Source organism: Halochromatium glycolicum (assembly GCF_016584085.1).
In the GTDB taxonomy this organism is placed as follows: domain Bacteria; phylum Pseudomonadota; class Gammaproteobacteria; order Chromatiales; family Chromatiaceae; genus Lamprobacter; species Lamprobacter glycolicus.
The window spans coordinates 1-53,007 of record NZ_NRSJ01000037.1 but is presented as its reverse complement, the minus strand read 5'-3'; the positions used below and the strand labels follow the sequence as shown (position 1 = coordinate 53,007).

General features: G+C 64.4%; 52 protein-coding genes, 1 other RNA gene and 2 pseudogenes. 24 read left to right on the top strand and 31 right to left on the bottom strand.

Annotated features, from left to right (window positions below):
- Nucleotides 1-383: 383 nt before the first annotated feature.
- The 3 genes and pseudogenes from CKO40_RS17425 to CKO40_RS17415 all read left to right on the top strand — a co-directional run.
- A pseudogene (locus tag CKO40_RS17425) lies at nucleotides 384-767 on the top strand (Uma2 family endonuclease); the annotation flags it as partial.
- Between the two features lie 24 nt (nucleotides 768-791).
- Entirely contained in the window at nucleotides 792-1,253 is a 462-nt protein-coding gene (locus CKO40_RS17420) for a tetratricopeptide repeat protein (RefSeq protein ID WP_200347723.1), read from the top strand.
- Nucleotides 1,254-1,518: 265 nt separating this feature from the next.
- Nucleotides 1,519-1,983 carry a pilin gene (locus CKO40_RS17415; protein ID WP_200347722.1) on the top strand — a complete coding sequence of 155 codons (465 nt, stop codon included), beginning with the start codon at nucleotides 1,519-1,521 and terminating at the stop codon, nucleotides 1,981-1,983.
- A gap of 377 nt (nucleotides 1,984-2,360) precedes the next feature.
- On the opposite strand, the gene CKO40_RS17410 is transcribed toward CKO40_RS17415, so the two are convergent.
- The 4 genes from CKO40_RS17410 to ilvD all read right to left on the bottom strand — a co-directional run bounded on the left by CKO40_RS17410 (nucleotide 2,361) and on the right by ilvD (nucleotide 8,004).
- Nucleotides 2,361-2,705, bottom strand: a complete 345-nt coding sequence (locus CKO40_RS17410) for a hypothetical protein (protein WP_200347721.1) — start codon at nucleotides 2,703-2,705, stop codon at nucleotides 2,361-2,363.
- Between the two features lie 135 nt (nucleotides 2,706-2,840).
- Nucleotides 2,841-4,421 (bottom strand): ATP-binding protein, encoded by a 1,581-nt coding sequence (locus CKO40_RS17405; protein WP_200347720.1) that lies wholly within the window; start codon nucleotides 4,419-4,421, stop codon nucleotides 2,841-2,843.
- 204 nt (nucleotides 4,422-4,625) lie between these two features.
- Nucleotides 4,626-6,128 carry an ATP-binding protein gene (locus tag CKO40_RS17400; protein ID WP_200347726.1) on the bottom strand — a complete coding sequence of 501 codons (1,503 nt, stop codon included), beginning with the start codon at nucleotides 6,126-6,128 and terminating at the stop codon, nucleotides 4,626-4,628.
- 193 nt (nucleotides 6,129-6,321) lie between these two features.
- Nucleotides 6,322-8,004, bottom strand: a complete 1,683-nt coding sequence (gene ilvD / locus CKO40_RS17395) for a dihydroxy-acid dehydratase (protein WP_200347719.1) — start codon at nucleotides 8,002-8,004, stop codon at nucleotides 6,322-6,324.
- Between the two features lie 536 nt (nucleotides 8,005-8,540).
- On the opposite strand from ilvD, the gene CKO40_RS17390 reads away from it, so the two are divergent.
- Entirely contained in the window at nucleotides 8,541-9,419 is an 879-nt protein-coding gene (locus tag CKO40_RS17390; protein WP_200347718.1) for a LysR substrate-binding domain-containing protein, read from the top strand.
- Between the two features lie 398 nt (nucleotides 9,420-9,817).
- Here CKO40_RS17390 and CKO40_RS17385 read toward each other — a convergent pair whose 3' ends face one another.
- The 7 genes from CKO40_RS17385 to CKO40_RS17355 form a co-directional block, all read right to left on the bottom strand.
- Nucleotides 9,818-10,144, bottom strand: a complete 327-nt coding sequence (locus CKO40_RS17385; protein WP_338074212.1) for a Uma2 family endonuclease — start codon at nucleotides 10,142-10,144, stop codon at nucleotides 9,818-9,820.
- Nucleotides 10,145-10,532: 388 nt separating this feature from the next.
- Entirely contained in the window at nucleotides 10,533-11,642 is a 1,110-nt protein-coding gene (gene ltrA, locus CKO40_RS17380; protein WP_242477145.1) for a group II intron reverse transcriptase/maturase, read from the bottom strand.
- An 830-nt stretch (nucleotides 11,643-12,472) separates the two neighbouring features.
- Nucleotides 12,473-12,748, bottom strand: coding sequence for a Uma2 family endonuclease (locus tag CKO40_RS17375; RefSeq protein WP_200347716.1), 276 nt, complete (start codon nucleotides 12,746-12,748; stop codon nucleotides 12,473-12,475).
- 238 nt (nucleotides 12,749-12,986) lie between these two features.
- Nucleotides 12,987-14,219, bottom strand: coding sequence for a UbiH/UbiF/VisC/COQ6 family ubiquinone biosynthesis hydroxylase (locus CKO40_RS17370; RefSeq protein WP_200347715.1), 1,233 nt, complete (start codon nucleotides 14,217-14,219; stop codon nucleotides 12,987-12,989).
- An 11-nt stretch (nucleotides 14,220-14,230) separates the two neighbouring features.
- Nucleotides 14,231-15,586 (bottom strand): 2-octaprenyl-6-methoxyphenyl hydroxylase, encoded by a 1,356-nt coding sequence (ubiH, locus tag CKO40_RS17365; protein ID WP_200347714.1) that lies wholly within the window; start codon nucleotides 15,584-15,586, stop codon nucleotides 14,231-14,233.
- Nucleotides 15,587-15,794: 208 nt separating this feature from the next.
- The gene (pepP, locus tag CKO40_RS17360) at nucleotides 15,795-17,108 is read right to left on the bottom strand and encodes a Xaa-Pro aminopeptidase (protein ID WP_200347724.1); all 1,314 of its coding nucleotides are present in this window, start codon (nucleotides 17,106-17,108) and stop codon (nucleotides 15,795-15,797) included.
- Between the two features lie 77 nt (nucleotides 17,109-17,185).
- The gene (locus tag CKO40_RS17355; protein WP_200347713.1) at nucleotides 17,186-18,097 is read right to left on the bottom strand and encodes a UPF0149 family protein; all 912 of its coding nucleotides are present in this window, start codon (nucleotides 18,095-18,097) and stop codon (nucleotides 17,186-17,188) included.
- A 194-nt stretch (nucleotides 18,098-18,291) separates the two neighbouring features.
- Between CKO40_RS17355 and CKO40_RS17350 the strand changes: the two genes are divergently transcribed.
- The 4 genes from CKO40_RS17350 to CKO40_RS17335 all read left to right on the top strand — a co-directional run bounded on the left by CKO40_RS17350 (nucleotide 18,292) and on the right by CKO40_RS17335 (nucleotide 19,712).
- Nucleotides 18,292-18,501, top strand: coding sequence for a TIGR02449 family protein (locus CKO40_RS17350; RefSeq protein ID WP_200347712.1), 210 nt, complete (start codon nucleotides 18,292-18,294; stop codon nucleotides 18,499-18,501).
- On the top strand, nucleotides 18,502-18,864 hold the full coding sequence (locus tag CKO40_RS17345; protein ID WP_200347711.1) for a cell division protein ZapA: 363 nt from the start codon (nucleotides 18,502-18,504) through the stop codon (nucleotides 18,862-18,864). It begins immediately after the preceding gene.
- 13 nt (nucleotides 18,865-18,877) lie between these two features.
- A non-coding RNA gene (gene ssrS / locus CKO40_RS17340) (6S RNA) lies at nucleotides 18,878-19,063 on the top strand.
- 64 nt (nucleotides 19,064-19,127) lie between these two features.
- A complete protein-coding gene (locus tag CKO40_RS17335) occupies nucleotides 19,128-19,712 on the top strand; it encodes a 5-formyltetrahydrofolate cyclo-ligase (protein WP_200347710.1) in 585 nt (194 codons plus the stop codon).
- Between the two features lie 322 nt (nucleotides 19,713-20,034).
- On the opposite strand, the gene ilvA is transcribed toward CKO40_RS17335, so the two are convergent.
- Nucleotides 20,035-21,609, bottom strand: coding sequence for a threonine ammonia-lyase, biosynthetic (gene ilvA / locus CKO40_RS17330; RefSeq protein ID WP_276570830.1), 1,575 nt, complete (start codon nucleotides 21,607-21,609; stop codon nucleotides 20,035-20,037).
- A 125-nt stretch (nucleotides 21,610-21,734) separates the two neighbouring features.
- Between ilvA and rpiA the strand changes: the two genes are divergently transcribed.
- Nucleotides 21,735-22,403, top strand: coding sequence for a ribose-5-phosphate isomerase RpiA (rpiA, locus tag CKO40_RS17325; RefSeq protein WP_200347708.1), 669 nt, complete (start codon nucleotides 21,735-21,737; stop codon nucleotides 22,401-22,403).
- Nucleotides 22,404-22,532: 129 nt separating this feature from the next.
- Here rpiA and CKO40_RS17320 read toward each other — a convergent pair whose 3' ends face one another.
- The 15 genes from CKO40_RS17320 to dsrA all read right to left on the bottom strand — a co-directional run bounded on the left by CKO40_RS17320 (nucleotide 22,533) and on the right by dsrA (nucleotide 36,846).
- Nucleotides 22,533-23,663, bottom strand: coding sequence for a sulfur reduction protein DsrS (locus tag CKO40_RS17320; RefSeq protein ID WP_200347707.1), 1,131 nt, complete (start codon nucleotides 23,661-23,663; stop codon nucleotides 22,533-22,535).
- Nucleotides 23,664-23,712: 49 nt separating this feature from the next.
- Nucleotides 23,713-24,027 (bottom strand): HesB/IscA family protein, encoded by a 315-nt coding sequence (locus CKO40_RS17315; RefSeq protein ID WP_200347706.1) that lies wholly within the window; start codon nucleotides 24,025-24,027, stop codon nucleotides 23,713-23,715.
- Between the two features lie 24 nt (nucleotides 24,028-24,051).
- Complete coding sequence (locus tag CKO40_RS17310; RefSeq protein ID WP_200347705.1) at nucleotides 24,052-25,434, bottom strand: cobyrinic acid a,c-diamide synthase CobB; 1,383 nt, start codon at nucleotides 25,432-25,434, stop codon at nucleotides 24,052-24,054.
- Nucleotides 25,435-25,594: 160 nt separating this feature from the next.
- Entirely contained in the window at nucleotides 25,595-26,824 is a 1,230-nt protein-coding gene (gene nrfD, locus CKO40_RS17305) for an NrfD/PsrC family molybdoenzyme membrane anchor subunit (RefSeq protein WP_200347704.1), read from the bottom strand.
- Nucleotides 26,825-26,897: 73 nt separating this feature from the next.
- Entirely contained in the window at nucleotides 26,898-27,677 is a 780-nt protein-coding gene (gene dsrO, locus CKO40_RS17300; protein WP_200347703.1) for a sulfate reduction electron transfer complex DsrMKJOP subunit DsrO, read from the bottom strand.
- A 25-nt stretch (nucleotides 27,678-27,702) separates the two neighbouring features.
- Nucleotides 27,703-28,170, bottom strand: coding sequence for a sulfur reduction protein DsrJ (locus tag CKO40_RS17295; RefSeq protein ID WP_200347702.1), 468 nt, complete (start codon nucleotides 28,168-28,170; stop codon nucleotides 27,703-27,705).
- Between the two features lie 28 nt (nucleotides 28,171-28,198).
- Nucleotides 28,199-30,160 carry an NAD(P)-binding protein gene (locus tag CKO40_RS17290; protein ID WP_200347701.1) on the bottom strand — a complete coding sequence of 654 codons (1,962 nt, stop codon included), beginning with the start codon at nucleotides 30,158-30,160 and terminating at the stop codon, nucleotides 28,199-28,201.
- A 149-nt stretch (nucleotides 30,161-30,309) separates the two neighbouring features.
- On the bottom strand, nucleotides 30,310-31,842 hold the full coding sequence (gene dsrK, locus CKO40_RS17285) for a sulfate reduction electron transfer complex DsrMKJOP subunit DsrK (protein ID WP_200347700.1): 1,533 nt from the start codon (nucleotides 31,840-31,842) through the stop codon (nucleotides 30,310-30,312).
- Between the two features lie 54 nt (nucleotides 31,843-31,896).
- Nucleotides 31,897-32,628 carry a respiratory nitrate reductase subunit gamma gene (locus CKO40_RS17280; RefSeq protein ID WP_200347699.1) on the bottom strand — a complete coding sequence of 244 codons (732 nt, stop codon included), beginning with the start codon at nucleotides 32,626-32,628 and terminating at the stop codon, nucleotides 31,897-31,899.
- Between the two features lie 184 nt (nucleotides 32,629-32,812).
- Nucleotides 32,813-33,145, bottom strand: coding sequence for a TusE/DsrC/DsvC family sulfur relay protein (locus CKO40_RS17275; RefSeq protein ID WP_200347698.1), 333 nt, complete (start codon nucleotides 33,143-33,145; stop codon nucleotides 32,813-32,815).
- Between the two features lie 36 nt (nucleotides 33,146-33,181).
- Complete coding sequence (tusB, locus tag CKO40_RS17270; RefSeq protein WP_200347697.1) at nucleotides 33,182-33,490, bottom strand: sulfurtransferase complex subunit TusB; 309 nt, start codon at nucleotides 33,488-33,490, stop codon at nucleotides 33,182-33,184.
- Nucleotides 33,491-33,515: 25 nt separating this feature from the next.
- Complete coding sequence (gene tusC, locus CKO40_RS17265; protein ID WP_200347696.1) at nucleotides 33,516-33,926, bottom strand: sulfurtransferase complex subunit TusC; 411 nt, start codon at nucleotides 33,924-33,926, stop codon at nucleotides 33,516-33,518.
- Nucleotides 33,927-33,962: 36 nt separating this feature from the next.
- A complete protein-coding gene (tusD, locus tag CKO40_RS17260) occupies nucleotides 33,963-34,355 on the bottom strand; it encodes a sulfurtransferase complex subunit TusD (RefSeq protein WP_200347695.1) in 393 nt (130 codons plus the stop codon).
- Nucleotides 34,356-34,391: 36 nt separating this feature from the next.
- Nucleotides 34,392-35,465, bottom strand: coding sequence for a dissimilatory-type sulfite reductase subunit beta (gene dsrB, locus CKO40_RS17255; RefSeq protein WP_200347694.1), 1,074 nt, complete (start codon nucleotides 35,463-35,465; stop codon nucleotides 34,392-34,394).
- A gap of 124 nt (nucleotides 35,466-35,589) precedes the next feature.
- A complete protein-coding gene (gene dsrA, locus CKO40_RS17250) occupies nucleotides 35,590-36,846 on the bottom strand; it encodes a dissimilatory-type sulfite reductase subunit alpha (RefSeq protein WP_200347693.1) in 1,257 nt (418 codons plus the stop codon).
- 578 nt (nucleotides 36,847-37,424) lie between these two features.
- Between dsrA and CKO40_RS17245 the strand changes: the two genes are divergently transcribed.
- The 4 genes from CKO40_RS17245 (at nucleotide 37,425) to CKO40_RS17230 (ending at nucleotide 39,959) form a co-directional block, all read left to right on the top strand.
- Entirely contained in the window at nucleotides 37,425-37,616 is a 192-nt protein-coding gene (locus CKO40_RS17245; protein WP_200347692.1) for a sulfur relay protein DsrC, read from the top strand.
- 328 nt (nucleotides 37,617-37,944) lie between these two features.
- Nucleotides 37,945-38,664, top strand: coding sequence for a hypothetical protein (locus CKO40_RS17240; protein WP_200347691.1), 720 nt, complete (start codon nucleotides 37,945-37,947; stop codon nucleotides 38,662-38,664).
- 11 nt (nucleotides 38,665-38,675) lie between these two features.
- On the top strand, nucleotides 38,676-39,365 hold the full coding sequence (gene cas6 / locus CKO40_RS17235) for a type I-MYXAN CRISPR-associated protein Cas6/Cmx6 (protein ID WP_200347690.1): 690 nt from the start codon (nucleotides 38,676-38,678) through the stop codon (nucleotides 39,363-39,365).
- A gap of 255 nt (nucleotides 39,366-39,620) precedes the next feature.
- Nucleotides 39,621-39,959, top strand: coding sequence for a TusE/DsrC/DsvC family sulfur relay protein (locus CKO40_RS17230; RefSeq protein WP_200347689.1), 339 nt, complete (start codon nucleotides 39,621-39,623; stop codon nucleotides 39,957-39,959).
- A 146-nt stretch (nucleotides 39,960-40,105) separates the two neighbouring features.
- Here CKO40_RS17230 and CKO40_RS17225 read toward each other — a convergent pair whose 3' ends face one another.
- The 3 genes from CKO40_RS17225 to CKO40_RS17215 form a co-directional block, all read right to left on the bottom strand.
- The gene (locus CKO40_RS17225; protein ID WP_200347688.1) at nucleotides 40,106-40,360 is read right to left on the bottom strand and encodes a hypothetical protein; all 255 of its coding nucleotides are present in this window, start codon (nucleotides 40,358-40,360) and stop codon (nucleotides 40,106-40,108) included.
- Nucleotides 40,361-40,540: 180 nt separating this feature from the next.
- Entirely contained in the window at nucleotides 40,541-40,807 is a 267-nt protein-coding gene (locus CKO40_RS17220; RefSeq protein ID WP_200347687.1) for a DUF6489 family protein, read from the bottom strand.
- A 114-nt stretch (nucleotides 40,808-40,921) separates the two neighbouring features.
- Nucleotides 40,922-41,398: a hypothetical protein gene (locus tag CKO40_RS17215; protein ID WP_200347686.1), complete on the bottom strand. Its 477-nt coding sequence runs from the start codon at nucleotides 41,396-41,398 to the stop codon at nucleotides 40,922-40,924.
- A gap of 59 nt (nucleotides 41,399-41,457) precedes the next feature.
- On the opposite strand from CKO40_RS17215, the gene CKO40_RS17210 reads away from it, so the two are divergent.
- From CKO40_RS17210 to serB, 11 genes and pseudogenes are all read left to right on the top strand, one after another.
- On the top strand, nucleotides 41,458-41,766 hold the full coding sequence (locus CKO40_RS17210; RefSeq protein WP_200347685.1) for an MTH1187 family thiamine-binding protein: 309 nt from the start codon (nucleotides 41,458-41,460) through the stop codon (nucleotides 41,764-41,766).
- Nucleotides 41,767-41,918: 152 nt separating this feature from the next.
- A complete protein-coding gene (hslO, locus tag CKO40_RS17205) occupies nucleotides 41,919-42,791 on the top strand; it encodes an Hsp33 family molecular chaperone HslO (RefSeq protein ID WP_200347684.1) in 873 nt (290 codons plus the stop codon).
- A gap of 131 nt (nucleotides 42,792-42,922) precedes the next feature.
- Nucleotides 42,923-43,513 (top strand): NAD(P)H:quinone oxidoreductase, encoded by a 591-nt coding sequence (wrbA, locus tag CKO40_RS17200; protein WP_200347683.1) that lies wholly within the window; start codon nucleotides 42,923-42,925, stop codon nucleotides 43,511-43,513.
- Between the two features lie 8 nt (nucleotides 43,514-43,521).
- Nucleotides 43,522-44,268, top strand: a complete 747-nt coding sequence (gene hda / locus CKO40_RS17195; protein ID WP_200347682.1) for a DnaA regulatory inactivator Hda — start codon at nucleotides 43,522-43,524, stop codon at nucleotides 44,266-44,268.
- Nucleotides 44,269-44,437: 169 nt separating this feature from the next.
- Nucleotides 44,438-44,509, top strand: a pseudogene (locus CKO40_RS25460) (zinc ribbon domain-containing protein); the annotation flags it as partial.
- A 108-nt stretch (nucleotides 44,510-44,617) separates the two neighbouring features.
- Nucleotides 44,618-44,884, top strand: a complete 267-nt coding sequence (locus CKO40_RS24515; protein WP_242477141.1) for a hypothetical protein — start codon at nucleotides 44,618-44,620, stop codon at nucleotides 44,882-44,884.
- Between the two features lie 692 nt (nucleotides 44,885-45,576).
- Complete coding sequence (gene hoxU, locus CKO40_RS17185; protein ID WP_200347680.1) at nucleotides 45,577-46,308, top strand: bidirectional hydrogenase complex protein HoxU; 732 nt, start codon at nucleotides 45,577-45,579, stop codon at nucleotides 46,306-46,308.
- Nucleotides 46,305-46,892 carry an NADH-quinone oxidoreductase subunit B family protein gene (locus tag CKO40_RS17180; protein WP_200347679.1) on the top strand — a complete coding sequence of 196 codons (588 nt, stop codon included), beginning with the start codon at nucleotides 46,305-46,307 and terminating at the stop codon, nucleotides 46,890-46,892. The genes hoxU and CKO40_RS17180 overlap by 4 nt, the downstream gene beginning before the upstream one ends.
- A gap of 98 nt (nucleotides 46,893-46,990) precedes the next feature.
- Nucleotides 46,991-48,424 (top strand): Ni/Fe hydrogenase subunit alpha, encoded by a 1,434-nt coding sequence (locus CKO40_RS17175; protein WP_200347678.1) that lies wholly within the window; start codon nucleotides 46,991-46,993, stop codon nucleotides 48,422-48,424.
- A gap of 137 nt (nucleotides 48,425-48,561) precedes the next feature.
- Entirely contained in the window at nucleotides 48,562-49,143 is a 582-nt protein-coding gene (locus CKO40_RS24510; RefSeq protein ID WP_338074211.1) for a hydrogenase maturation protease, read from the top strand.
- A gap of 45 nt (nucleotides 49,144-49,188) precedes the next feature.
- Nucleotides 49,189-50,433: a phosphoserine phosphatase SerB gene (gene serB, locus CKO40_RS17165; RefSeq protein WP_200347676.1), complete on the top strand. Its 1,245-nt coding sequence runs from the start codon at nucleotides 49,189-49,191 to the stop codon at nucleotides 50,431-50,433.
- Nucleotides 50,434-50,618: 185 nt separating this feature from the next.
- On the opposite strand, the gene CKO40_RS17160 is transcribed toward serB, so the two are convergent.
- Nucleotides 50,619-52,817 carry a helix-turn-helix domain-containing protein gene (locus tag CKO40_RS17160; protein WP_200347675.1) on the bottom strand — a complete coding sequence of 733 codons (2,199 nt, stop codon included), beginning with the start codon at nucleotides 52,815-52,817 and terminating at the stop codon, nucleotides 50,619-50,621.
- Nucleotides 52,818-53,007 lie beyond the last annotated feature (190 nt).

Below are 53,007 nucleotides of genomic sequence, written 5' to 3'. Positions count from 1 at the left end.
GCAACGCCGTGCCAGCGCCGGACCGTGGACAACGCGTGCAGGCCGCCTGATTCCCATCAGGCGGGCGTGGGGACAAGCCGTGGACAACCCGCTCACGCGGGTTGCCCACACCTTGCCCCCACTCCTGCACCCGTTGCCCACCGCCCGGCGCACCACCCCAGGCATTCGCTGAGCACGCCTGCGGCGCGACGGCTGCTGGTTTTAAAATAGCAATCAAGATAAACCCGAGGAGGAACCAACCACCAGAGACATCACGCCGCCCGTTGACGGATCGTGACCGATAGGTCGACGATTCCAGGCCCAGTGCGTGCGCGAGTCCACGGCCGGTCACGTTCCGTCGGAATCCGCGGTCACGTTCGTCGGAATAGGCACGCCAGCTCGCCGCGGCGCTCGAGGGCTGCCCCGACTGTGAGGTCCTGTTCAAGATCGACGTCGAGCTCGCGCAGGACACCATCGTGCGTCCCGATGTCATCGTCATCTGCCATCGCCCAGAAGATGACCGCATTACGCGCCCACCGGAACTCATCGCCGAAGTCATCTCACCCCCGACGAGGCGGCGAGATGAACAGACCAAGTTCGAGCTGTACCGCCAGGAGGGCGTCACCTGGTACCTGCTGCTCGATCCTTCCCGCGCTCAAGCAGGCCTGTATCGACTCGTCGACGGTAACTACCGAAAGGTCAGCGGCTTTCATGACGGCGGGCACGATATTGCGTTCTCTACCTGCACGCTCCGACTCGATTTTGCGCGGCTGTGGGAGCGGCGCTGATCCTTCCATCATTGGAGAGCGTTGATGGATTACATCAGCTTCGAGACCGCGATGTCGCTCACTGGCATGGGCAAGAGCACACTCTGGCGCGCGATTCGCGAAGGCCGGGTCCGGCACATCGTTGCCAAGCCCGCCTCCGGTCATGCCAAAGCGCGCATCGATCTGGATAGCCTACTCCCATTCGTGACATTTCCAGTTGAGGAAGAAGAACGCGCGCACATCTTAGCGGCCGACACGGGCAATGCGCCGAGTCAGCTCGAGGTCGCGTTGATGCTGCTGGAAGCAGACCAAACCGAGCGCGCGCGACCTTGGTTGATCGGGGCGGCTCGCGGTGGTTTGCCCGATGCGATGTGTCATCTTGGGCAATGCCTGGTCTCAGGCACCGGCGTGGCACTCGACCTGGATGCGGCCAAGACCTGGCTGCGCGGTGCAGCCGAGCGCGGGCATGCCCTCGCCGCCGCATTGGTTGCGGGGCTTGAAGAGTGATCTTCTTGAAGCGGAACGCTCATACATCACCTGGCATTTCCGAGCATTTTTATCAAAAACGCAAATCAAACTCGACATTTTCAGTCGAGTATTGAAATTGGTCCCTTTTGTGAACGCGCTCACGGAATTGGACGCGATTCGGACTCTCCGCAAGGGACATTCAGTCTGGCCCGGGATCTGCTAAAGCCAATGTGGCCGAATGAGGCACAAAAGCCGTTTAGGTCACGACCCAGAGTTTGCAAACAGCCATAGAGAGAACAGTCTCATGCGTAAGCATCAGCAGGGTTTTACCTTAATCGAACTAATGATCGTCGTTGCGATCATCGGCATTCTTGCCGCAATCGCAATTCCTTCTTACATGGATTTTACTAAACGCGCAAAAATGTCAGAAGCAATTGTTGCTGCCTCTGCAGCAAAGGCAACAGTTAGTGAAAACATTTCTAGTATGGGCGAAATCACGGACGGTGCTTGTGCTGGATATACTGATATAGAGGCCGGTAGTGATTATGTTGCATCATCATCATGCGCAGATGGCACTGGGGCAATTACGGTAGCTGGGACCACCGCAGTTGACGAATGTGAGATCACATTGACGCCTGAGTTGACAGAAGAAGGTATCGTAACCTGGGTCTGTTCAACTTCTGACGATTGTTACACTCTTGTTCCACCTGAGTGCCGAAACGCAGCCGGCGAAGGCGAAGGCGAAGGCGAAGGCGAAGGCGAAGGCTAATATAACCCCGCAATCGGCCGCCCTAGGCTCGTAATGTAGAGGGCTAACGTGCAGGACTCGATCTGACAATCAGATCGAGTCCTTTTTGATATACGCCATCGCTCTTTATGGGTTCCAGTCAGCTCTGATCGACCAGCGCCGGCACCGCGCCGTATCTTCATCTCTATTATGACGTAGATAAAGCCAGCCAGCTTGACGGTCAGACCCCGCCGAAGCTGAGCCGCAGCACCGGATACGGGCACGACCAGTCCCAGCGCTCTTGCGCCGCCAACCCCGCGAACAACGCCTGATTCGCGCTGAATAGCTCCGCCAGCGTAAGAGGCAGACCTTGGAGGCATACGCAGCAACAGGCTGCGCGGCACGGTGACCGATGGCACTCAAGGTCCGATCAACAGATCGGCGATTTTGAAGACGGCGCCAAGCACTGCGAGGCCGCCGAGCAGCCAGCAGGTCTGGGCAGCCATGGCCTGGTGCAGGTTGACTTCGAACTGCTTGATCTGCAGCTCGATGTCTTTGAGCTGCTCCTGCAGGCGCGCCCCGACTTCCTTGATCTCCTTCTGCAGGCGTAGTTCATTCTCGCGCACATGCCCTTGCGTGGCCTGCTCGTTGATCTGGATGAAGCGGGCCTCCAGCGCGTCGAAGGCACTCGCGATCAGATGCGCGCGCTCCTTCTCATCCGTGGCCTCGGTGAGCTTGGCGTAGAGGTCCAGGGCGGCGCTCATGGATGCATGCTCCAGGTTGTCGGCTCGTTCAGGAGTCTACTGCTGTCATCGGCGATCATGTACGCTTTGGTGCACGCGGCGAGGCCGACAACCGACCGCACACCTTCGCGACTACCCAGCCTGCGCCCAATCCGCCTATACCAGATTGCGCGCGGCGCTGTCGAAGACCAACCCGAGCTCGAACAGCCCTTGCTTGGGCAGCCCCCGGTACTTGTCGCTGTAGCCGCGGGCGCGGATCTGGGCCAGGGCAGCATTGTCGGGCTGATCCGCAACCGGTGCCGTCTTCCCGTCGGGGCGAGCCGCGTCGCCGGCGCCGCGCCGGACCTTGATCTCCATGACGTAGATGAAGCCAGCCAGCTTGACGGTGAGATCGACCTGGCCTTGGTTCGTGATGTCCTCGGGGATCACCTCGGCATTCAGGCTGGCAAAGAAGGCGTAGAGCACGCTGGCGTAGTAGCCCTCGGTATCGGCCAGGTCATTACCGGTGAAGTTGCGCCACGGGACCCCGGCGAACAGGCGCTGGATGGCGGCGATCAGGCCATCCACATCGCCGCTCGACAGCGGGCCGTAGAGCGATTGCTGCCAACCCAGGCGCTCGCTCGGGTAGTGGCCGGTATAGCCATCGGCAAGGTGGTTGGCGAGCGCCTGACGGACCTCCTGGTTCGGAATCCGCAGCGCAAACGACCATTGCCCGAATTGCTCGGTGATGTGGTCGATGGTGAGGTAACCGGCCTGGAACAGCAGGGTGACCGGATCGATGCGCTCGATATCGAAGGAGTCGAGGATCTCTTCGCTCGCCTCGATCCCCTCGAGCTTCGGCAAGAACATCCTCCGGCATCGCAGCAATTCGATCAGGAAGCTCGGGCTGCCGGTCTCGAACCAGTAGTTGCGGAAGGCTTGCCCTTTGCGAATGAAGAGCAGGATGTCGAACGGGTTGTAGACCGGCTCGCCGAGGAAGCCATAGCCGTTGTACCACTGCCGCAGCCGGTCCCAGTCGACCCCGCTCAGATGCTCGCCGAAGCTGGTCTCGAGGTCGGCTTGAGTGTAGCCGCAGACGGTGGCGAAGCGCGCGTCGAGGGTGAGATCTTCAAGTTGATTGATCCCCGAGAACAGGCTGACCTTGCTGAACTTGGTCACCCCGGTCATGAACACCAGCCGGATGTGCGCGTCCTGCGCCTTCAGGGTCGAGTACAGGTTCTTCAGCCCTTCGCGCAGTTCGGCGGCGCGTTCCGGCTCGGCGATGTTGTCCAGGATCGGCTTGTCGTATTCGTCGACCAGGATCACGACGCGCTGGCCGGTAGCCGCCTCGGCCGCGCGGATCAAGTCGCCGAAGCAGCCCGGGATGTCGTTGTGGCTCCAGTCGCAGGTCACGCCGAGCCGCGCGGCGTTCTCGCTCAGCAGACGCTCGATGCGCCGGTCGAGCCCCGCGCGACTGGTCAGCACCCCGCCGGCGAAGTCCAGCCGGATCACCGGATGCCGCTGGGACCAGTCCCAGCGTTCATGGATGAAGAGCCCACGGAACAGCGCCTCGCTGGCGTTGAACAGCTCGTTGAGCGTGTCCAGGAACAGGCTCTTGCCGAAGCGGCGCGGGCGCGAGAGGAAATAGTACTTGCCGGTGCTCGCCATCGCCCAGGCGTGCGCGGTCTTGTCGATGTAGACGTAGCCTTCCTCGATGATCTCGCGGAAGGTCTGGAGGCCGATCGGGAGCTTTTTCATGGGCCACGTCGATGATCAGGCAAAGCGCTACTCAGTGCTCAGTGTAGAGTATGCTCACGCCGAGCCGTTGGGCTCGCAGGGAGTGGCGTCAGGTCTGTTCGTGTCCTTGCAAGCCAACATCATGCTGACGGCGTTCATGCGTTGGCCTCGAGCGCGGTCATGCGGCGATTCAGAAGTCGGCGCCATCGGCTTCGCGACTGCGGATCAGGCTAGGGTCTCGGTCTCGAACGCCACCAGCGCGCGCCGTTCACGACTGAATTCGATGCCGACCAGATGGATCGGCAGCCCCTCGGCGCGGTACTTGTCGGCATAGCCGCGGGCCTTGATCTGCGCCAGCGCGGCCCCTTCGGGGGCGAACTCGACCACTTTGAGTTCGAACAGCCACAGGCGGCCATTGAAACGCAAGCGCAGATCGAGCCGGCCGTGGTGGCTGGCGTCCTCCGGGACCAGGTCGAGCCCGAGCGCGGCGAAGTGGCTATAGAAGACGCTAGCGTAGTAGCCCTCATAACGCGCAATCGGGTTGTTATCGTGCCAGGCATGCGGGATCGCGGCGAACAGGCTCTCGACATGCCGGCGCAGCGCCGGGAGGTCATCGGCCAGCAGGATGTCGTACAAGCGGCTCGCCAGTTCGCTCGCTTGGCCGGGGTTGCCGATCAACGCCTTGGACAGGCTGTCGTTGAGCGCGGCACTGACCTCCAGATTCGGATAGCTCAGACTGTATTCCCAACGCGCGCCGATCTGCCGGGCGCCGGTGAAGGTCAGATAGCCGGTCTGCCAGAGCAGCGCCTCGGTCGCCAATCGGTCGACATCGAACGCCGATAGCAGCGCCTCGTCAGCCCGGAGCTTGGCTAGGTTGGGCGTGAAGAAGCCGCGCTCGGTCAGCACATCGACCAGAAAGGTCGGCGTGCCGGTCTCGAACCACCAGGGGTGGAAGACGCGCCGCTTGAACAGCAGCAATACGTCGAAGGGATTGTAGACCGCCTCGCCGAGCCAGTTGTAGCCGTTGTACCAGGCCCGGATCTGCGCGCGGTCCAGACCCTCGAGTTCGGGCGCGAAGACCGCGTCGAGATCGGCCTCGGTGTAACCGCAGAGGGCCGAATAGTCGGCGTCGACGGTGAGATCGTAGAGATTGTTCAGCCCTGAGAACAGGCTGACCTTGCTGAACTTGCTCACCCCGGTGAGGAACGCGAAGCGGATGTGCGCATCCGAATCCTTGATCACCGAGTACAGATTGCGCAGGCCATCGCGCAGCCCGCGCGCGGTCTCGGCCTCGAGCAGATTATCCAGGATCGGCTTGTCGTACTCATCGACCAGCACCACCACCCGCTCGCCGGTCTTGGCATGGGTTCGGCGGATCAGCTCGGCGAAGGCGCCGGCGATGGTCGGCTGCTCGCAGCGAATACCGAGCTCCGACTGGTTGAGCGCCAACTGCTCGCGGATCTTGGCCTCCAACTCGGCCGGCGTGCGCACCACCCCGCCGCCGAAGCTGAGCCGCAGCACCGGATACGGGCGCGACCAATCCCACCGCTCATCCGCCGTCAGCCCCACGAACAACGCCTGATTCGCGCTGAACAGCTCCGCCAGCGTATCGAGGAACAGGCTCTTGCCGAAGCGCCGCGGACGGGACAGGAAGTAGTACTTACCCTCGTCGATCAGCCGCAGCGCATAACCGGTCTTATCGACGTAGTAATAGCCCCCCTCGCGCATCTCGCGCAAGGTTTGGATGCCGATCGGGAGCTTCTTCAACGGTGATACCGAGGATGGCAGGTAAGACTTCGCTCAGGCGTTCAGTGTAGACCGTGCTCACGCCGAGCCGTTGGGCTCGACGCGCAACTCACCCGGAATCCAGCTTGGCAGCGAGGTTGATCTTCCGGCTCAATCTCGAGCCGGCCGCACGGCGCTACTCGTCGGTCACACAGCCCTCTGAGGCCGGTTTGACCGTCTTGATGTACTTGTAGAGCGTGCCGCGCTCGGCCTTGTAGGGCGGCATGCTCCAGTTGGCGCGGCGGCGCTCTAGCTCAGCGTCGTCGACGTCCATCGCCAGCAGCCGCTCGCCGGCATCGATGGTGACAGTATCGCCGTCGGCGAGCAGCGCGATCGGGCCGCCCGCCTGCGCCTCCGGGCAGACGTGGCCGATGATGAAGCCGTGCGAGCCGCCGGAGAAGCGCCCGTCGGTGAGCAGCGCGACGTCCTTGCCGAGGCCGGCGCCCATGATGGCGCTGGTCGGAGTGAGCATCTCGGGCATGCCGGGGCCGCCCTTGGGGCCCTCGTAGCGGATCACGACCACGTCGCCCTTCTTGATCTGGCCGTCCTCGAGCGCCCGCAGCATGTCCTCCTCAGCGTCAAAGACCCGTGCGGTGCCCTCGAAGCGCAGCCCTTCCTTGCCGGTGATCTTGGCTACGGCGCCTTCCGGGGCCAGGTTGCCGCGCAGGATCTGGATGTGGGCGGTCTCCTTGTAGGCATTCTCGACTGGCATCACGATCTGCTGACCATCACTGAGCCCCGGCAGCTCGGCGACGTTCTCGGCGAGGGTGCGGCCGGTGACGGTGAGGCAGTCGCCGGTCATCAGGCCCTGCTCGAGCAGGTACTTCATCACCGCCGGCGTGCCGCCGACCTGATGCAGGTCCTCCATCACATACTTGCCGCTCGGCTTGAGATCGGCCAGGTACGGGGTGCGATCGCTCGCGGCCTGGACATCCTCGAGCGTCAGATTGACGCCGATTGCGCGCGACATCGCGATCAGATGCAGCACCGCGTTGGTCGAGCCGCCGAGCGCCATCACCATCGCCAGCGCGTTGTCGAACGCGGCGCGGGTCATGATGTCACTGGGCTTGATGTCCTGCTCGAGCAGGGTGCGCATCGCGGCGCCGGCGCGGCGGCACTCGTCGAGCTTGGCTGGATCGGTGGCCGGGACCGACGCGCTGTACGGCAAGGCCATGCCGAGCGCCTCGATCGCCGAGGCCATGGTGTTGGCGGTGTACATGCCACCGCAGGCGCCGGGGCCGGGGCAGGCGTGGCGGACGATGTCCTCGCGCTCGGCCTCGTCGATGTTGCCGGCGAGGTACTGGCCGTAGCTCTGGAACGCCGAGACGATGTCGAGCGGCTGACCGGACTTGCCGTGGCCGGCGCGGATGGTGCCGCCGTAGACCATGATGCCCGGGCGGTCGAGCCGCGCCATCGCCATGATCGAGCCGGGCATGTTCTTGTCGCAGCCGGGCAATGCAATCAGTCCGTCGTACCACTGGGCGCCGACCACGGTCTCCATCGAATCGGCGATCAGGTCGCGCGATTGCAGCGAATAGCTCATGCCGCGCGTGCCCATGCTGATGCCGTCGCTGACACCGATGGTGTTGAAGCGCATGCCGACCAGGCCCGCCCCATCGGTGCCGGCCTTGACCTCGGCGGCAAGGTCGTTGATGTGCATGTTGCAGGGGTTGCCCTCCAGGTAGACGCCGGCGATGCCGATCATCGGCTTACCGAGGTCCTCTTCGGAGAGGCCGGTGGCATGCAGCATGGCCTGGGAGGCGCCCTGGGATTTGGGCTCGGTGACACGGGAGCTGTAGCGGTTGAGCTTGGTGGTCATCGGTGATCTCTCTCGGGGATAGGACTCTGGGGGTATGACGCTGGAGGTATGCCGCTGGGCGGACTGATGACGCTCAGGCCGCGAACAAAAGCAAGCAGACAAGGATGATCAAAGGACGAGTCGACGCGAAGACGCCTCGCATGAACCAACCTTATTCCGTCCCAATTGATCGTTCTAATGATATTTTTTGAACTGATCGATCGCCAATCGCGAACACCCGGGTCGACGCTGGCATCACCCTAGTGCAAGACAGCGGAACTCCCGAGACCGATCGTCGCTGCCCCCCAATGGTCGTGGGGTAGGAGCCCGCTTGCGGGCGATTTTCGCCGTCGCGCCCGCGGCCTGGTCGCCCCCAAGCGGGTTCCTACAGTGCTGAGAGCCAGATGACAGGAAAAGGGTCTCGGCATTTCTGACGCGATGCACTAGAAACGGCACCTAAGCGGCCTCCAAAGGAACGTCTGCCTGCCTGATCGGAAACAGGCCAACAGACACAACAAAGCGGAATCGTATGCAATTTCAACGGGGCAAGCACGCTGATGTCGCTTCAACCGAACCTGAGCACCGAGTTGCTACGGACCTTCGTCGCCGTGGTCGAGCTGGACGGCTTCAATCGCGCCGCGGCGCGGCTGCACAAGACGCAGTCGACCATCAGCCAGCAGGTCCATCGGCTCGAGCAGGAGCTCGGCGTGGCCCTGTTCGCGCCCGATGGCCGCAAGCGCCGGCTCACCGCGGCCGGCGAGCGCTTCGTCGGCCATGCCCGGCAGCTGCTGCGCATGCAGGAGGCGGCGGTCGCCGCGGTGGCCGAGAGCGAGATCGAGGGCGAGCTACGGCTCGGCGTGGCGCAAGGGCTCTCGGAGGGTCCGTTCCCGGAGCTGCTCGCCCGCTTCGCGCAAGCCTACCCACGGGTGCGCCTGCATGTGCACACGGGCTTCACGCAGGACCTATCCACAGCCTTCGAGCGCGGCGACTACGATCTCATTCTGACAGTCTGCCGCGCCGGCACGGGGCCGATCGCCGGCCGCCGCTTAGGGCAGGCCCAGCTGCACTGGATCGGTCCGGAGCAGGGCGACGAACACCGGCGGCGGGAGCCCGGCAGCCCGCTGCCGCTGGCGACCTTCTCGCCGCCCTGCACCTTGCGCGCGGTCGCGGTCGACGCGCTCAACGGCGCCGGCATCCCCTGGCGCGTCGCCTATACCACAACCAGCCTGCCCGGCCTGATGGCGGCGGTGAAGAACGGCCTCGGCATCACCGCCCGCACCGAGCGCGCGCTGATCCCCGGCACTACCGTCATCGCGCCGAGCGAGCACCTGCCACGGCTGCCGCCGGTCGACGTGGTGCTGCGCCAGGCCGGCCAGAGCCGCATCGGCGATCGGCTCGAGGCGCTGTTCGTCGAGACGCCGCCGCAAGCGGCCTGAACCTCGTGCAAGACAGCGGCACCCCCGAGACCGATCGTCGTTGCCCGCAATGGTCGCAAGCTAAACCGCGTCCAGAGACAGAAGCGTCATTTTTCCGCAGCCGGCGCGGTCAAAATGGCACATCCCAAACTGGACGCAGTGTAGTGCAAGACGTCGGCAATCCCGAGACCGACTGGCGCTGCCCCAATGGCCGTGCGGTAGGAGCCCGCTTGCGAACGATCTTCGCCGCCGCGAGCGCGATCGGGTCGCCCGCGACCGGGCTCGTACAGCGCTGGGCGTGATTGCAAGAGAAGGGTCTCGGCATTTCTGACGCGCTGCAATCGGTGAGATCGTGCGGACCGCCTCGGGCGCGCAGGTCCACCTCACTGGATCAGACTCTCGTGGCATCACGACCCCCCTCAATCGACGCCGAAGACATACCCGAGGTCGATCTCGCCGACCTCGAAGGGCGGGATGCGCACGCGCTCCGGCATCTCATCCTGTCGGTACGCGGCCGAGGCGATGACGCGATAGCCCTCGCCCTCGAGCGCATAGGCGATCAGCGAGCGGTCCTCGGGTGAGAGGACCCAGTAGTACGGGACGCCGGCGCGCTGCAGCAGCAGGAGATGATGCACGAGATCCTTGCGCTCATGGCCGGGCGAGAGGATCTCGCAGACCCAGTCCGGGGCCAGCGTCATCACGCCCCTCGGGGGCGACGGCAGGCGCTCCTTGCGCCAGCCGGCCAGATCATGGCTCGGACACTGGTGCTCGCTGTATTCAACCTAGAAACCGCAGTTGACCACTTCGCAAAGCATGCAACCCTTTGCATCAACTCCACTTCTGGCGCTTTTTGAGGCGCACCCGTGGATGATGGCCGCTACGACCACCAGTGCACGCCCCGCGCGGCGCCCAGCGTTGTGACAACTCGTTGGAAGAGAATGACTATTCCGCCTCGTTGTGCCTAGCTGGACACCCCGCGGGACGCACCCTGGCGGCCGTCCTCCGGGTAGAGACAGCCATTACTGGACCATCCCCCCCACAGATCCGGACGTGACCAATTCGGTCATCCGGTTCCTCGGGATACCAGGATCGCAACCCCGATCCTGATGGATAACTTCACGACCCTGCAAGCAGTCACACGGCATGGATGATCCTGGGTCGGGGCAACGGCAGGCGCTCCAGCAGTGCCTGGAACTTGCTCCACGGCATGGCGTGCTTGCTGCTGCGACGGTGAAGCCAGTACTGCCAGGCGCGCAGCACTTGCTCGCGCACCGCTGCCAGGGCTTGGAGGTTGCCGCGGACACCGAAGTATTGGTAGTGGCCGCGCAACTTGGCGCTGATGATCCGGTGTTGTTCCTCAAGCGCGCGGTGGCGATTTCGCCGACACCACGCCCGGATGCCCTGGATGTGCTTCTTGACCGTCTTGCGCTTGGTCTTGCGCTTGATGACCCAGTAGCCCCGCCTCGATCTTGCCCAGTAGTGGGTGAATCCGACAAAGTCGAACGTGTTGGCGCCCTGGCCGCTGCGTTGCGCGCGGGCAGGTCTGCCGAACTCGATCAGGCGGCTCTTCTCGGGATGCAGGTCCAGTCCGAATCTGGCGAAGCGTTTCGCGAGCACCTGCAGGACGCGCCGTGCATCGTCTTCGCGTTGAAAGCCAAGGACGAAGTCGTCGGCAAAGCGCACCAAGAAGCAGTGGCCTCGCAGCCGCGGCTTCACTTCGGTCTCGAACCACACATCCAGTACATGGTGGAGGTAGATGTTCGCCAACAGCGGGCTGATGACTCCGCCCTGTGGCGTCGCTTTGTCGGTGTAGCTGAGTGTTGCGCCATCCATGACGCCGGCGTGCAACCATTTGCCGATCAGCCGCATGATCCCACCATCATTGATCCGGCGCTGGATAAAGCTCCGCAGCCAGCCCCGGTCGATGTTGTCGAAGAATCCTGTGATGTCTGCGTCGTCGATCCATCGGATGCCGTGCGTCATGCATTGCTCGCGCAGCTGCGCGAGGGCGTCATGGGCGTTGCGCCCTTCCCGAAAGCCATAGGAGCACGGTAGGAAGTCCTGCTCGTACACCGCTCCCATCAGCATCGATACCGCTTTCTGTACGATCTTGTCTTCGATTTCCGTGATCCCGATCGGGCGTTTCTTGCCGTCGTCCTTGTCAATCCACACGCGCTTGACCGCCGCGGCCTGGTAGGTCCGCGTGCGCAGGCGCTCGTGCAGCCCGTTCAGGTTGCCCTCCAGGTCTTGCGCATAGTCCCGCGCGTCGATCCCGCTCAGCCCCGGCGCTCCATCGCGCCCGCAGCCGGTAGTAGGCTTCTCGAAGCAGATCGAAATCCATGTGGTGGATCAGGCTGGTGAATACCTGATCCGGATTCGCCTGTGCTTGCGCTGTGATTTGCCGAAGTTGCGGTGTGATGAGGTGTGGCCTCTGGGTGCCTGTCATCGTTCCCCCCGGCAAGACGTTATCCCCGGCTTCGCCTTCCCTCCAGCGGGTCCCTCGGGTCTCGGTTCCCCGCCTTCTCGGCTTCTCCTGCTCTCAGCCATCGGTACTATGCTCCGCTAAGACTACCGTTGCTCCGTCTCGGGTTGCTTCGCATGCTCGCTCGCGCCCCGATACCTTGTGTCCGCGCGTTCGTTTCCGCCCCTCGGGACGATGCCTGCGGTGCGCGGTTCCCGCTCGGCTCTTGGCCCTGCTTGTTCTCCGGCGTGCCTCACCGGTGTCTTCACAAGGAGATCACGGTCCTCTCGAGTTCCCAGGCTACCCCTGTGCGTACATGCCCCGCTCTCGGACCCCGGTGGTGTCCCCTCGACTCGCCTTTGCGTCTCCGGGACTCAATGCCTTCCGGCGCAGCCAAACCGTCGGCTTTCCCGGCTCTCACCGGTTATCCTCTCGGACCACAACTATGAAATTTTCGGGGCTCTATCACGCGGCCTGCACGCTCGCTACACCTGGCTTCACACATACCCTTGCGGTCTATGCATGCAGGTTCGCTACAGAGTCGGCGGCTCACCTCCTCTGACGGGAATCGCACGGCTTCCCGTGCTCACCCGCTGGGTAACATTGACCAATTTCACGGCCTCCGTGCCGCTCCCAAAGTCCTGGACTTACTCGACACAAAACTGCGGTTTCTAGGTTCAACGCTCACCTCGGTCGCGATCCACCAGCCTCGGGGACCGCCGTGACGGGTGATCAACGCGATCTCGGCATTCAGACCGGACTGCGCCAGCCCATGCTCGATACGGGCCATCGGGCGCTTGACGATCTCGCCATCGATCAGCTCGACGCGCTCGTCCTGGGCCCAGGCCGCCGTCAGCGCATCGATGGTCTGCCGCTGCTTCGCTTCCACCCCGCCCCCGTCATCACCTGATCGAGCTCAAGCCGATCACTGCAGCCTTGAAGGCCCGACCAAAACGGCCGTTCGACTCCTGCAAGCCCCTGATTGACCGAACCGCAAAAGCCAGCCTGTTACCGTGAATCATGCGGGATTCATCGTCCGGGGTGGCGGCCTGCCATGAGCGTTAGCCATCAGGATCGAGCCGCCAACTACTTGACCGACCTCGCTGCGCCAGTGGCCGCCGCGCGGCTCAGCCGCGCCGGGCGAGCGTCGGCAGATGCTCACCCAACCCGAGCGCCTGCCGGATGAACAGCGGCTTGATGCCGGGCAGGTGCGCGGCCACGGCCAGCCCCAGGTTGCGAGCGCCGACCAGAAGCGGGTTGCGGTTGCCGAAGAGGCGCTTGAAGCCGTCCATCGCCGCGACCATCGCGGCATTGTCGCCGCGGCGGGCGCGCTCGTAGCGGCGCAGGGTCTGCAGGCTGCCGAGCGAGCGACGGCGCTCGCGAGCATGGTCGAGCGCATCGATCAGCGCGGCGACGTCGAGGAAGCCGAGATTGACGCCCTGCCCGGCCAGCGGATGGATGCTGTGCGCGGCATCGCCGACCAGCGCGGCGCGCGGGCGCACGTACTCGCGCGCATGCTGGCGACGCAACGGGAAGGCGGCGCGCGGGCCGCTGCTCAGGATCGGGCCGAGGCGCTTGTCGAAGGCGACCTCGAGCTCGCCGATGAAGGCGGCGTCATCCAGGGCCAGCAGATGCTCGGCGCGATCCTCGTCGGCCGACCAGACGATCGAGCAGCGGCCATCGGCGAGCGGCAGGAAGGCGAGCGGCCCGGTCGGCAGGAAACGCTGCCAGGCGGTCTCGCGGTGCCAGTGCGCGACCTCGACATGGGCGACCAGCGCGCGCTGCGCATAGTCGAGCGCGTCGACCTCGATGCCGAGCGCCTCGCGCACGAAGGAGTCGCGCCCGTCGGCGCCGACCACCAGCTCGGCCGAGAGGCCGCGCGCGTCGGCCAGGCGCAGCAATGCGTGGGCGCCGTCGGTCTCGAGCTGCGCGAGCGAGGCCGGGCAGAGGAGCTGGACCCGCTCGGACGCCTCGAGCCGCTCCCAGAGCGCGAGGCGGATCGCGCGGTTCTCGACGATGTGCCCGAGATCGGGCTCGCCGAGCTCGGCTGCATCGAACTGGATCGCGGCACCGCCAACGGCATCCCAGACCACCATCTCCCGATAGGGACTGATGCCGAGCTCGACGATGCGTGGCCAAGCACCGATGCGCTCGAGCAGGCGCTGGCTGGCGCGGCTCAGGGCCGAGACGCGCAGGTCGATCTGGCCGGCAGGCCAGGTGCGCTGCGGCGGCTGGCCGTCGATGACGGCGATCGTCAGTCCGCGCTCGGCGCAGGCGCAGGCGAGCGCGGCCCCGACCATGCCGCCGCCGACGATCGCGAGGTCGACATGACCGAGATGATGAGGATCGGCATCGGACATGGCTGCGGTTCCTAGGCTTGACTGGCAGGGTCTGCTTGGCGCGCGGCGTCGGCCGCGGCATCGGTGACGGGGGTCGGCGTGCGGGGCGGCTCGGCGAGCAGCGGCACATTGGCGCTCGGCGCCGGCGGCATCGCACTGGTCGCCGGCAGCCCGCGCGCGAGCCGCGGCTGCGGTCCGAGCGCACCCATGAAGCGCCGAGCGAGGTGATGCCGCGCCGGTGGCAAGAGATCGAGCCCGAGCAGGCCCAGGTTGCGGCCGGCCCGCACCGGTCCCCAGGGGTTGACGAACAGGCGCGCGAGCCCGTCGGTGAGGCCGGCGATCAGCGCATGCTCGGGCGCCCGCTGCCGGCGATAGGGGCCGAGCACGGATGCGCCGCCCGGGTCCTTGGCGGTCATCTTCGCCGCGACCAGCAGATCAGCGAGGACCGCGACATCGCGCAGCCCCAGGTTGAAGCCTTGCCCAGCGACCGGATGCAGGGTGTGCGCCGCATTGCCGATCAGGATCAGCCGCTCGCGCGTCAGGCGCTTGGCCAGCATCAGCTTGAGCGGATAGGCGATGCGGCGCCCGGGGCGGGTCAGGCAGCCGAGCCGGCCGCCGAAGCGCGTCTGTAACGCGGCGAGGAAGTCGTCATCCGAGAGTCCCAGGATCGCGGGCGTCTCGGTCTCGTGCGCGGTCCAAACGACGCCATAGCGGCCCTCGGTCATCGGCAGCATCGCCAGCGGGCCGCTGTCGGTGAAGCGCTCGAACGCGGTGTCGGGGCGCGTGCTGGGCGGAATGCCCTCCGGGGTCACGGTGGCAATGATCGCGTCGTAGCCGTAGCGCTGCTCGCGCACCGTCAAGCCGAGGCGCTTGCGCACCGCCGACTCGGCGCCGTCGGCCGCAACCAGCAGCGCGGCGGTGAGCAGGCGCGAATGGCCGGCGACCGCGACCTCCAGACTCACGCGCTCCTGGGTGACCTGCAGGCCGACCAGGCGCCCGGGGCGCAGCAGCGTGATCCGCGGCGAGGCCTGCAGCCGTGCGCTGAGCGCCGCGCCCATCGCGCGCGCCGGGGCGACATAGCCGAGCGCCGGCACGCCTTCATCCTCGGCGTCGAGATGGGCGAAGCCGAAATGGCCACGATCGGAGACATGGACGTGGCGGATCGGCGCCGCCGCCGGCGCGATCTGATCCCATAGGCCCATGCCTTCAAAGATGCGCGCGCTGCCGCGCGAGAGCGCGATCACGCGCTCGTCGTAGCTCGGGTGCGTCGGGCCATCGGCCTCGGTGGCCTCGACCACGGCGATGCGCAGGCCGGTGTCGGCAAGCGCGACGGCCAGGCTCGCGCCCACCAGGCCGCCCCCGATGATGACCAGATCATAGTCGTGCATAGGCAAATCTCGCGTCGTCGTCCTCTCGCGCACAGCATCCTAGCCTGCAAGCGGCCTAGTGGTGCGCGCAATGCGCGCTGTCGCGCCGCATCATGTCCTCGTCAAGGTCGCCCCGGCGAGCGACGATCATCGGTCCTCGCCCGGCCGCCGCGCAGATCGATCAGCAATGTTAAGGAGAGGCTGATCGATTGGCCAGCCCGGCCAACGATCAGGCAGCGCTCGCCATCAATGCCTCAATCGCGTCCGGGTCCTTGGGCACATCGGCCGACAGGACCGCATGGCCGTCCTCGGTGACCGCGACATCGTCCTCGATGCGGATGCCGATGCCGCGGTACTCGGCCGGGGCCTCGGCATCCGGCGCGATGTAGAGCCCCGGCTCGACCGTCAGCACCATCCCCGGTTCGAAGCGGCGCCAGCGCCCGTCGAGCTTGTACTGGCCGACGTCATGGACGTCCATCCCGAGCCAATGGCCGGTCTTGTGCATATAGAACGGCTTGTAGCGCTCGTCCTTGATCAGCTGCTTGAGATCGGCCCCGTCCGGGGCGATCAGCCCGAGATCGACCAGGCCCTGGGTCAGGACTTTGAGCGCGGCCTTGTGCGGCTGGTTCCAATGGTTGCCGGGGCGCACCTGCGCGATCGCCGCCTGCTGCGCCGCGAGCACCAGCTCGTAGAGACGCCGCTGCGAAGCGCTGAAGCGGCCGTTGGCCGGGAAGGTGCGGGTGATGTCGGAGGCATAGCCGTCCAGCTCGCAGCCGGCGTCGACCAGCACCAGGTCGCCGTCGCCGAGCGCGTGGGCGTTCTCGACATAGTGCAGGACGCAGGCGTTGGCGCCGCTGCCGACGATCGGCGGATAGGCCTGGAAGCGTGCGCCCTGCTCGGCGCAGGCGGCGATGAAGGTCGCCTCGAGCTGCTGCTCCGGCAGACCAGGACGGGCGTGCTGCATCAGCCGCTGATGGGCCGCGGCCGAGATCGCCGCCGCGCGGCGCATCAGCTTGAGCTCGGCCTTGGATTTGATCAGGCGGCGCTCGTGCAGCAATTGATCAGAGCTGATCAGCGCCGTCGGCGCAGTGACGCCGGTGCGGGCCTTGGCGCGCACCGCGCGCAGCCAGCGCATGACCTGGAGATCGAGCCCGTCGTCGACGCCGAGCGGATAGTAGACCCGGCGGCGGTCGGCGAGGATCTCGGGCAGCTTCTCGTCGATCTCGGCGATCGGGAAGGCCTGATCGGCGCCGAACGCCGCGACCGCCCCCTCGACCCCGAAGCGATACCCATCCCAGACCTCGCGCTCCGGGTCGCGCGGCCGGCAGAAGAGCACGAAGGCGCCGTCCTTGCGCTTGGGCGCGAGCACCGCCACCGCCTCCGGCTCCGGGAATCCGGTCAGCCAGCTCAGGTCGCTCGCCTGACGATAGGGATGATGCACATCGCGGTTGCGGATCACCTCGGGCGCAGCCGGTACGATCAGTACCGAGTCGGGGCCCAGCGCGCGCATCAGATCACGCCGGCGGCGCTTGAGCTCGGCCATGCTGTAGGGCGGGCGTGCCGGGGATCTCGCTTTGCGGTCCGCGCGTGCAGTCGCGTCTGGGCTCATTACTGGGCTCATCAATGGACCTCCTGGCCGGGTCCCGACTGCGTCGTTGGCGCGCCAACAGCGTCTGCGCCTGCAGGGGATACCGACTCGCGGATCGCCATCGCCGCCACCCGCAAAAATTCGGTGATCTCGGCCAATGCCTGCTCGTCTTCTTCACCCTCGTCGATCGCCGCCAGGTCCATTCGGGTGAGCTCGACCAGGTCAGAGAATGCCTCACGCGCTTCGCCGTCCAGACCCTCAGGTTCAAGTCCGCCGAGCGTCAAACCAAACAACAGCCCCCTTACCCAGTCATGCACGGCCAGCGCCCGCTCGCGCAATGGACGGTCCTCGGGCGGTAGCAGCAGATTGAAGCTGACAGACGGCGGCGCGATCGCCTCCTCGGTCCAACGCGCCAGCGTGGCGAGCTCGGCCAGCAGCGCATCGCCATCGATCGCGGTCTCGGTTTCGGTCTCGGTCGGCTCCGGTGCATGCGAATGATGCGTGTCGCATGCGTGGCCATGCGCTTCGGCATGGGCGTCCAAATGACCATGATCCTGTTCATGATCGAGCCCCTGGCCGCTGCCAGTCGCACCCACCTGACCGGCGACGGTCAAGTCGATCGCCGCTGCGCCCGTCTCAACGGCGCCGCCGTCCTGCCCAAGCGAGGACGCTTGCTGCGCACCCGGCAGTTCAGCCGACAGCCCAGCCGACAGTCCAGCTGGCGGCTCTGCTGGCTGTGCCTGACCGAGCAGATGCTGGGACCAGCGCACAACCGCCCTGGGCGGCGTTCCCAGTTGCGTCGACCAACGCCCGACCGGATCAGGCTCATGTGCGGCCAATAGACCGCAGAGTATCGCCTGCGCCTCCGCGGCACTGGGCGCAAGCTCGACCCCAGCCAGCAGCTGGTCAAGCCTGTCATAATCGGGAACGGGATCGGAGACCATCAACAATTCCTGAAATAGCAGTTGCTTCGACGGCAAACCAAACGGTCGCGCGAGGATTTCAAGCGCACCGGGCGCACCGGGCGCAGCGGTAGCGCGGCAAACGACGATTGCGGGGGAATGAGACGCACGACCTCGTTTGACCCAACCTTGGCCGCCTTCTATAGTCGCGCAAGGCTTTTCAGCTGGGGTTTGGCATGGCCGATTTCGATATCGATCTATTAGAGCAACATGTGGATACGCTGATCCGCAAGTGCCAGCAGCTCAGCCATGAAAACGCCTCCCTGCGTGCAAGCCAAGAGCATCTGGTCGCCGAGCGCGCTGAACTGATCGAGAAGACCGAGCTCGCGCGTAGCCGACTTGAAGCCATGGTCGCACGTCTCAAGGCGATGGAGGAGCAACTGTAAATGACCGCTTCTGCTCACGACCGGGCCGTACCGGTCACGATCCGCATCCTCGATAAGGAGTACCGCATCGCCTGTGCGCCCGAGGAGCAGCATGGGCTCATCGATTCCGCGCGGCTGCTCGATGAGCGCATGCGCGAGGTCAGGCAGAACGGCCGTGTCATCGGCGCCGACCGCATCGCCGTGATGGCCGCCCTCAACCTCGTCTACGAGCTGATGCGCGAGCGCGACGCAATCAAGGAACAGCACCATCGACTGCAGGCCATCCAGGATCGGTTGTCTGAGGCCATTGAAACGCCGCAATCAGAGGCATCCGAGCCGCCTCAAGATCCGGCCGGGCTGGACGCTGCGAACGATAAGGTATAGTCTCGTTCTCAGACATCTCCTGCGGTGTGCGGCAGTGGTCTGGGTATTTTCTTGAGCCTAATCCGTACCCAGGGAGCGCCAAGAATCGAGCCGTTGTGCATGTCCGCCTCGAGCGGAAAGCCTGAAGCACGATGCAGCGCTCCCACTTGAACCCTCTGGTTCAAGAACGAAGGCCTGCACCGGCACAGGCGGGAGATGTCTCTCCCTTGATCTGCCGCCGCTCGTGACGGCGCGCTTCAGCAGCCTCCCTCAGTGTCATCGCCGTGAGCGATCCGTTTCTACGCCGCCGCCTCCGAAAGGCTCGGCGCCAACTGAACCGCCGTGAGCAGCAGGATCATGCCAGGGCTGTGGCATCCCGGTTCGTTCGCTGTGGATTCGGCCATGCGGCGCGCCGGATCGCGCTGTATATCCCGACCGGCGGCGAGCTCGACCCTTGGCCCCTCGTCGAGCGACTCCACCGCAACCGACGCTGGTACCTGCCCGTGCTGCGCGGCCATGCCCCCGGACGGCTTTGGTTCGTTCGCCATAGACCCGGCGAGCCATTGCGCCCAAACCGGTACGGCATCCCCGAGCCCGCCCGCCGCAACCGGCAGATCCTGCCGACCCATGGCCTTGATCTTGTCCTGGTGCCCTTGGTCGGATTCGATCACGACTGTCACCGGATCGGCATGGGGGCGGGCTTCTATGATCGCAGTCTCGCGTTCTTGAGCAGCCGCCGCTATTGGCAGCGACCGCGGCTCGTCGGCCTCGCGCACGAGTGCCAACGCGTCGACAGGATCGAGCCCAAACCCTGGGACGTGCCCTTGGACGCGGTGATCACCGAGGCATCGGTCTACCGCCGGCGATGACCCGGCGAGCGCATGCCAAGAAGACCGCTAGATACCATCGGTTAGATATACCCAAAGCACGTCAATGCTCGGCACGGCAGAGCGGAGGGTCGGGTGACGGCGAGCGGGGGTGTCGACGGCATGGATGCCGTCGTCAAGCCTCCAGGGATGGATTCACGGCGTCCCCCGAGCGCCGTGACGCGACCCAGAGCGGTCGAGGAAAACCGAAAATCGGTTTGCGATGGGTATACCATCGGCCGCAGTCGTTCATCCGCACCGAAGAGCCGTGCGATCGAGCCGCGATCGAGTCCGGGCGCCCGACGCAGCGTCAGTGCATCGACGCTCATCCGCCGCGCTCGATCCCGGCGAAGAGGCGATAGGCCGGGTTCTCGGTCTCATCCCAGAATGGGTAACCCAGACCGGTGAGGAGCTCAGTGAACTCGGAGTCGTCGGCCTCCGGCACCTGAATCCCCATCAGGACCCGCCCGTAGGCCGCGCCGTGATTACGGTAATGGAACAGACTGATGTTCCAGCGCCGTCCGAGCCCTGAGAGGAAGCTCAGCAAGGCCCCTGGACGTTCCGGAAACTCGAAACGGACCAGGCGTTCGTAGCTCACACCCGGTGCATGACCGCCGACCATGAAGCGGATATGCAGCTTCGCGGTCTCGTTGTCACTCATATCGGTGACGGCAAAGCCCTTGTGCTCGATGCGCTCGATCATCTCCTGCCGTTCGGCGAGACCACCACCAAGCTCGACACCGACGAAGACCACGGCCGCGTGCTCATCGGCGTAGCGGTAGTTGAACTCGGTGATCTGCCGCTTGCCAAGGGCCTTGCAGAACGCGAGGAAGCTACCGGGGCGCTCCGGGATCTCGACCGCGAACAAGGCCTCACGCCGTTCGCCGAGCTCAGCGCGCTCGGCGACATGGCGCAGACGATCGAAATTGATGTTGGCCCCGCTCTCGATCGCGATCAGCGAGGTGCCCCGGACACCTGTGCGCTCGACGTACTGCTTGAGTCCGGCGACGGCAAGCGCACCGGCCGGCTCGGCAATACCACGGGTATCGTCGAAGATGTCCTTGATGGCGGCACAGATCGCGTCGGCACTGACCAGCTCGACCTCATCGACCGTTTCGCGCGCGATTCGGAAAGTCTCCTCACCGATCTGCCTGACCGCGACCCCATCGGCGAACAGCCCGACCTCGGGCAGCACTACGCGCTCATTCGCGGCAAGCGCCGCATGTAGGGTCGGGGCATCCGCCGGCTCGACCCCAATGATCTTCACCTCCGGATGGATCGACTTCACATAGGCAGAGACGCCCGCAATCAGGCCACCGCCGCCGACCGGCACGAAGATCGCGTGCGGCGGGTCCGGGTGCTGGCGCAGGATCTCCATCCCGATCGTACCCTGCCCGGCGATCACATCCGGATCATCGAACGGATGCAGGAAGGTCAGGCCGCGCTCCTCCCGCAGCATCATCGCATGCTGATAGGCCTCATCGAACGAATCCCCGTGCAGGACCGCCTTGGCGCCCCAGCTGCGCACAGCGTCGACCTTGATCCCCGGGGTGGTCTTCGGCATCACGATCACCGCCGGCACGCCGAGATGGGAGGCGCCCATCGAGACGCCCTGGGCATGATTGCCGGCCGAGGCCGCGATCACCCCGCGCTCGAGCGCGGCGGCCGGCAGATGCCGGAGCTTGTTGTAGGCGCCGCGGAGCTTGAACGAGAACACCGGCTGTAGGTCCTCGCGCTTGAGCAGGACGCGATTATCGAGACGACCCGACAATCCCTTCGCCATTGTCAGCGGCGACTCAAGCGCGACATCATAGACTCGCGCCTTCAGGATGCGCTCGATGTAGGCATGGAGCATGGTAGGGGAAAGAGCGGCAGCAGCAAACGCGTCAGCATACGCCAGAGCAGCGACTTGAGCCTTTGATATACTCCAATCAAACTGCGGTCATCGCGAATAGGCGCCTGCTCGAGCCGGGCCAGCGCGATCACTGATCGAATCATTCTTCATCTGAGCCACGAGGAGAAGTCATGGGCGCTGCACAGAGCCAGGACGAATTCAAGAAGCAGGCGGCCGAGGCCGCGCTCAATCATGTCCAAGGCGGAGTCGTCGGCGTCGGCACCGGCTCGACGGTCAATCACTTCATCGATTATCTGGCCACGATCAAGGGCCGCATCGACGGCGCCGTCTCGAGCTCCGAGGCATCAAGCAAGCGCCTTGAGCAGCACGGCATCCCGGTCCTCGATCTCAATAGCGTTGGCACCCTGTCGCTCTATGTCGATGGCGCCGACGAATCGAATCAGTCGCTGCAGCTGATCAAGGGCGGTGGCGGCGCCTTGACCCGAGAGAAGATCGTCGCCGCCGCGAGCGAGCGGTTCGTCTGCATCGCCGATGAGAGCAAGCTGGTCTCGGTCCTGGGGCGGTTCCCACTGCCAGTCGAGGTGATCCCGATGGCACGCAGCTATGTCGCGCGCGAGCTCGCCAAGCTCGGTGGCAACCCGGTCTGGCGCGAGGGCTTCACGACCGACAACGGCAACCTGATCCTCGACGTCCATGGGCTCGAGATCGCCGAGCCGATGGCGCTCGAGCAGGATATCAACAACATCGCCGGCGTCGTCACCGTCGGGATCTTCGCCCTTCGTCCCGCGGACGTGCTGATCCTCGGCGCCGCAAGCGGCCCGCGGACAGTGACGATCTAGCGTCGCCGTCGATGCCTGCTGAACCGACTCCCGCGGTACCGCAGGGCGCACTCTGACTGAAGAAGCGGCAGCTGGACGGCTCCCAGCAGGAAGCCTTCCCGGTCCCGGGTCGCATGCCTGAGCTCGCGTTCAGGACCGCCCGCGTAGCTGATCCAGCTCGGCCTGCAGCGGCTCTGTCACCGGTGTCAGCTTACGTCGCATCAGGCTGCCGAGGGTCGTCGGATCGGGCAGCAGCGGCCGGATCAAACCATAGCCGGTACCCGATAGCACCCGCATCGCCGCCAGATCCGGCGCCGCCGCGGGCAGCCGTTCCAGCACCCGCTGAACCGATTCGGACGCGACCTCGCCGTCAAGGCCCGCAAACGCTCGCCCATCGGCGAGTAGCGGCTCGATCGCCAGGTCCGGATCGCCCTCGGGTCTGAGCACGTAGAAGTACTCCCGCAACAGGTCGAAACCGGCACTGACGATCTCTTGATTCGGCGGTTTCGAGAGCACCGCCGAGAGGGTCTTAAGGAAGGTCTGCCCGCTGGCACTGGTCACCCGCACGAGCAGTCCGGCCACCGCATTCCCCGCAGCAAGCTCATCGGCAAGCGTCGCGGCAATCTCCTCAGCGTCGGCACGCGCCGGCTCCTGTTCGGGCAGGTCATCTGGGCGTGCACGCAGGAAGCCTACCAAGTAGGCCTGCTTGCGCGCCGACTTCTTCCAAAGCTCCGCGATCCTCTCGTCGCTGAGCAGACCGGCCTGCAGTACGAGCCGAACCGACTCCATCATCTTCTCGTGATCGGTCTCGAACGGGAGGTATTCGACCAGATAATCGGCCAGCACCGGTCCCATCTCACTGGCGACGATCGTCGGGTTCTGGAGCATGCTGCGCGCATTCTCAGCGTCTTCCATCGCCCACCAGGCCCGGCGGGCGAGCTCTGGTGTCAGCCCTGGCGAGCCGACCGCGGCGACCACGGCCTCCGATTCGCCGAGCATCAGCAGCTGCTCGAGGCTCTGATCGCGCATCTGGCCCATCCGCGTCCAGCGCCGCAGATAGACTGGATAGCCCCCCGGCGAGCCTAGGATGTGGCCCGAGATCAGCTCCTTGACGGCGCGCAGATAGGTCTCCGGCGAGCCGGTCGGATTCAGAGCGACCTTGGCTTCACCGCGTTCGGAGAGTCCGTAGACGATCAGCCGCGACTCATCGATGCGAATCGCCTGCGGACGATTCGCGAGCAGCACGTTCAAGCGCAGCTTGTCTTCGCTCGAGAGCTCCATCTCTTTCGCTTAGGCCCGATCGAGCGCCTGAACAGCCTGAGCATCACCCTCAGGCATCAGCGGGCGGCTGATAGGTTGGGTCCTTGGGGTTCAGGAAGATGAAGTGCGGTTTCCCCGGCTCGATCTCGACGAAGTCCATCACGGTCTCGTCGAGCAACGGCACGTCCTCGGGCGACATCACGATATCCACGCCCTCGCTTTGGAAGCGGATGTCCTCCTCGGTCGCGGCATCGAACCCCATCCGGTAGTCGATCGCACCGTCTTCTTTCTGAGTCGCTGCCAACCGCAGCGACATCCCTTCTGTGCCCCCCTCTTTCGCTGCCCGCATGACCTGTTCTGCGGCAGCCGTCGTCAGTTTGAACATAGGTCTCTTCCTAGTCGCGTTGCTTCAATGTCGCGAATCCCGGACGCTGTTGACGAATCGGCGCGTCCAATGCACCGAGCCGGTGTCGCGCAGGTGCGCATAGCTCGCTAGCAGATTCTGCTGAATGATACCGTCATGGGCGCCATCGATGCCGGCTCCGCGCAGCACCCGATAGGCGTAGCGCCAATCCGGCGATGGGGCAATGATCGCTGAATGATGGAACTCATGGGCGCAGATCTCGGCTGGCTGCTCGGCGTCGGCCGGCCACGGAAAGGCCTCTGTCTCCTGGAGGCGCATGTAACCTCTCCCCTGCGGTCTTGGATGCATTGCGACATCGGCAGCGAGCACGCCGCACATGCGGCGAGTCTCGCCCTTCCAATGCAGACGATCGCAGAGATACATCAGCCCACCACATTCTGCATAGGCCGGACCACCGTCCGCGATGAAGGCCGCAATCGCTTCCCGCATTGAGTGGTTCGCCTCCAGCTCGCGCATCCGGCATTCGGGAAAACCGCCGCCCAGGATCAAGCCATCGACCTCAGGCAGCGCCGCATCGGCAACCGGGCTGAAAGGCATCAGCTGAGCGCCCGCCTGTTCCAGCCGGACGAGATCGCCCGGGTAATAGAAGCCGAAGGCGTCATCCATCGCAAGCCCGATGCGCACAAGGGGCCGGTCCAGCTGCGGGGTTGAGGCCAGGCGAGGCATGGCCTGCTCCAGGGTCGGCGAGCACGCTGCGATGGATAGGACCTGATCCAGATCCAGCGACGATGCGACCAAGCGGCGGATGGATTCGATCGTGGCCTCGACCTCGGCGGCCTCATTGCTCGGGATCAGGCCGAGGTGGCGCTCTTCGATCACGACCTCGGGCGCACGCGGAACGGCCCCAACGACCGGCAGGTCAGTGTAATACTCGACTACGCGGCGCAGGTTTGCTTCGTGTCGACTGCCTCCGACGCGGTTCAATACGACGCCGGCGATGTTGAGGGCCGGATCGAAGGCCTGATAGCCGAGCAGCAGCGGAGCGATCCCGCGACCCATGCCCTGGGCGTCGATGACAAGCAGCACCGGCGCCTCGAGCAGCTTCGCCAGCTCCGCATTGGAGCCGGCACCGTCCAGGTGGATGCTGTCGAAGAGCCCGACATTGCCCTCGATCAGCCCGATCGTCGCGGCGCCGGAAAAGCGCGCGAACTCACCGCGGATCTCGTCGACCCCCATCGTATGGAAGTCGAGGTTGAAGCAGGGACGGCCGCCTGCTGCACGAGCGAGCCAGAGCGGATCGATGTAGTCAGGGCCTTTCTTGAAGGTTTGGACGACCTCTCCGCGCTGCAGCAACTCGCGCGTTAGGCCGATGCTGAGGGTCGTCTTACCCGACGACTTTTGCGGCGCGGAAAGGTAGAGGTGGGCCATTGCAGTTACACAGCGGCGCGGGGATGGATGCGTCGCCGAGCAGCCAGCGCACTCAGAACTCCCGCGAGATCGCGGTCGGCCGAGGAGACGCGGTCAAGCGCCGCCCGCCGGCCAACGAGATGGATCACCAGCCTTGCGCAATCAATCCAGACGAAGGCGATCAGGCATGCCGCGCGCTTGCATGTGGATCGACGTCGCGATCGGCGAGCGACTCGGGCAGAAACTGCAGCACCCGAATCCCGACCGCGGTGATCAGCAGCGCAACACCAACGCCGCCCAGGCCGAGCAGCAGTTCGGGGAAGCTCGGTGAGTACGGAGCGACCCGACCGCCGACATCCCCGGGCGCCCCGAACTGGATGACCGTGTGCCCCGGAAACATCTCTTGGGGATAGGCCTGGCTGCCGATGATGATCACGTACATCGCGGCCAATCCGCCGGCGACCACGAGCGCACTGGCCGTCGCGATCCAATCACGCTGCTTGCTCAACTCCGGATGGTAGACGATCCCGAGCGGGATCAGACCGCCGATCAGAACCCAACCCACCCAGAACAGGGCCGTATAGAGACCGCCGTTGATCAGCAGGAAGGCCTCGATATCACTGTTCTTGGCACCATAGAGCTTGGTCAAATGGTAGACCAGCGTGAAGTACAGCACCGCGGCAACGAACAGCCCGAGCAGATTCTTCAACCGCTTGAGCATGGCCTGCCCGATCGGCCGCCCGTCCGCGTCGAAGGCGTAGAACAGGACCAGGATATAGATCGCCAGACCGTAGGCGAACGACATCACGACGAAGAGCGGAGCCAGGATCGCGGTGTCATAGGCCTCCCGACCAACCAGGAAGCCGAAGATGGAGCCGGTACCAGTCGTCAACGCGAGACGCCAGAGGAACGCAAAGGTGCCGACCGGTTTCTGCAAATGATTTCCCTTGCGCTCGGCCATCGTCCAGAGATAGCCGATAACGATCGCGGCAAAGCCGGAGTACAAGAAGATGTTCCAGGCGAAGATCGAGCTGAAGTTGTAGGTTGTCATCGCCACCAACAGCCGATCGGGCCGCCCCAGGTCCAGCACCAGGACGAGCAGCCCGCCAACGAGCAGGGCCACGGCGAGCAGTCCAGAGAGCCGCGCGAGCGGCTTGTAAGCCACCTTGTCGAATACGGTGCCGATCGAGGCGACGTTGAGCGCGCCGGATGCCGCGATGATCAGAAATACAGCGAACACGTGGGGCGTGCCCCAGACGACCGAATTGGTCATGCCGGTTACCCAATGCCCCTCGTGCTCCATATAGAGCGCCGACAGGCCGCCCACGGCGATCACACCGGCGAGCATTGCAAGCAATCCCCAATAGCGTTGAGGCTCGACCAGCCACTCGCGATAAACGATTCTCTTCATGCTGACTTCTCTAGCGTGGTGCAATGGTGTCAAGGCTTGGCGTCATCCGATGGACTGTGGCCTCGACTCGCGGTCAGATGCCAGCGTAGCGCACGCCGGTATTGAGCCCCAGGTCTTGGCGGATCTGGCGATTCGGCTTCTTGGCCAGCGCTTGGCGCAGCGGACCGGTCGGGTCCTTGAGGTCCCCGAAGACCAGGGCCTGATGGCCTTCGGCCGAACAGGCATCCGCGCAAGCGGTGGAGATATCTCCGGTATCGAGCCGATGTGCGCATAGGTTGCAGCTTTCGACACATCCCTTGCCGCGCGGCGCCCGGGTCAGCTTCTGATCGACCTGCTCGTGGATGAACGAGCGCGCCTTGTAGGGACAGGCCATCATGCAGTAGCGGCAGCCGATACAGGTGTGGCGGTCGACCATGACGATGCCATCGGCGCGCTTGAACGATGCACCGGTCGGGCAGACGTCGACACAGGGCGGATGTTCACAGTGCTGACACATCAGCGGCAGATTCGTCACCTGCCCAGTCAGGTTGTCCTGCAACTTGACCTTGCGGATCCAGGTGGCACGCTGATTCTGCCACTTGAGCTCATCGTCACCGAGCGGCTGCGACTGAAGATTCAGACCGTTCTCCTGATCGCAGGCATCGACACAGGCGGTGCAGCCATCAGCACACTTGCTGGTATCGACCAGAAGCCCCCAGCGATGGGCATCACTGACCCCGCCAGTCGGTGCCGCCGCCTCGGAATCGACGGTATGCAGCACCATACCCGGGGCGACGGCCGCCGCAGTCAAGCCGGCGGCAGCGCCAAGAAAATCTCGGCGGCCTTGGTTAGTCGGTTCGGATTCGTTTTTCATCGATTCGCTCGCCTCGCTCACTGCTTCACCGCTCAGCGCTGGTCGCAGCGAGCGGCGCTGCGCCGGTCGGATGCGCATGCGCGGCAGCAACCTCGTGGTTCCAGGCCTCGCCCTTGGGCACCGTGGCGTGGCAGTCGAAGCAGTTCATCTCCACCGCGGCATAGTCATGGCAGCTGCTGCAGAACTGTCCCTCTGCGTCGATCTCGATCGGCGTGCCCTGACGGTCGTAGCCGACGTGGCATGAAACGCAGCCCGAGAGGCTATGCTTGGCCCCACGAATGCCCCCATAGACCGTCTCGTCGCGTTGGTGACGGATCAGCTCGAAGTGATTGCGGCGCATGTATTCGGTCGGCTCGACGCAGTTCTCGACCGCCGCCGCTTTCGAGCTGGGTTGCACGAAATCGCCGACCTCCTCGGCCTTGGCCATCGCGCTCAGGCCGAGCGCGACGGACAGAAACGCGAGGAGGACGCCTTTGGACAAGACTTCTGCCATCGACGTCTCCTGCAGTGCTGTAGGTTGCTTATTCACCGAGGCCCATCTTGATGTAGCCGGTCGGGCAGACATCGGCGCAGATATGGCAACCGATGCACTTGTCGTAGTCGGTATCGACGTAACGACCAGTGGTGCTCTCGGCCTTGTTGACCCGGAACACGGCATCCTGCGGGCAGAAGATCACGCAGTTGTCGCACTCGAAGCACATGCCGCAGCTCATGCAGCGCTTGGCCTCGTTGACCGCGTCCTCTTCCGAGTAGCCGATCACGCGTTCCTTGAAATGGCCAAGCACCTCTTCCGAGCTCGGCACCTCTTCCTTGCGCAGCACCCGCGGCGTGTACGGGAAGTGGCCGAGATAGAGCTCATCGTGCGGGATGACCTCGGCGCCGGAGCGATCCTCATAGTTATGGATCGCATACTTGGCGTCGGAGGTCCCGCGCAGGTCGCCGCTCTCGTTGACGTCGAAGGTCTCCGGTGCCAGCTTCGCCTCATTGAGCTTGGCCAGCAGGTCGAAGTGGTGCACGTCGACCTTAGGCCGGCGCTTGTGCTCGGCCTTGTTGACGTACTCGTCGATCGACTCGACCGCGATCCAAGCCTGGCCGATGGCCGTCGTCAGCAGGTGCGGGCGGATGATGTCGCCAGCGACGAAGTGGCCCGGCTTGTCCGGGACCTGATAGAACTTGTCGCTGTTCATCAGGCCGCGGCCATTATCCAAGTCTTCGAGGCCGCTGAGCTCGCCGCCCTGGCCGATGGCCGCAACCACCAGATCGGCATCGAGCACGCGCTCGGTGCCCTCGACCGGGGTCGGGCGTCCATCCTTCATCTCGCAGTCGGCGACCTTGAGGCCGATGGCGCGGCCCTCGTCGTTCTTGATGACCTCGGTCGGCATCACGCCGTCGAGGATGGTCACACCCTCGTGCAGCGCGTCATGGACCTCATGCTCGGCCGCGGTCATCTTCTCGCGCGTGAACAGTGAGGTCAGCGTCACCTCGGCGCCCTCGGCGGCCGCGGTCATCGCGGTGTCGTGGGCGACATAGCCGTCGTGGATCACGGTCTCAGGCAGATCGCTCTTACCGGACTTGGTGATGTGGCCAAGACGGCGGGCGACCGAGACGACGTCGATCGAGGTATCACCGCCGCCGACGCAGACGACCTTCTCGGCCGTGACCTTCATGCGGCCTTCGTTGAAGGCCTTCAGAAAGGCGACACCGGAGACGCAGTTCGGGGTGCCCTCCCAGCCCGGCACCGGCAGCCCGCGGCCGGACTGACAGCCGATGGCCCAGAGGATGGCGTCGTAGTCCTGCTCGAGCTGCTCGACCGTGACATCAACACCAACCTTGGTGCTCATCTTCAGCTCGATGTCACCCATATCGAGGATACGGTTGATCTCGGCGTCCAGGGCATCGCGCGGGACGCGGTAGCCCGGAATCCCGTAGCGGAACATCCCGCCGAGTTCGCTGTTGGCCTCGAACACGGTGGCCGCGTGGCCCTTGCGACGCAGCTGATAAGCCGCGGCCAGGCCGGCCGGACCACCGCCGATGATCGCGATGCGCTTGCCGGTGCTGAACGGGGCGGGCTCGAACCTGTAGCCCTGCGCGGTGGCGTTGTCGCCGATGAACTGCTCGACCGCGTTGATGCCGACGAAGTCCTCGACCTCGTTACGGTTGCAGCCGTCCTGACAAGGCGCCGGACAGACACGCCCCATCATCGACGGGAACGGATTCGCATCGGTGGAGCGCCGGAAGGCGTACTCCTGCCAGGTCATCCCTTCTGGTGGCTTCTCGAGACCGCGCACGATCTGCAGCCAGCCGCGGATGTCCTCGCCCGATGGGCAACTCCCCTGACAGGGTGGCGTCTTGTGCACATAGGTCGGGCACTTGTGCGAGGTGTCCTGAACGAAGATCTGCTCGGTCAGGTTATCCCAGACGTTGTCGCCATCCTCGAAGCGGCGCCAGGAAAGTTTGGTCATTTCGTCACTGGAAGTTGCCATCGATAACGCTCCTAAGAACAGTCGAAGTCGAGCTAGGCCCCTGAATCGATTCGTTGGCGCGGGCTACGAGGCGTACCCCAAGCTCGTGTTAGCTGCTTTCTCAATCTGCCGACCCTATTGCCGAGACGCGCCCTGCTGCCGGCTGATCGTCAGGCCGCCTCGTCGGCGGCCTCGTCTTCGTCCTCGGTCTCCTCGCCGGTCAGAACCAGCGCATTCGAGACCAGCTGGTGGACGCTGACGATCTGGTCGAGGTCCATGCCGTAGTACGGCAGCACCTTGGTGAACTGGCTCTTGCAGATGGCACAGATCGCGGCCATGTGCGTCACACCTTTCTCCTGGATCACGTTGTTCAGCGCCTCGACACGCGGCTGCGCCCCTTTGACCCGCACCTCCATCAGGTCATCGGTCAGAAGGCCACCACCACCGCCGCAGCAGAAGGTGCGGTCGCGGATGGTCTCCTCGTCCATGTCATAGAAGTGATTGCAGGTCGCGCGGATGATCGCGCGCGGGATGTCGAACTGCCCGCCGGGCCGGTCGCCCATCCTTGAGGCACGGGCGACGTTGCACGAGTCGTGGTACGTCAGCACCATGTCGTCATTGCGACTCTTGTCGAGGTTGAGCTTGCCCTCTTGGATCAGCCCATAGGTGAACTCGCAGATGTGCTGCGGGATCGGGTAACGCTGATCGAGGAAATCCCAGGGGCCGGCCAGCGTGTTCAGGAAGCTGTAAGCGACGCGCCAGGCATGACCGCACTCGCCGAACACGATGCGCTTGACACCGAGCTTGATCGCGGCCTCGCGGATGCGGAGCGCGACCCGGCGCATGTTCTCGTAGGAGCCGATGAACATGCCGAAGTTGGCCGCCTCGGAGGCATGACTACTGAGTGTCCAGCTGACGCCAGCCTCGTGGAAGACCTTGCCATAGCCGATCAGCCCATCGACATGGGGCTCAGCGAAGAAGTCGGCCGAGGGCGTGACCAGCAGGATCTCGGCCCCTTCCTGGTCGAGCGGGTACTTGACCTCGACGCCGGTGTCATCGAAGACATCCTCCTCGAGCCCTTCGAGGGTATCGGCCAATGCAGGACCGGGAAGGCCGAGGTTATTACCGATCTTGTAGACCTTCCCGATGATCTCGTTGCAGTATTTTTGCCCGACGCCGATGTGGTCCATGATCTCGCGCGCGGCCATCGAGATCTCGGCGGTATCGATGCCGTAGGGACAGAAGACCGAGCACCGGCGACATTGGGAGCACTGATGGTAGTAGCTGTACCAGTCGCCCAGGACCTCTTCGGTCAGGTCCTCGGCCCCGACCAGCTTTGGAAACAGACGCCCTGCGAGCGTGAAATGGCGCCGGTAGACCTTGCGCATCAGGTCCTGTCGACCGACCGGCATGTTCTTCGGGTCATGGGTGCCGAGATAGTAATGGCACTTATCGGTACAGGAGCCGCACTTGACGCAGGAGTCGAGGTAGACCCGCAGCGAACGATAACGGCTGAGTAGGTCACCCATCTTATCGAGCGCCTTCTTCTGCCAATCGTCGACGAGCTCCCCCGGAAAGCCAAGGTCTGCCTGGAATTGCGGCTTCGACTTGAACGGGCTCGAGTGCGCCATCACGCCAGGCTCGACAGCCGGGATCTCGGGATACTGTTGGAGTTCGGGGACTTCGAAGTCGGCCTTCGCCATGATTCAACCTCGCATCGAAACGTCGCTAAACATCATCGGAGAGACAGGATTGTGTCAGTCCTGTTCCAGACGCCGAGCCCAAGGCGCGAGGTGGCGCTGCTCGCGAGGATTGTCGACCTGGTTTCGCGACGGGCTGAAGAAGAGCCCCGGCGCATGCAGGAGCTTGCTGTATGGGAAGATGATCATCAGCACCGCCACCAAGAGTAGGTGCAGCAGCAGCAGCGGGTCGGCCGGCAGCGTATAGACCTGGCCGACATAGAGCCCCTGAAAGAATTGCTTCACCCGCATGATGTCGGTGTGAACCACGAACCGCATCATTAGACCGGAGAGGCCGATCGTGATCAGTAGGGCCAGGATCAGATGATCAGACAAGGCGGTGATATAGCGCACTCGGTCGACGAGGAAGCGACGCCCCCAGAGCCCGGCTAGGCCGATGACCATTGCAATACCGCCGTAGATACCGAACGGCTGAATCAGCTGGATCGGCATCGGGACCGGCTCTAGGAAGTAGCGTAGATGCCGCAGCGTGACCAGGAACAGGCCGAAGTGGAACATCCAGCCAAAGATCCAGGTCCATTTACTCCCGCGGAACAGGCTCTCGAAGAACACCACCTCGCGTGTGAGACGCAGCGCAACGCCCGTCTTCGTGGTCGGCGCTGGTGTCGTCGGGATCTTCAGCGGCGCAGGGGTGCGCGCATATTGGATGACCTTATTGGTCAACCCGGCGACCAGCACAAAGGCCGCGAAATAGAACAGACCGGCGTAAACATCCGACAGAAACGACATGTTTCCGCTACCTCAGTGGCGTAGGCTCAGTGGTGTCCGCTCATCAAGAGCCGGACCTCTGGTGCGCAATATCGAGAATGCGATCGGAGCCGGGCGCGGCCAGTCATGGCGTGCCCGGCGAGACCGAGCCGTACTGGGCTCGGCCCATCGGCCGGCCCTCGGGCCGACCGCACGGTCGATGCGATCAGACGCAGCCGGTCGGCTTCGGCAGGCCAGCGTAGCGGCACGCCTGCTTGGCCGGGCCATAGGGGAACAGACCGTACAGGTACTTGCTGTTGCCCTTATCCTTGCCCATCTTCTTACCAACAGCCTTCGTCAGCACCCGGACCGCCGGTGCGATCTGGTACTCCTCGTAGTACTCACGCAGGAAGTTGATGATGTCCCAGTGCTCGTCGGTGAGCTCGAGATCATCTTCCTTCGACATCACCTCAGCGACGCCGGGCTCCCAATCATTGATGTTGGCCAGGTAGCCTTCTTCGTCGGTCTCGAACGTCTTACCATTCACTTCGATTGGCATCTTTGCTCTCCTCGATTCAGTGAGAAACAGAAAAAACTACAACCAGGCCTGGACCTTTTCGTGCTCCGCGGCGAGATCCACGAAGCCGGCATAGTCCACGACGCTGATTCCGGGAATGACGCGTTCCTCGGACAGGCCACGAGCCTGGAGGTCAGGCCCCAAGACATAGACCTTGACGGAGTCGAGCGCGCCTTTGACCTGGGCCTCGGCACTGGTCTGGGCAAGCGCGGCATAGACGCCGTCCTCCAGCAGCAGGACGGCCGAGCCGGCACTGGCGTGACCGAGACAGGCGGCCAGCGACGTCTTCTCGAACGGCGACTTATTGACGGTGTGCAGTGTGCTCATCGTTCTCCTCGTGATCGCGCGATCGTCAGAAGCTGAAGACGACGTCGGCGCCGTCCATGATAGCGGTCATCTCGGAACGAGTGACGAGGTGGATCGAATCTTTCTCGGCCCAGTCGTCATCCTCGTCCTCCCAGGTCAAATGCTGAAGGTCATCGAGCGACAAGCCGCGCTCTTCGAGCGACTCCTTCTCGACATAGATCTTCTTGACCTCGTAATCGCCCAGCGCCGCATAGGTCGGCGAGAAGTTCTTCATTCCAACCGCCGAGGTGTCCTGGTTCTTGGTCAATTGGAAGACACCGTCCTCGACAAAGGCCAGGCTGACGTCCTGATCGAAGGCCGCCCCAATCAGCACGACCTCGAGCGACTCCCAGGCATAGATGGTGCCGTAGGGCGCCTTACGGTTGAGGTAGAGAAACTGTTTAATGCTTTCAGACATGATGGATTCCCCTCGTTTGCGTTCCGGTCGGGTTGATCAGTCGCCGAAGACGACAAGCCGGTCGGATTGAATCGCCGCCTCGACCAGCTGTCCGAGGCCGGAGATGCGAAACCGGGGATGGATGTTGGTGGCATCCTTGCCGTTGCGTTGCGCCTCACCCTCGTCGACCACGCCGCGCCGCTGAGCAGCGGCGACACAGACGACCATATCGAGGTCATATTGTTCCGCAAGCTCGGCCCAGCGCTCGACGATGTTGCGGTCGTCCTGAGGCGGCGTGGTTAGCCGCGTCGAGTTGTTGACGCCATCGTGGTAGAAGAAGACACGAAACACCTCGTGCCCCTTCTCGAGGGCCGCCTTGGCGAAGAAATACGCCGAATCGGCAGCCTGGTGCTGGTAGGGTCCTTCATTGACCTGGATTGCGAACTTCATTGCGACCTCGCTAGTGTGGGCTCCGGAATCCGTTCGTTAGAAACGGATATAGGAAGAGGCGTTGAAGCTGGCACGAGAGCCGCGCCAGGTATCGATGTGGTACTTGGTGAACGGCAGCTCGACCTCTTCGAAGAAGCGCGGCCAGCCGATGCGCTCGATCCACTCGTTGATCCGTTCCCAATCCCGGGCGCCTTCCTTGTAGGCCTTGAGGATGCGCTTGACGATCGCGGTCGCCTCGGGCCAGCGCGGCGGGTTGTTCGGGATGCCGGCGGCGACGAGCTTCTGGAAGGTCGGCTTACCGCGGGCGTTGGAGTGGTTGCCACCGACCCAGATCGCCAGCTTGGTGTGCTCGGCGTCGTTGATCTGCATCGGCGGGCACGGCGGATAGCAGGCACCGCAGCAGATGCACTTGCGCTCGTCGACCTCGAGCGAGGGCTTGCCGTTGACCATCGCCGGGCGGATGGCCGCGACCGGGCAGCGGGCGACGACCGACGGCCGCTCACAGACGTTGGCGACTAGATCGTGGTTGATCTTCGGCGGCTTGGTGTGCTGCACGTTGATCGCGATGTCACCCTGGCCGCCGCAGTTGATCTGGCAGCAGCTGGTGGTGATATGCACCCGGTTGGGCATATTGGCGTTGCGGAACTCGTCGATGAGTTCGTCCATCATCGCCTTGACCACGCCGGAGGCGTCGGTGCCGGGGATGTCGCAGTGCAGCCAGCCCTGGGTGTGCGAGATCATCGTCACCGAGTTCTGGGTGCCGCCGACGATGAAGCCGGCGTCCTCGAGCGCGTTGATCAGCGGCGTGACCCGCGACTCGTCGGTCACCATGTACTCGATGTTCGAGCGCAGCGTGAAGTGGACGTAGCCGTCGGCGTACTCATCGCCGATGTCGCACAGCTTGCGCAGCGTGAAGACGTCCAGGATGCGCTGGGTGCCGGCACGGACGGTCCAGATCTCGTCGCCGCTGTAGGCGACATGGCGCAGCACGCCCGGCCGCGGATGGTCGTGCCACTTCCACTGCCCAAAGTTCTTGCGCATCACCGGATGCATGTACTGCCACGGGTCGGGACAACCAGACTCGATGGGCTCGCGCATGTCTTTAGCCATCGAAAACTCTCCAGTCAATCAGAAAACAATTAGGTGCTGATCTAATTCGGCGCGACTCGGGCCGGCGAGCACGCCATTAGGCGCAGCTCGCCGGCGCAGGCCTAGGCCGGAGGTCGGCGGGACGTTAGCCCGCGGCCTTCTCGGCTTGACGCTCGAACCACTGCTCGGCCGCCTCGTCCCAACCGTCCATCCGGACGTAGGAGCTCTGACGCGGGTGGCTCAGCATGTTCGGATCAGCCTCGATGCCGATGCCATCGAGGAAGTTGGCGAGGCCGATGCGCTCGATCATCTCGCCGCAGCGCTCGTGCTCGAGCCCGTTCTCGGCCCAGAAGTCGATGATGTTCTCGGCCATCTCGACCATCTCTTCGTAGTCTTCCTCGGTCTCGAGCTTCTTGAATGGCACGATCACGGTGCCCATCAGGTCACCGATCTTGAGCGTGCGCTTACCACCGATCAGGATCGTAACACCCTTGTCGTCGCCGGGATGCAGCGCCTTCGGCATCACGTTCAGACAGTGCATGCAGCGCACGCAGTCACGGTTGTTGACGTTCAGGGTGTCGTCGTCGTTCAGCGACAGCGCCTGGGTCGGGCAGCGGGTGATGACGTTATCGATGATGTACTGGCGGCCCTTGGCCTTGACGTAGGCCTTCACCTCATCCTGATCGACCTTCATGTCGTCGCGCCAGGTGCCGAGCACGGCGAAGTCCGAGCGCTCGATCGCGTTCTGGCAGTCGTTCGCGCAGCCCGAGACCTTGAACTTGAACTTGTACGGCAGCGCCGGACGGTGGACGTCGTCGGTGAAGTTGTTCACGAGCGCACGGTGGGCCTTCAGCTCGTTGGTGCAGGACATCTCGCAGCGCGCCGCGCCGACACAGGACATCGCCGTCCGGACGCAGGGGCCGGCACCGCCGAGGTCCCAGCCATAGTCGTTGATCTCGTCGAAGAAGTGCTGGGTCGCCTGGGTGTCGGCCCCGATGAACATGATATTACCGGTCTGACCGTGGAAGGTAACCAGACCCGACCCGTGCTTCTCCCAGCTGTCGGCCAGCTGACGCAGCATCGCGGTGCTGTAGTGATTACCAGCCGGCGGCTGGACGCGCAGGGTATGGAACTCCTTGGACTTCGGGAACGCCTTGCCGACCTCGGAGAAGCGCGGAATGATGCCGCCGCCGTAGCCGTAGACCGAGACGGTGCCACCCTTCCAGTACCCTTTACGGGTCTCGTAGGAGTGCTCCAGCTGGCCGAGCAGGTCGTTGGTGACGGAGTTGATGCGCTCGTCGCCGTGCTCGTCGCGAAGGCGCTTGATGCCCGAGATGAAGCTCGGCCAGGGGCCGTCCTCAAGTTGGTCGAGCATCGGAGTTTGGTGCTTATCGAGGGCCATGTCGCTATCTCTCCTATCGAGAAACGTCGTGGTAAGACAGAGTTCGAATTCGGATTCTCTCGCGGCGCCGTATGCCACGGGAACGAACTATACGGCGCACCGCGCTACCCGCAAACCGCACCTTAGGGAGGGGGTAGATCAGCTCCGACTATCCCCATCGGGATAGTTGACAGCGCCACTTTTTCTTCTTCCGGATCAGTAACCTAATACGCCCGAGAATAGTCGGGCGCCGGTGGGAAGAGCTTAAGCGCAGCCTTGCGCTCTGTCAACATATTCTAATATTCCAATAGCTTACCCCGGCCGAACCGGTGCGCACCGAAACCCGCTTCAGCGCCCCGGGAGCCCGTTCGCGTCGGCTCGGCGTCAGTCACCGGCACCAGTGAACGGCAATGGGCCAGGCACGGCCTGGATCGCATCGCGGATGGGCCGGCGGGAGGTCCCTCACCCGGCGAGTTGTTTTTGCCTCAACGCGACTTCACCTGCTCGGGACGAGGGCGGATGGCCGGACAGCCCCGGTCACTGCCATGCAGCGGCGACACGACCGGACAAGGTACTTCTGTTAGCGAGGTTCAGACCGCATGCTCAAGCTCAGCGACGTGCTTGTCTCCCAAAAGGAGATCGAAAGCTTCGAAGAATTGGTTCCAGCGATTCAGGAGATCGCTCGCCATGGCGAGCGCTTCTTTCGCATCGACGTGAAGCCACCATTCTCCGATACCCCGGAGGACTGGGAAGACCGCCTTGAGGCCGCCTTCAGCGGTCTGATCCGCTAGCCTCGAGCGACTCGACGGCGCCATGCAGCTCGAGATCGTCGCGCCGGCTTTGGCTCGACCAAGTACGCGCTGCAAGCCGGCTCTCGAGAAAGGGCCCTCGAGAAGCGGCCGCAGCAAGAGTCCTCCGCCTCGCGCGCGAGCAGGATCGCCCGACCCAACGGAGGTTGAGACGGCCGGCCCGTCTAGAGCCGAGCACTTGTCGCCGAGCAGCATGATCGAGCGGAAGGGTCGCACTCGACTCGCGTCCTGACCAGCCGCATGCACCGAACAATGCATCACCGATATTCAAATGAGGACAGCGCCGTTACCGGCGACGAGAGCAGATGCCATGAAGCCTTACGACATCACGCGGACCCATCTACAGGATAGCGCCGCCGATTCCGTCACCAATCGCGCAGCGGAAGAAGCCGCCCTGGAGTCGCATCTGCTGGCGCTCGAAGAACAGTACACGACCCTCTCACGTATTGGTGCCGACCAGGCAAAGCTCGCCGAGCTGCAGCTTCAGCAGGCGCGCACGCTCGTCGGTCTCGGGCGTGGCGAGGACGCCTGGCCACTCGCTCGGGCCGCTTTCGATACCTTCATCGAGGCCGAGGCCTTCGAGTCCGCTGCTGACTGTTGCGACGTCCTGTTTCGCGCCGAGCAGCCTGAGTCGCTCAACGCGCTCGGACAGGGCATCTGGCTGGCCGTGACCTACCCGATCGACGTCGAGCTCTCGATCGAGCTGCTCTCGCACGTCGTCGATGAGACGCCCGACGATGCCGACGGGGCAGCGGTCGCAGCAACCACGGCCCTCTTCCTGGCGGATGTGCGCGCCGAGGGTAGTCAGCGGGACAACCTCACCTTTTTCACCTCTCAGCTGCTGGCCGATGTCGCAAGGCGCCACAGCGAGGTGCAGTCACAACAGGCATTCGACCTCTGGCGCGACCGGTTGGAGCTGCGGGAGCCTGACAAGTTCCTGGTCCGGCTGCGCAATGTCGTCGATGTCCTGGTCCAGGACGACTGGTGGTTCGATCGCGATGCCCTTCAAGGCAAGCTTCCCGTCAACTGAGGATCGCGTTCATGTTCTGGCAAGAAGCGGAGCAGGAAAAACAGCCACAGGTTCCCGATGACGTCGTCGACGTCTTGTTCGCGTTGCAGTGCAAATCGCTGCCTGTAGACCATGCCCATGCGCTGTCGCAGGCCATCTTGCAGGCGGTGCCTTGGCTCGCCGACGAGGACGCGGCAGCGGTTCACACCATCCATGTCGCCGGCTCGCAGAACGGCTGGGAGCGCCCGGCCCATGACAGCTCTGAGCGTCTGCTGCCATCGCGACGCACCAAGCTCGGCGTCCGCGTCCCTCGCTATCGCGTCGACAACCTCAAGACCGCCCTTGAGGGCCGGACGCTCAGGGTTGCCGATGCCGAGGTCGCCCTCGGCGTCGGAAAGGAACGCCCGTTGAGCGCTGAGACCACCCTCTTCGCGCGCTATATCGTCGCCGAAGCCGATGAAGACGAGGATCGGTTCCTACGCCGGATCGCAACCGAGCTCGCCCCGCGCGGCATCAAGGTTCGCAAGGCCCTCTGTGGTAAGACGCAGCCGTTAGCGACCCCCGAGGGCACGCTGCTGACACGCAGCCTCATGCTCGCAGACCTGACATTGGAGGAATCGTTCGAGCTGCAGCAGCACGGGATTGGCGAGCACCAGACGATGGGCTGCGGCATCTTCCTGCCGCACAAAGGGATCGAGGCAGCGGGCAAGGCAACAGGCTGACGCTCCCTCCGCGGAGACCGAGGCGGCGCGCCAGCCCGGCGCGGCTCTCGGTCGCCGAGCCTGAAAGCGAAGACCTGCCTCGTGCATCCAGATGACGCCTCCACAAGAATTGACTAATATTCGAGGGTTTTCACATGCGAGCGCCGAGCCCGTCGGGTCCCGGTGGGCCCCGACGGGCTCGGCGCCCATCCCTGACCAACCCGAAGCCGCTAGTGATTCGCCCGGCGGCATTGAACGACGAGAGGAGCATTCGCAATGGCGATCGAAGTAAATGGTAAGACCATCGAGACCACCGATTCCGGCTTCCTGGTAGACCCGGCCAGCTGGGATGAGGACGTCGCCCAGGCCTTGGCCGAGATCGAGGGCATCGAGCTGACCGAGCGCCACTGGGACGTCATCCGTTACCTCCGCGACGAGTACTTCAACAACAATCAGCACCAGCCAATGGAGCGCGTCCTACTAAAGGACCTCGGAAAGAAATGGGGCAGCAAGCCGAGCAGCAAGGAGGTCTACAAGCTCTTCCCGCTCGCACCGACGAAACAAGGCACCAAGATCGCCGGGCTCCCTGAAGTCCAGCGCAAAGGCGGCTATTGACAGCGGATACTGAGCCCTACCCCGAAATCACACGGCAGGCACGGTCATGTGGCGGGCCTGCCGTGGGTCGAGCCCGCTGGGCCGGCCCGGAACCACTGCCCGTGCCCTCACGCACGATCATCAGCCACCCCCGCACGGCACGGACATCAGTGCTCGCACTTCTCGAGCTTTTCGCGCGCTCCGGGCAGCACCGAGATCAAGAAGGTCGAGATCAGCACCACCGGGGCCAGGATCATCAGTACCAGCGCCAGCAGCAGCACGATCTGCTGGGCGTAGGCAACGGCCGGCACCACATGCGTGGCGGCCAGGAACAGCAGCACCGCAGCAACAAAGAAGACGAACGACACCACCACGCCCTCACGCATGGTCCGGCAGCCAAGGATCAGCAGTTGATGAGCCATCGGATTCTCCTCCTGACGACAGTCCGTCTGCACGGCTGTGTGGTTTACACCGCGTCCAGTGTGGGATGCGCAATTTTGACCGCGCCTGCTGCGGAAGAATGACGTTTCTGTCTCTGGACGCGGTTTAGAAGCAGACGAAGGCGATCACAGCGAAGCAGAATGCAAGATCGACTCAGGCGCTCAGAGATCCGAGCCTTCGGCCTTGGCGCCCGCCCTCCCACTGCTGTCAAGCCCAGCGGCGAATAGACGCTGCATCAGGTCCATCCCGGCCAAGCTCGTCTTCAAATAGGGCTGCATCAGATCGAGCGGATCATAGCCCTCCAGGCCCTGATCGATCCGGGCCTGAATATCGTCGAGCATGCGCTGCTGCAACCCCTCGAGGTCCGGCAGCCCCATCAATTGGCGCAGCTCAGCCGGAGACGCTTCGATATCGACATGGAACTTCATCGTATCCTCCAATCAGGCCGGCCAATCATTCGAAGATCCTCACAGTACTCTACCCCCTCGACATCAGGACGCTGCGCTCGCCAAGCAGCCTTCTCGATAGGGTCTCCAAGCCACTCAGTGACGACTCGAGCGCGGTGGTAGCTCCCGCGGCAGCGGTTCATCCACCATCATGCCGCGCCGGACACGTCGGCCGACCAATACGCAGGCCCGTTCGAAGGCCCGCTCGGCCGCCGCGGCCGCCCACTCCCAATCAAGCGGTGCCGCGTTGGAACGGACCTGCCAATGACCCACGATCAGCACGCCGCCGGCCCGCACCTCGACGGTCCAATCATGCCAGGTCAGGTCACTATCCTGCTCATCGGCGAACGCCTGCTCGACCAGGCGCACCGCCTTGTCACCCGTGTCATCCATCGCCGCGATCTGCGACAGTACCGCATCCTCGTCGATACAGCTCTCCCAGCCGGTATGGACGGCCGAGGCGGTCTCCATGATGGCATGAACGATCAGCTCCGGCGTCAGCCGGAAGCTCAGCGGGCTATCCCAGTCCGGGTCAGCGGTTGGATCGAAGTCAGGTACTTCAGAAGTGATCATTGATGAATGCGCGGCAACGAAACGACGTCGCGCCTTAGCTTAAACCGAGAGGTGAACCCATGTCTGTTCTCGTAGACCTTAGCATCTTCCCAGTCGGACAAGGGGAGCATCTCAGCGCCTATGTCGCACCCATTGTCCAGCTGATCGCCGACAGTGGGCACCCGTACCGTTTGACGGCGATGGGCACGCTGATCGAGACCGAGCAGCTTGGCGACGCGACGGCCTTGATCGAGCGCGCCCACGCGGCGCTCTCGGAGGCCGGTTGCGAGCGTGTCTACGCGACCGTCAAGCTCGACATCCGTCAAGGACCGGTCGGCCGGCTCGAGCAGAAGACCGCGAGCGTCGAGGCGCGACTCGCCGCCTCCTGAAGCCTGCCAGGGCCATCTAGGCTGCGATCGGCTCAGCGCCGCCGCGCCGCTTCCGTATCCGGGCGGCTGCATCCATACTCGTCTGAGCCCATCCGATCGCCCGCAGCGCAGCCTTGCGCGACTTCAACCCCGTCACGGACCCCACAACCGGTATGTCTTCCGACAGCGACTCTCTGCACCGATTCGTCTTCGAACGCTCGCGCGTTCGGGGCGAGCTCGTTCGGCTGGACGCCGCATGGCAGGCGGTATTGGAACGCCATCAGTATCCGGACGCAATCAAACAGCCACTGGGCGAGGCGCTGGTCTCGGTGCTGCTGCTCACCGCAACGCTCAAGCTGGAGGGATCACTGATCCTACAGGCCCAGGGCGAAGGACCGCTGCGGACGCTGGTCGCGCAGGCTACCCATCAACACCAGATCCGCGGGCTTGCCCGCTGGGATGGCGAGATCACGCCAGGTACCCTGCAGCAACTCTTCGGCAGCGGACGGTTGGTGCTGACCATCGACGCCAAAGGCCGCGACCGCTATCAGGGGATCGTCCCGTTGGAGGGCGCAACCATCGGCGAGGCGCTGGCAAACTACTTCGCCACCTCGGAGCAACTGCCATCACGTTTCTGGCTTGCGATCAGCGATCAGCGTGCGGCCGGCCTCATGCTTCAACGCCTGCCCGGCCAAACGGAGGACGAGGACGACTGGAACCGCGCCGTCATCCTCGCTGACACGGTCCAGCCCCAGGAGCTGCTGCAGCAGCCGACCGAGAACCTGTTGCGGCAACTCTTCCACGAAGAGACGGTGCGGCTGTTCGAGCCGGAACCGGTCGCCTTTCGCTGCGGCTGCTCACGCACACGGATCGCCAAGAGTCTCCAAACGCTGGGGCGCGACGAGCTCGACGCGATCATCGCCGAACAAGGGGCCATCGAGGTGACCTGCGAGTTCTGCAACCGCGGCTACCGCTTCGACGCCGTCGATGCCACCAGCCTCTTCACCGGCGTGGTCAGCAACCCGGCACCGCCCACCCAGCACTGAAGCAGCCAAACGATACGAAGAGACCAAGCTCGAGCCAGGCGGATGCGGCGAGTTGCCCGACCCCCCCGTGATATCCTATCGGCACTGAAGGCCATGTTCGCCGCTGCCACACCTCCTATCTGACCGTCGCCATGTCCTATCTGCTCGTCCTCTACTACAGTCGCTTTGGCGCCACCGCCGAGATGGCCCGCCAGGTTGCACGCGGCGCCGAAGAAGCCGGCCTCGAAGCACGCCTACGCACCGTCCCACGGGTTTCCACCGTCTGCGAGGCAACCGAAGACAGTGTACCGGCTGCCGGCGCGCCCTATGCGGACCAGGACGATCTCAAGCACTGTCGCGCACTTGCGCTCGGCAGCCCGACCCGTTTCGGCAACATGGCCGCGCCGATGAAGTATTTCCTCGACGGCGGCTCGGCGCTCTGGCTCGCAGGCGACCTCACCGGCAAGCCCGCCGGTGTCTTCACCTCGACAGCCAGCCTGCACGGTGGACAGGAGTCGACCCTACTATCGATGATGCTGCCGCTCCTGCATCACGGGATGCTCGTGATGGGGCTGCCGTACAGCGAAACCGGGCTCGTCCATACCGAGGCCGGTGGCACCCCTTACGGCCCCTCTCACGTCGCCGGCATCAACAACGATAAGCCGTTGACCGACATCGAGCGCGATCTGTGCCAGGCATTGGGCCGCCGCCTGGCAAGCACCGCAATCGCATTGGACACCTGAGACCGCCAGTGCCGGAGGCGCGCTCGCGGCAACTTCCGCTTCCGCTCCAGCAGCCTGCACCCCAGGGGCTGGCAGGCTTCATCGCTCAAGGCAACGAGCCGGTCATCGCCGCCGCTAAGCACTGGGCGCAAGGCAGCGGCGAGCCCTATCTCTACGTCCACGGCGCCGTGGCGAGCGGTAAGTCTCATCTGTTGCGCTGCACAGCGGACGAGGCATGGCGACAAGGCCGCCAGGTCGTCTACCTGGCGCTGGATATGAAGGGACTGTCACCAGCGGTCCTCGACAACCTCGAGCACGGCGACGGGGTGCTGCTCGATGCCCTGCAGGCCCGCATCGGCACCGACGACTGGGAACGCGCCCTCTTCAATCTCTACAACCGGCTTCGTGACCGCGGCACGCCACTGCTCATCGCAGCGCGCCCCCCAAGCGGCGGACTCGGCGTTCATCTCCCGGACCTGGCGTCGCGACTCGCATCCGGGGCCAGCTTCAACCTGAAGCCGCTCGATGATGAAGGACGGGCGGCGCTGCTCAGGGCCGGCGCCGCCCAGCGCGGGCTCGACCTCGCCGACTCGGTCGTTCGTTACATCCTCAGTCGATGCTCGCGCGACCCCGGCAGTCTGATCCAGCTGCTCGACGGCATCGACGCGGCGACGCTCGCTGAGCACCGGCAACCATCGATCCGCTCCATCGGCCGACTGCTGGAGCAGATCCAGCACGCCAACGCGCCCGATCCCGACTATCGCGATCATCATTGAGCCCGAGCAAAAAAACCTCTTGCTATCGCTTGAACAGCTCTGTCCAAGTTGCTTTGATACCGGGTCAAATACAGGGCTCCTCGGAGAGCCGCCCATCGACGGCTGCGAGTCGCGCCCTGACCGACTGCGAGCCAAGCCCGCTGTGCGGGCGATACCACGAGCTGATCTCATGGCCTTGATCGATTGTCCAGAATGTGGCGGCCAGGTATCTGACCGTGCCCCCACCTGCCCACACTGCGGCGTCCCGATTGCGCACACCGCCGGCGCCGATGCGTCGCCGCAGCCGGCGTCAGGCGGCCCACAAGCGACCGAGCCGGCTCAGGCGTTCTCACCGGCGACGGCTCCGGCAATGGCCGCTGGGTCTGCGACTGCCTCCAGCGAAACCATCGAGCCCTTCCGGTTCCGGCTGGCCGGCCGCCGCATCCCGATCGCCGGGCTCCTGTTTTGGGGCGGCATGGTCGTCGGCGTGATCTTAAAGTTCGCGTTTCCACCGGCGCCGGACGCCGAACCGGAGCTTTGGCGCCGACTGCCCTGGGCCATGATCTGGGTGGGCGTGCTTTGGTTCGCCGTGACCGAGTTCACCGCCCTGATTCGCAATAAGCTGCGCAACCGCTGATCACCCTGCGCGCCTTTGAGCAGAGCCATCTGGCCGGGCCGCTCTGCCGCGACCTGAGCAAGCATAGCGGGCAGCAAGCATAGCCGGCCGAGGCGGTCATACAGTGTGTCTCGGCCGCAGGGCGCTCAGCCCTGCAGGATCTCGTTCCCGCAGGCTGGGCCTCGCTTGGGGCTCCTCCCTCAGCCCCCTCACCCCTATCAGTTCGTCAGCGGCCGTTCCTGGTATCGCCCAGCGATATCGCTCAAGCTATATCACCCAGCACCTGACTTCGTGGTCGCGGCAAGACGTCCAGATGGCCCTGATTTCAACGCCTGGACGAAACGCTTGGACGAAACGCCTGGACGAACGGATGGGCGGCAAGACCCGGCCCCAGCTGGCTTGACCCGATCGCGGCGCCCCGCCTGGCTCGATCGCTGATCCGCTGTATGATCCGCTGTAGAGGTTCAACAACCTGAAGCGCCGCGCTACAGACAGCTCCAGGGTCACACTGAGTGCCTGAACGAGCGGTAAGGGCTTCGCAAAGACCGGTTCGCCAAGACCGCCGAGCGCTTCGCGACCCCTGTCCTGGGACTGTCCTAACATGACCGATCACCGGGTTATTCCCGGCGAGACTCGACATGCGCCTGTCGCATCTGTCGTGTATCGTCTCGGTTCGAGGTTCATTGACCGCTTCGCTTGACACGGGAAGACCGATGCCAATCAACGCACCGCCACCGAGCGTCCGCGTCGTCACCCTTCGGATCGACGGGCTCGACCTGTCGGCCCGCGAGGACGAGACCATCATCGAGGTCTGCCGCGAGAACAAGATCCCAATCCCAAGCCTGTGCTGGATGGACGGGCTCTCGGTCGTCGGCGCCTGCCGGCTCTGCATGGTCGAGGTCACCGGCCAGAACCGGCTGCTCGCGGCCTGCGCGACACGCGTCGCCGAAGGTATGGAGGTCACGACCGACTCGGAGAAGCTGCGGCGCTATCGGCGCACCCTGGTCGAGCTGCTGTTCGCCGAGCGCAATCATGTCTGCTCCGTCTGCGTCTCGAACGGCCACTGCGAGCTGCAGTGGCTCGCCGAGGCCTGCGGTGTCGACCACGTGCGCATGCCTTATCGCAATGCAGGCTATGGGGTCGACAGCAGTCATGAGATGTTCCGGGTCGACCACAACCGCTGCGTCCTCTGCACCCGCTGCGTTCGTGTCTGCGACGAGATCGAAGGCGCCCACACCTGGGACCTGATGGGCCGCGGCAGCGACTGCCAGGTGATCACCGATCTAGCCCGTCCCTGGGGCGAGAGCGACACCTGTACCAGCTGCGGTAAGTGCGTGCAGGTCTGCCCGACTGGCGCCCTGGTCAAGCAGGGCACTTCCGTCGGCGAGATGGTCAAAGATCAGCACTTCCTGCCGATTTTGGCCCGACGGAGGTCCACGCGATGACTGCACAGGCTGAGGCCGCCACGGCCACACAAGCTTCCACGCAACCCGCCGCCGGCAAGGTCAAGGTCGCGACCATCTGGCTCGATGGCTGCTCCGGCTGCCATATGTCGTTCCTCGACATGGACGAGCGTCTGGTCGAGCTCGCCGAGAAGATCGAGATCGTCTACAGCCCATTCGTCGACGCCAAGACGCTGCCCAGCCAGGTCGACGTCGGAATCATCGAGGGCTCCATCAGCAACGAGGAAGACGAGCACAAGGCCCGGCTGTTCCGGGACCGATGCAAGCTGCTCGTGAGCCTCGGCGACTGCGCGGTCAACGGCAACGTCCCAGCAATGCGCAATCCGTTCAAGCTCGAGACGGTCTACGAGCGCGCCTACCTCGAGAACGTCAATGTCAACCAACAGATCCCGACCGACGGCGTGCCGGCCCTGTTGAAGACGGTGCGCCCGGTGCACGGGGTGGTCGATGTCGACGTCTTCATCCCGGGCTGCCCGCCCAGCGCGGACACCATCCATACCATCCTGAGCGACCTGATCGAGGGACGCACTCCCGAACCGATCAAGGTCACCCGGTTCGGCGCCTGAGGACCCAGAACCGGGATCGATCTGCTGGTAGACAGGTCCAATAGCCACTATCCAGAGGGTCCGCGATGACCCTTTGCACCCTGCCCGGAACCGCGACCATGAGCCGAACCATTAGCATCGACCCGGTGACCCGCATCGAGGGCCATGCCCGCATCTCCTTGCAGCTCGCCGATAGCGGCGAGGTCGAGGACGCGAAGTTCCACCTGACCCAGTTCCGCGGCTTCGAGAAGTTCTGCGAAGGCCGGCCGTATCGGGAGATGCCCGCCCTGACCGCACGCACCTGCGGCATCTGCCCGGTGAGCCATCTGCTGGCATCGAACAAGGCCTGTGACGATCTGCTCGCAGTGAGTATTCCCCCGACGGCCGAAAAGCTGCGCCGCATCATGAACCTGGCGCAGCTGCTGCAGTCGCATGCGCTGTCATTCTTCCACCTGTCCTCGCCGGACCTGCTGCTGGGATGGGACTCGGACCCGGCCCAGCGCAACATCTTCGGCGTAATGGCCCAGAACCCTGAGCTGGCCAAACAGGGCATCAAGCTGCGGCAGATCGGCCAGACCATCATCGAGATGCTCGGCGGCAAGAAGATCCATCCGACCTGGGTCGTCCCCGGCGGCGTCAACGAGCCGCTCGACAGCAGCAAGCGCGAGGCGATGCTGGAGATGCTGCCGAACGCGCTCACCATCGCCAAGGACACCTATGCGCTGTTCAAGACCATGGTGCCTAGGTTCAAGGACGAGGCCGAGCATTTCGGCACCATGCCGACGATGTTCCTATCGTTGGTCTCGCCGAAGGGTCAGCTCGAGCACTATGACGGCTTCCTGCGGCTCAAGGACGCCGAAGGGCGGATCGTCGAAGACATGGTACCGCCGTCGGATTACCCCCGCATCATCGGCGAGGCCGTCGAAGACTTCAGCTACATGAAGTTCCCGTATTACAAGCCGATGGGCTATCCGAACGGGATCTATCGAGTCGGACCGCTGGCGCGCCTCAACAATGCCGACAGCTGCGGGACACCGTTCGCCGACGTCGCCCTGGCCGAGTTCCACATGCTGCAGGAGGACTCCGGGCCGGTTCGCTCGAGCTTCCACTACCACTATGCGCGGCTGGTCGAGATCATCTTCGCGATCGAGATGATGCAGCGGTTGCTCAAGGATCAGGGCATCCTGGACACCCGCGTCCGCGCCCGGGCCCGCGGCAATCGCAACGAGGGCATTGGGGTCGCCGAGGCCCCGCGCGGCACCCTGATGCACCACTACAGGATCGATGATGCCGGTCTGATCAGCTGGGTCGACCTGATCATCGCCACCGGCCATAACAATCTGGCGATGAACCAGAGCATCAAGCAGGTCGCAGACGCCTATGTCGACGGCAACAAGCTGTCCGAAGGCATGCTGAACCGGGTCGAGGCGATGATCCGCTGCTACGACCCCTGCCTCTCCTGCGCCTCGCATGCGTTCGGGCAGATGCCGCTGAGCATCGAGCTCAAGGACGCTGCCGGAAACACGCTCGATCGGCTGGTGCGCGACGCATGATCGACGCTGTTGCCGGCTTGCTGGACGCCCAGGGTCCCGGCCACAGTCGCCAGAGGCCCGGTGACGCGCAATCCCGCGGAGAGCATCGCAGTGTGGCCCAGCCCAGTGTGGCGCAGCCCGCTGTGGAGCGTCCCAGCGTGAAGGCCCCCGACGGCGAGCAAGTCGGTGGCGAGCAAGCCGGTAGCGGCTACTTGCCTGAGTCCACCGCCAGCAACCAGCAACAGGCAGCCGCAGGCCCCCAGGCCGCTCGGCCACTGCGCGCGCTGGTGATCGGCTACGGCAGCCCGATCCGCGGTGACGACGCCATCGGGCCACTGGTCGCCGATCGGCTCGCAGCGCAGCTCGCGGCCGACCCAGCGCTCGGCGACGGCGTCGAGGTCCAGGCTCGCCACATCCTGACCGCCGAGATCGTCGACGATCTAGTGCGCGCCGAGCGCGTGGTCTTCATCGATGCCGCCGCCGACCTCACGCCCGGCGAGGTCCGCTGCTGCCGCCTGGCCCCGGACACTGCGACCCTCTCGACGATGGCGCATTTCCACGACCCGCGCGAGCTGCTCGCCTGGTGCGCGGCCCTGTATCAGCGCAGTCCGCAGGCCTGGCTGGTCTCGGCCGGTGGCGCCGACTGGGGCTATGCCAGCTACAGCCTGAGCTCCACCGCCCAAGGCGCGGTCGAGCCGATGATCGCCGAGATCCTCGTGTTGATCAGCCCTTCACCCTGAACGCCTCCACTCCGGAATCGAGTCACCCCTAGCCACCTAACCACCATGCGCGAGATCGTTCAGATCGACATCGCCGGCCCCGACCGGCCCGGCATCACCATGGCCCTGACCGAGGTGCTGGCACGCGACGATGTCGCGGTGCTGGACATCGGCCAATCGGTGATCCACGACACCCTGGCGCTCGGCATGCTCGTCGAGCTGCCCGAGGAGCCGGCCGGCTGCCCGGTGTTCAAGGAGCTGCTGTTCGCGGCGCATGACCTCGGGCTCAGCGTGCGCTTCACCCCGGTCGACCCGGATCACTACGAGGACTGGGTCGCCGAGCAGGGCAAGGCACGCCATATCCTGACCCTGCTCGGACGCGAGATCACCGCCGCCCAGATCAGCGAGGTCGCCGGTGTCGTCACCAAGAACGGGCTCAACATCGAGCAGATCACCCGGCTCTCGGGCCGGGTCTCGCGGCGCAGCGCGCGCTCCAGCCGTCCGGCCAGCGTCCAGCTCTGGCTCAAGGGTCCGGTCGCCGACGTCGGCGCCCTTCACGCGAGCTTCCTCGAGCTCGGCCGCCATCTCGAGGTCGACATCGCGATCCAAGAGGACGACATCTTCCGCCGCAACCGGCGCCTGGTCTGCTTCGACATGGACTCGACCCTGATCCAGACCGAGGTCATCGACGAGCTCGCCGCTGCCGCCGGCGTCGGTGAGCAGGTCGCCGCGATCACCGAACGCGCGATGCGCGGCGAGCTCGATTTTAGCGAGAGCTTCCGCCAGCGCATGGCGCTGCTCGAGGGGCTCGACGAAGCGGTGCTGGCCGGTATCGCCGAGCGGCTGCCGATCACCGACGGCGCCGAGCGGCTGATCCGCGCGCTGAAGCAGCTCGGCTACCGGGTCGCCATCCTCTCCGGCGGCTTCACCTACTTCGCCGAGCACCTGCAGCGGCGCCTCGGCATCGACGACGTGCACGCCAATGCGCTCGAGTTCGAGAACGGCCGGCTGACCGGACGCGTGATCGGGCGCGTCGTCGACGGCCAGCGCAAGGCCGAACTGCTGCGCGAGCTGGCCGAGCGCGAAGGCATCCGGCTCGAGCAGGTCATCGCCGTCGGCGACGGCGCCAATGACCTGCCGATGCTCTCGATCGCCGGTCTCGGCATCGCCTTCCATGCCAAGCCCCTGGTCAAGGAGCAGGCGCGGCACTCGATCGCGACCGTTGGGCTGGACGGCATCCTCTATCTGATCGGAATGCGCGAGCGCGATCTCGACGCGCTTGGCGGGTCTGCGCCCGCCTCGTCACAGTGACCGCGCTTGATCGCTGGCTGGATCAGACTGAGCGGCGCTATGGACACGTGTGGCAGTCCAGCTCATGCCAGCGGTTATCTTTCCATCGGCGCAGTCACACCAAGGCAGCACCAGTCAGTTCAGACCTCCCGGAAACGCAGAAAACCGACGCAGCTTTTTGGACAGCTACCTCCTGAGCAGCCGATCTAAACCGGCGCCTCGCCGACCTCGATGCGCAACCACTTGCCACCGGGAATCTTAGCCCCCAAGCCGGTGAGCTTCCGGCACAACTGCTCCTGAGCCGCCCGCCGTGCCGGCTGCTGCAGGGGTTCCAAGCGCACCACCACCCACTGCCCATCGCTGCGAGTCCAGCCGTGGCAGTTGAAGATGGCATAGAGCAGATCGACCCGATCGCTGTCTTTGGCATCGAGTGGCTCGAGCCACTCGATGAGTTGCCGGCGCGCATTCCAGACCGCGGCGGTGACACTATCGAACAGGATCTTGCCCTCGTTGTCGATCGCCTGGAAGGAGCGGTAATCGCTCAAGGTGCTGACATCGACACGCTCGGGCAGCTGATCGCGGTCGGCTTTCAGGCGTTTCAGCTCAGCCTCAGCAGTGGCGATCTCAGTGGCGAGGCGCTGCTGTTTGCTGTTCGCACGCGGCGTGCCGTCCTGATTGGTGCTTGGCGCGCTCTTGGCCTGTTGCTTGTAGAGGCGATCCAGCTGGGTCTTGAGACGCTGGCGTTGCGCATCGAGCGCCTTGATCGCAGGATTGGCGATGTCCTGTTTCGCGCTCTCGCTGACCCCAAAGCCGGGATGATAGTGATAGGGATGACGCTCTTTGAGATGCTTGAAGGTATTCTCCGAGGCGCCCCAGCGACCGAGCATGGCGGTGGCGATCGCCGCTGGCGTCAGCCCGAGCGTGCCATCCCAGCACAGCACACTGGAGCGATGATCGGTGCGCTGATTCCAGATCACGACCCGGCGCAGCTCGAAACGCTGCTCAGGCACGGCAGCGGCGTCCTCCGGCGATGGCTCGGGCTGAAACGAACAAGACTTGATCTCCTCCAACAGCCGGTAGTCGGTGCCGTTGATCGACACCGCCTCGGTGAAGCAGGCCGCCTCCAGGGCGCGCAGACGCGCCGCATCGGCGTGCTTCTCCCAGGTCACGAACGGCGTTTGCTGCGCTACCAGCGCTGAGAAAAAGCCCAGCCCATCGCCCTCGCGATCGAACACCTGCAAGGGCATCACCCCGAGTGCCTGCTCACGGGCGTAATCACCCAAGGCCAAGATGCGCGCGCGCAGATCGCCCTTGCCCTCTTGGATCTCGAAGCAGACCACGCGCCCCTGTCCATCGCAGGTGACCAGATTGGTCTGCCCGGGGGTCGGCATGCGCCGCTGGGTGTGATACGTGTGATGCACCTTTTGCTCGCCGGTATAGGGCAGCAGGTGCCCATCGGTGAACCAGACCTGCGTCCCCACCAGACCCCGCTGGAGCTGATCGGCAGAAAACGCCGCCACCAAGGCCGTCGCACGGCCTTGCTCGGCGACGCCATGGAACCAGCCCCAGAGGGTCTCCAGGCCAGGCAGCACCTTGAGTCCGAGCAGGCGCCCGGCCTCTTCGCGACGCTCATGCTTGAGCTGCTCGATCGAGCGGATGTTGCGCACCGCCATGAGCACGAACACCATGAACAGCCGCCAGCCGTTGCCAAACAGCCCCATCACCCGCGCCAGCCAGTGCCATTGGCTGATCAACAGGATGATGACCGGGAAGAGGCCCGCATAGCGACTCGCTTCCCAGCCATGGGTGTCGGCGTAGGGCTGCTCGGTCACGGCGGCCGCTTCGGACTGAGAGGTCGGCGAGGGCACCGCCAGCGTTGCGCCAAGGGTCGCGTCGATGGCCGGCTCTTGGAGCACGAAGGCCGCCGGGGGCGCCTCGTCGTTCCAGTCGAGCTCCGGCTGCGGATCAGCACCCGGCTGCGCGCGCTTGGCCTGGCGCAGCGCGGCGAGCTCAATCGCCTTGGCGCCAGGACGGCGCTTGTTGACATGCCGATGCCGATGGCGCGCCTCGTCCTTGCTCTGCGCTGGACTGTAGCCGTGCAACAGCCCCTGCACGCCGAATTCCCGGTAGCTCTCGCGATCGTTATGCAGGGTCTGGCGGCTGAGCTGGAGCGCCTCGGCCAAGCGGGTCTGGTTCACCCCATGCTGCAGCAGCTCGACCCCCACCAGGCGCCGTTCGGCCTTGTCGCGCAGGTTCACCCGCTTCATGAAGCTGCCGCGATGATAGAGATCCCCGGGCTGGCGCGGGCCGCGTGGCAGCACGAGCGCATAACCCCGGCCCCGATCGAACCGAGTTTCGCGATCCGATGACCCGGTTGGATCGGCAAGCAGATCGATTTGGGTCACGGGGGAGGCTCCTGAGGGTGGGCGCTGGTTCAGGGGGGGGGGGTGATGCATCAATGGCTTTTCATATTCCAGACGACTTTCTATCTTGATCAGATAGCTGAGCGCATGATTGTCCAAATTACAAAAGTGCTGCAAACGGGTGAAATGTCCAAAGAACGGTGGTATCCGACGACAATCAAGCACTTGCTGG

Bases quoted from the DNA above. Each gene is read 5' to 3' on its own strand.
- serB (WP_200347676.1), top strand. From the start codon at position 49,189: ATGCGCGAGATCGTTCAGATCGACATCGCCGGCCCCGACCGGCCCGGC.
- tusB (WP_200347697.1), bottom strand. From the start codon at position 33,490: ATGAGCACACTGCACACCGTCAATAAGTCGCCGTTCGAGAAGACGTCG.
- CKO40_RS17180 (WP_200347679.1), top strand. From the start codon at position 46,305: ATGACTGCACAGGCTGAGGCCGCCACGGCCACACAAGCTTCCACGCAA.
- CKO40_RS17295 (WP_200347702.1), bottom strand. From the start codon at position 28,170: ATGGCAGAAGTCTTGTCCAAAGGCGTCCTCCTCGCGTTTCTGTCCGTC.
- CKO40_RS17320 (WP_200347707.1), bottom strand. From the start codon at position 23,663: ATGGAGCTCTCGAGCGAAGACAAGCTGCGCTTGAACGTGCTGCTCGCG.
- CKO40_RS17290 (WP_200347701.1), bottom strand. From the start codon at position 30,160: ATGGCAACTTCCAGTGACGAAATGACCAAACTTTCCTGGCGCCGCTTC.
- CKO40_RS17240 (WP_200347691.1), top strand. From the start codon at position 37,945: ATGAAGCCTTACGACATCACGCGGACCCATCTACAGGATAGCGCCGCC.
- nrfD (WP_200347704.1), bottom strand. From the start codon at position 26,824: ATGAAGAGAATCGTTTATCGCGAGTGGCTGGTCGAGCCTCAACGCTAT.
- CKO40_RS17280 (WP_200347699.1), bottom strand. From the start codon at position 32,628: ATGTCGTTTCTGTCGGATGTTTACGCCGGTCTGTTCTATTTCGCGGCC.
- rpiA (WP_200347708.1), top strand. From the start codon at position 21,735: ATGGGCGCTGCACAGAGCCAGGACGAATTCAAGAAGCAGGCGGCCGAG.
- CKO40_RS17345 (WP_200347711.1), top strand. From the start codon at position 18,502: ATGACCGCTTCTGCTCACGACCGGGCCGTACCGGTCACGATCCGCATC.
- CKO40_RS17175 (WP_200347678.1), top strand. From the start codon at position 46,991: ATGAGCCGAACCATTAGCATCGACCCGGTGACCCGCATCGAGGGCCAT.
- pepP (WP_200347724.1), bottom strand. From the start codon at position 17,108: ATGGCCGAGCTCAAGCGCCGCCGGCGTGATCTGATGCGCGCGCTGGGC.
- ubiH (WP_200347714.1), bottom strand. From the start codon at position 15,586: ATGCACGACTATGATCTGGTCATCATCGGGGGCGGCCTGGTGGGCGCG.
- wrbA (WP_200347683.1), top strand. From the start codon at position 42,923: ATGTCCTATCTGCTCGTCCTCTACTACAGTCGCTTTGGCGCCACCGCC.
- dsrK (WP_200347700.1), bottom strand. From the start codon at position 31,842: ATGGCGAAGGCCGACTTCGAAGTCCCCGAACTCCAACAGTATCCCGAG.
- tusC (WP_200347696.1), bottom strand. From the start codon at position 33,926: ATGTCTGAAAGCATTAAACAGTTTCTCTACCTCAACCGTAAGGCGCCC.
- CKO40_RS17355 (WP_200347713.1), bottom strand. From the start codon at position 18,097: ATGGTCTCCGATCCCGTTCCCGATTATGACAGGCTTGACCAGCTGCTG.
- CKO40_RS17370 (WP_200347715.1), bottom strand. From the start codon at position 14,219: ATGTCCGATGCCGATCCTCATCATCTCGGTCATGTCGACCTCGCGATC.
- CKO40_RS17400 (WP_200347726.1), bottom strand. From the start codon at position 6,128: ATGCGCGAGGGGGGCTATTACTACGTCGATAAGACCGGTTATGCGCTG.
- CKO40_RS17215 (WP_200347686.1), bottom strand. From the start codon at position 41,398: ATGATCACTTCTGAAGTACCTGACTTCGATCCAACCGCTGACCCGGAC.
- dsrB (WP_200347694.1), bottom strand. From the start codon at position 35,465: ATGGCTAAAGACATGCGCGAGCCCATCGAGTCTGGTTGTCCCGACCCG.
- CKO40_RS17275 (WP_200347698.1), bottom strand. From the start codon at position 33,145: ATGCCAATCGAAGTGAATGGTAAGACGTTCGAGACCGACGAAGAAGGC.
- CKO40_RS17415 (WP_200347722.1), top strand. From the start codon at position 1,519: ATGCGTAAGCATCAGCAGGGTTTTACCTTAATCGAACTAATGATCGTC.
- CKO40_RS17350 (WP_200347712.1), top strand. From the start codon at position 18,292: ATGGCCGATTTCGATATCGATCTATTAGAGCAACATGTGGATACGCTG.
- CKO40_RS17390 (WP_200347718.1), top strand. From the start codon at position 8,541: ATGTCGCTTCAACCGAACCTGAGCACCGAGTTGCTACGGACCTTCGTC.
- hoxU (WP_200347680.1), top strand. From the start codon at position 45,577: ATGCCAATCAACGCACCGCCACCGAGCGTCCGCGTCGTCACCCTTCGG.
- CKO40_RS17210 (WP_200347685.1), top strand. From the start codon at position 41,458: ATGTCTGTTCTCGTAGACCTTAGCATCTTCCCAGTCGGACAAGGGGAG.
- CKO40_RS17245 (WP_200347692.1), top strand. From the start codon at position 37,425: ATGCTCAAGCTCAGCGACGTGCTTGTCTCCCAAAAGGAGATCGAAAGC.
- dsrA (WP_200347693.1), bottom strand. From the start codon at position 36,846: ATGGCCCTCGATAAGCACCAAACTCCGATGCTCGACCAACTTGAGGAC.
- tusD (WP_200347695.1), bottom strand. From the start codon at position 34,355: ATGAAGTTCGCAATCCAGGTCAATGAAGGACCCTACCAGCACCAGGCT.
- CKO40_RS17225 (WP_200347688.1), bottom strand. From the start codon at position 40,360: ATGGCTCATCAACTGCTGATCCTTGGCTGCCGGACCATGCGTGAGGGC.
- CKO40_RS24515 (WP_242477141.1), top strand. From the start codon at position 44,618: ATGGCCGCTGGGTCTGCGACTGCCTCCAGCGAAACCATCGAGCCCTTC.
- ilvD (WP_200347719.1), bottom strand. From the start codon at position 8,004: ATGACCACCAAGCTCAACCGCTACAGCTCCCGTGTCACCGAGCCCAAA.
- CKO40_RS17310 (WP_200347705.1), bottom strand. From the start codon at position 25,434: ATGGCCCACCTCTACCTTTCCGCGCCGCAAAAGTCGTCGGGTAAGACG.
- dsrO (WP_200347703.1), bottom strand. From the start codon at position 27,677: ATGAAAAACGAATCCGAACCGACTAACCAAGGCCGCCGAGATTTTCTT.
- cas6 (WP_200347690.1), top strand. From the start codon at position 38,676: ATGTTCTGGCAAGAAGCGGAGCAGGAAAAACAGCCACAGGTTCCCGAT.
- CKO40_RS17220 (WP_200347687.1), bottom strand. From the start codon at position 40,807: ATGAAGTTCCATGTCGATATCGAAGCGTCTCCGGCTGAGCTGCGCCAA.
- CKO40_RS17405 (WP_200347720.1), bottom strand. From the start codon at position 4,421: ATGAAAAAGCTCCCGATCGGCCTCCAGACCTTCCGCGAGATCATCGAG.
- CKO40_RS17230 (WP_200347689.1), top strand. From the start codon at position 39,621: ATGGCGATCGAAGTAAATGGTAAGACCATCGAGACCACCGATTCCGGC.
- hslO (WP_200347684.1), top strand. From the start codon at position 41,919: ATGTCTTCCGACAGCGACTCTCTGCACCGATTCGTCTTCGAACGCTCG.
- CKO40_RS17315 (WP_200347706.1), bottom strand. From the start codon at position 24,027: ATGTTCAAACTGACGACGGCTGCCGCAGAACAGGTCATGCGGGCAGCG.
- CKO40_RS17410 (WP_200347721.1), bottom strand. From the start codon at position 2,705: ATGAGCGCCGCCCTGGACCTCTACGCCAAGCTCACCGAGGCCACGGAT.
- CKO40_RS17420 (WP_200347723.1), top strand. From the start codon at position 792: ATGGATTACATCAGCTTCGAGACCGCGATGTCGCTCACTGGCATGGGC.